The organism is Streptomyces sp. NPDC002104 (assembly GCF_053593795.1).
In genome coordinates, this window is record NZ_JBSFDF010000038.1 from 1 (window position 1) to 56798 (window position 56798).

45 protein-coding genes (1 of these 45 running past the window's edge) are annotated in these 56798 nt (G+C 72.4%); 18 read left to right on the top strand and 27 right to left on the bottom strand.

What is annotated here, in order from left to right; genetic code table 11:
• Positions 1 to 129: 129 nt before the first annotated feature.
• Positions 130 to 1152 carry a WxL protein peptidoglycan domain-containing protein gene (locus tag ACWCP2_RS27030; RefSeq protein WP_450911182.1) on the top strand — a complete coding sequence of 341 codons (1023 nt, stop codon included), beginning with the start codon at positions 130 to 132 and terminating at the stop codon, positions 1150 to 1152.
• A gap of 75 nt (positions 1153 to 1227) precedes the next feature.
• Entirely contained in the window at positions 1228 to 2478 is a 1251-nt protein-coding gene (locus tag ACWCP2_RS27035) for a hypothetical protein (RefSeq protein WP_450911183.1), read from the top strand.
• 143 nt (positions 2479 to 2621) lie between these two features.
• Here ACWCP2_RS27035 and ACWCP2_RS27040 read toward each other — a convergent pair whose 3' ends face one another.
• Genes ACWCP2_RS27040 through iolC form a run of 4 tightly spaced genes read right to left on the bottom strand, consistent with a single transcriptional unit; the run spans position 2622 to position 7897 of the window.
• A complete protein-coding gene (locus tag ACWCP2_RS27040; RefSeq protein ID WP_450911184.1) occupies positions 2622 to 4121 on the bottom strand; it encodes a CoA-acylating methylmalonate-semialdehyde dehydrogenase in 1500 nt (499 codons plus the stop codon).
• A gap of 11 nt (positions 4122 to 4132) precedes the next feature.
• A complete protein-coding gene (iolD, locus tag ACWCP2_RS27045) occupies positions 4133 to 6031 on the bottom strand; it encodes a 3D-(3,5/4)-trihydroxycyclohexane-1,2-dione acylhydrolase (decyclizing) (protein ID WP_450911185.1) in 1899 nt (632 codons plus the stop codon).
• Positions 6028 to 6915: a 5-deoxy-glucuronate isomerase gene (gene iolB / locus ACWCP2_RS27050; protein ID WP_450911234.1), complete on the bottom strand. Its 888-nt coding sequence runs from the start codon at positions 6913 to 6915 to the stop codon at positions 6028 to 6030. Before iolB ends, iolD begins: the two co-directional genes overlap by 4 nt.
• A gap of 7 nt (positions 6916 to 6922) precedes the next feature.
• Complete coding sequence (iolC, locus tag ACWCP2_RS27055) at positions 6923 to 7897, bottom strand: 5-dehydro-2-deoxygluconokinase (protein ID WP_450911186.1); 975 nt, start codon at positions 7895 to 7897, stop codon at positions 6923 to 6925.
• Between the two features lie 66 nt (positions 7898 to 7963).
• Here iolC and ACWCP2_RS27060 point away from each other — a divergent pair, with 66 nt between their 5' ends.
• The 4 genes from ACWCP2_RS27060 to ACWCP2_RS27075 all read left to right on the top strand — a co-directional run bounded on the left by ACWCP2_RS27060 (position 7964) and on the right by ACWCP2_RS27075 (position 10946).
• The gene (locus ACWCP2_RS27060; RefSeq protein WP_450911187.1) at positions 7964 to 8878 is read left to right on the top strand and encodes a sugar phosphate isomerase/epimerase family protein; all 915 of its coding nucleotides are present in this window, start codon (positions 7964 to 7966) and stop codon (positions 8876 to 8878) included.
• 68 nt (positions 8879 to 8946) lie between these two features.
• The gene (locus tag ACWCP2_RS27065) at positions 8947 to 9960 is read left to right on the top strand and encodes a Gfo/Idh/MocA family protein (protein ID WP_450911188.1); all 1014 of its coding nucleotides are present in this window, start codon (positions 8947 to 8949) and stop codon (positions 9958 to 9960) included.
• Between the two features lie 29 nt (positions 9961 to 9989).
• Positions 9990 to 10529 carry a GNAT family N-acetyltransferase gene (locus tag ACWCP2_RS27070; protein WP_450911189.1) on the top strand — a complete coding sequence of 180 codons (540 nt, stop codon included), beginning with the start codon at positions 9990 to 9992 and terminating at the stop codon, positions 10527 to 10529.
• A gap of 216 nt (positions 10530 to 10745) precedes the next feature.
• Positions 10746 to 10946 (top strand): helix-turn-helix transcriptional regulator, encoded by a 201-nt coding sequence (locus ACWCP2_RS27075; protein WP_053674774.1) that lies wholly within the window; start codon positions 10746 to 10748, stop codon positions 10944 to 10946.
• Positions 10947 to 11062: 116 nt separating this feature from the next.
• Here the strand turns inward: ACWCP2_RS27075 and ACWCP2_RS27080 are convergent, their stop codons facing one another.
• A complete protein-coding gene (locus ACWCP2_RS27080; protein ID WP_450911190.1) occupies positions 11063 to 13342 on the bottom strand; it encodes an MMPL family transporter in 2280 nt (759 codons plus the stop codon).
• 141 nt (positions 13343 to 13483) lie between these two features.
• On the opposite strand from ACWCP2_RS27080, the gene ACWCP2_RS27085 reads away from it, so the two are divergent.
• The gene (locus tag ACWCP2_RS27085; protein ID WP_450911191.1) at positions 13484 to 14245 is read left to right on the top strand and encodes a TetR/AcrR family transcriptional regulator; all 762 of its coding nucleotides are present in this window, start codon (positions 13484 to 13486) and stop codon (positions 14243 to 14245) included.
• On the opposite strand, the gene ACWCP2_RS27090 is transcribed toward ACWCP2_RS27085, so the two are convergent.
• Positions 14223 to 15446, bottom strand: a complete 1224-nt coding sequence (locus ACWCP2_RS27090; protein WP_450911235.1) for a cation:proton antiporter — start codon at positions 15444 to 15446, stop codon at positions 14223 to 14225. The two genes, ACWCP2_RS27085 and ACWCP2_RS27090, sit on opposite strands and share 23 nt — an antisense overlap.
• A 186-nt stretch (positions 15447 to 15632) precedes the next feature.
• On the opposite strand from ACWCP2_RS27090, the gene ACWCP2_RS27095 reads away from it, so the two are divergent.
• Positions 15633 to 15866, top strand: a complete 234-nt coding sequence (locus tag ACWCP2_RS27095; RefSeq protein WP_266877713.1) for a heavy-metal-associated domain-containing protein — start codon at positions 15633 to 15635, stop codon at positions 15864 to 15866.
• Positions 15867 to 15964: 98 nt separating this feature from the next.
• Positions 15965 to 18280, top strand: a complete 2316-nt coding sequence (locus ACWCP2_RS27100; protein WP_450911192.1) for a heavy metal translocating P-type ATPase — start codon at positions 15965 to 15967, stop codon at positions 18278 to 18280.
• 293 nt (positions 18281 to 18573) lie between these two features.
• Here ACWCP2_RS27100 and ACWCP2_RS27105 read toward each other — a convergent pair whose 3' ends face one another.
• Together ACWCP2_RS27105 and recD2 are read right to left on the bottom strand one after the other, a co-directional pair.
• Entirely contained in the window at positions 18574 to 19863 is a 1290-nt protein-coding gene (locus tag ACWCP2_RS27105; RefSeq protein WP_243335006.1) for a citrate synthase, read from the bottom strand.
• 183 nt (positions 19864 to 20046) lie between these two features.
• On the bottom strand, positions 20047 to 22293 hold the full coding sequence (gene recD2 / locus ACWCP2_RS27110; RefSeq protein WP_450911193.1) for an SF1B family DNA helicase RecD2: 2247 nt from the start codon (positions 22291 to 22293) through the stop codon (positions 20047 to 20049).
• Positions 22294 to 22579: 286 nt separating this feature from the next.
• Between recD2 and ACWCP2_RS27115 the strand changes: the two genes are divergently transcribed.
• Positions 22580 to 23182 (top strand): DUF937 domain-containing protein, encoded by a 603-nt coding sequence (locus ACWCP2_RS27115; RefSeq protein WP_450911194.1) that lies wholly within the window; start codon positions 22580 to 22582, stop codon positions 23180 to 23182.
• 111 nt (positions 23183 to 23293) lie between these two features.
• On the opposite strand, the gene ACWCP2_RS27120 is transcribed toward ACWCP2_RS27115, so the two are convergent.
• From ACWCP2_RS27120 to ACWCP2_RS27185, 14 genes are all read right to left on the bottom strand, one after another.
• A complete protein-coding gene (locus tag ACWCP2_RS27120; RefSeq protein WP_450911195.1) occupies positions 23294 to 23668 on the bottom strand; it encodes a nuclear transport factor 2 family protein in 375 nt (124 codons plus the stop codon).
• A 63-nt stretch (positions 23669 to 23731) separates the two neighbouring features.
• On the bottom strand, positions 23732 to 24970 hold the full coding sequence (locus ACWCP2_RS27125) for an aminotransferase-like domain-containing protein (RefSeq protein WP_450911196.1): 1239 nt from the start codon (positions 24968 to 24970) through the stop codon (positions 23732 to 23734).
• A gap of 5 nt (positions 24971 to 24975) precedes the next feature.
• Complete coding sequence (locus tag ACWCP2_RS27130; protein WP_450911197.1) at positions 24976 to 26316, bottom strand: MFS transporter; 1341 nt, start codon at positions 26314 to 26316, stop codon at positions 24976 to 24978.
• On the bottom strand, positions 26313 to 28925 hold the full coding sequence (locus ACWCP2_RS27135; protein WP_450911198.1) for an ATP-grasp domain-containing protein: 2613 nt from the start codon (positions 28923 to 28925) through the stop codon (positions 26313 to 26315). The genes ACWCP2_RS27130 and ACWCP2_RS27135 overlap by 4 nt, the downstream gene beginning before the upstream one ends.
• 84 nt (positions 28926 to 29009) lie before the next feature.
• Positions 29010 to 30353, bottom strand: coding sequence for an ATP-grasp domain-containing protein (locus ACWCP2_RS27140; protein WP_450911199.1), 1344 nt, complete (start codon positions 30351 to 30353; stop codon positions 29010 to 29012).
• Positions 30350 to 31663: an amidohydrolase gene (locus tag ACWCP2_RS27145; RefSeq protein ID WP_450911200.1), complete on the bottom strand. Its 1314-nt coding sequence runs from the start codon at positions 31661 to 31663 to the stop codon at positions 30350 to 30352. Before ACWCP2_RS27145 ends, ACWCP2_RS27140 begins: the two co-directional genes overlap by 4 nt.
• A gap of 100 nt (positions 31664 to 31763) precedes the next feature.
• Entirely contained in the window at positions 31764 to 33197 is a 1434-nt protein-coding gene (locus ACWCP2_RS27150; protein ID WP_450911201.1) for an MFS transporter, read from the bottom strand.
• On the bottom strand, positions 33184 to 33900 hold the full coding sequence (locus ACWCP2_RS27155; protein ID WP_450911202.1) for a hypothetical protein: 717 nt from the start codon (positions 33898 to 33900) through the stop codon (positions 33184 to 33186). Before ACWCP2_RS27155 ends, ACWCP2_RS27150 begins: the two co-directional genes overlap by 14 nt.
• 76 nt (positions 33901 to 33976) lie before the next feature.
• Positions 33977 to 35311, bottom strand: a complete 1335-nt coding sequence (locus ACWCP2_RS27160) for a diaminobutyrate--2-oxoglutarate transaminase family protein (RefSeq protein WP_450911203.1) — start codon at positions 35309 to 35311, stop codon at positions 33977 to 33979.
• Positions 35312 to 35315: 4 nt separating this feature from the next.
• Positions 35316 to 37724: a carbamoyltransferase HypF gene (hypF, locus tag ACWCP2_RS27165; RefSeq protein ID WP_450911204.1), complete on the bottom strand. Its 2409-nt coding sequence runs from the start codon at positions 37722 to 37724 to the stop codon at positions 35316 to 35318.
• 22 nt (positions 37725 to 37746) lie between these two features.
• Entirely contained in the window at positions 37747 to 38772 is a 1026-nt protein-coding gene (gene hypE, locus ACWCP2_RS27170) for a hydrogenase expression/formation protein HypE (protein WP_450911205.1), read from the bottom strand.
• Positions 38773 to 38815: 43 nt separating this feature from the next.
• On the bottom strand, positions 38816 to 39400 hold the full coding sequence (locus ACWCP2_RS27175; protein WP_327306640.1) for a cysteine hydrolase family protein: 585 nt from the start codon (positions 39398 to 39400) through the stop codon (positions 38816 to 38818).
• Positions 39401 to 39721: 321 nt separating this feature from the next.
• Positions 39722 to 40303: an N-acetyltransferase family protein gene (locus tag ACWCP2_RS27180; RefSeq protein WP_450911206.1), complete on the bottom strand. Its 582-nt coding sequence runs from the start codon at positions 40301 to 40303 to the stop codon at positions 39722 to 39724.
• 176 nt (positions 40304 to 40479) lie between these two features.
• On the bottom strand, positions 40480 to 41283 hold the full coding sequence (locus tag ACWCP2_RS27185) for a hypothetical protein (RefSeq protein WP_450911207.1): 804 nt from the start codon (positions 41281 to 41283) through the stop codon (positions 40480 to 40482).
• A 308-nt stretch (positions 41284 to 41591) separates the two neighbouring features.
• On the opposite strand from ACWCP2_RS27185, the gene ACWCP2_RS27190 reads away from it, so the two are divergent.
• Positions 41592 to 42560, top strand: coding sequence for a helix-turn-helix transcriptional regulator (locus ACWCP2_RS27190; RefSeq protein ID WP_450911208.1), 969 nt, complete (start codon positions 41592 to 41594; stop codon positions 42558 to 42560).
• A 62-nt stretch (positions 42561 to 42622) separates the two neighbouring features.
• Here ACWCP2_RS27190 and ACWCP2_RS27195 read toward each other — a convergent pair whose 3' ends face one another.
• Positions 42623 to 43666 (bottom strand): EamA family transporter, encoded by a 1044-nt coding sequence (locus tag ACWCP2_RS27195; RefSeq protein WP_450911209.1) that lies wholly within the window; start codon positions 43664 to 43666, stop codon positions 42623 to 42625.
• A gap of 108 nt (positions 43667 to 43774) precedes the next feature.
• On the opposite strand from ACWCP2_RS27195, the gene ACWCP2_RS27200 reads away from it, so the two are divergent.
• Complete coding sequence (locus tag ACWCP2_RS27200) at positions 43775 to 44731, top strand: LysR family transcriptional regulator (protein ID WP_450911210.1); 957 nt, start codon at positions 43775 to 43777, stop codon at positions 44729 to 44731.
• Positions 44732 to 44741: 10 nt separating this feature from the next.
• Positions 44742 to 46613: a glycoside hydrolase family 3 protein gene (locus ACWCP2_RS27205; RefSeq protein ID WP_450911211.1), complete on the top strand. Its 1872-nt coding sequence runs from the start codon at positions 44742 to 44744 to the stop codon at positions 46611 to 46613.
• Positions 46614 to 46644: 31 nt separating this feature from the next.
• On the opposite strand, the gene ACWCP2_RS27210 is transcribed toward ACWCP2_RS27205, so the two are convergent.
• Both ACWCP2_RS27210 and ACWCP2_RS27215 read right to left on the bottom strand, forming a co-directional pair.
• Positions 46645 to 48114, bottom strand: a complete 1470-nt coding sequence (locus tag ACWCP2_RS27210) for a S28 family serine protease (RefSeq protein WP_450911212.1) — start codon at positions 48112 to 48114, stop codon at positions 46645 to 46647.
• 84 nt (positions 48115 to 48198) lie between these two features.
• A complete protein-coding gene (locus ACWCP2_RS27215) occupies positions 48199 to 48540 on the bottom strand; it encodes a hypothetical protein (RefSeq protein ID WP_450911213.1) in 342 nt (113 codons plus the stop codon).
• Positions 48541 to 48871: 331 nt separating this feature from the next.
• Here ACWCP2_RS27215 and ACWCP2_RS27220 point away from each other — a divergent pair, with 331 nt between their 5' ends.
• The 3 genes from ACWCP2_RS27220 to ACWCP2_RS27230 all read left to right on the top strand — a co-directional run bounded on the left by ACWCP2_RS27220 (position 48872) and on the right by ACWCP2_RS27230 (position 50660).
• A complete protein-coding gene (locus ACWCP2_RS27220) occupies positions 48872 to 49426 on the top strand; it encodes an EF-hand domain-containing protein (RefSeq protein ID WP_450911214.1) in 555 nt (184 codons plus the stop codon).
• Positions 49427 to 49573: 147 nt separating this feature from the next.
• Positions 49574 to 49990, top strand: coding sequence for a hypothetical protein (locus ACWCP2_RS27225; protein ID WP_450911215.1), 417 nt, complete (start codon positions 49574 to 49576; stop codon positions 49988 to 49990).
• A 235-nt stretch (positions 49991 to 50225) separates the two neighbouring features.
• Positions 50226 to 50660, top strand: coding sequence for a hypothetical protein (locus ACWCP2_RS27230; protein ID WP_450911216.1), 435 nt, complete (start codon positions 50226 to 50228; stop codon positions 50658 to 50660).
• A gap of 107 nt (positions 50661 to 50767) precedes the next feature.
• Here ACWCP2_RS27230 and ACWCP2_RS27235 read toward each other — a convergent pair whose 3' ends face one another.
• Positions 50768 to 51529, bottom strand: a complete 762-nt coding sequence (locus ACWCP2_RS27235) for a hypothetical protein (protein ID WP_450911217.1) — start codon at positions 51527 to 51529, stop codon at positions 50768 to 50770.
• 426 nt (positions 51530 to 51955) lie between these two features.
• Here ACWCP2_RS27235 and ACWCP2_RS27240 point away from each other — a divergent pair, with 426 nt between their 5' ends.
• Together ACWCP2_RS27240 and ACWCP2_RS27245 are read left to right on the top strand one after the other, a co-directional pair.
• On the top strand, positions 51956 to 52390 hold the full coding sequence (locus ACWCP2_RS27240) for a hypothetical protein (protein ID WP_450911218.1): 435 nt from the start codon (positions 51956 to 51958) through the stop codon (positions 52388 to 52390).
• 253 nt (positions 52391 to 52643) lie between these two features.
• Positions 52644 to 53078: a hypothetical protein gene (locus ACWCP2_RS27245; RefSeq protein ID WP_450911219.1), complete on the top strand. Its 435-nt coding sequence runs from the start codon at positions 52644 to 52646 to the stop codon at positions 53076 to 53078.
• A 67-nt stretch (positions 53079 to 53145) separates the two neighbouring features.
• Here ACWCP2_RS27245 and ACWCP2_RS27250 read toward each other — a convergent pair whose 3' ends face one another.
• On the bottom strand, positions 53146 to 56798 hold the 3' portion of the coding sequence (locus tag ACWCP2_RS27250; RefSeq protein WP_450911220.1) for an ABC transporter ATP-binding protein. Its footprint extends 142 nt past the window's final position; the window shows 3653 of its 3795 coding nt (coding positions 143-3795); its start codon lies off the right edge, out of view; the stop codon is at positions 53146 to 53148.

Consider the following 56798-nt stretch of genomic DNA (forward strand, 5'->3'; position numbering starts at 1 on the left):
CCGTGGTCGGCGGCGACGTGGTCCGCGGCGACGTCATCACCGTGGCCATCACCGCCCCGGCGCCGCACCACCCTTCCGCGCACCACCCCTCCCCGCCCCGCCCCGTCCGGCCCGACTGGAGAACCGCCCATGCGCACCCGCACCCTCCTCCTCGGCCTGCTCCTCGGCCTCGCCGCCCTGCTGCTCCCCGCCCTCCCCGCGACGGCCGCGGACAACGGCACCTGGGGCGTCTTCCCGACGCCCCCGGCCGGTGCGGCGATGACCGACCGGGCGTACTTCTTCCACCAGGGCGAGGCCGGCACCACCCTCAGCGACAGCGCGACGATCGTGAACTCCTCCGACAAGGAGCTGACGTTCCAGATCTTCGCCACCGACGCCGTCAACACCCCGGTGGGCGGCGGCTTCGCGCTGCTGCCGGTGGAGACGAAGCCCAAGGACGTCGGGACTTGGGTGGTCCTGCCGCCCGAGACCAGGAACACCGTCACCGTGCCGCCCAAGGGCCGCAAGGACGTCCCGTTCTCCGTGAAGGTCCCGGCGGACGCCACGCCCGGTGACCACGTGGGCGGGATCGTCGCCCTCAACACCGCTGTGGAGGGCATCCAGCAGGAGGGCAAGGTCCAGGTCGGGGTGAAGCGCCAGGTCGGCGCCCGGCTGTACTTCCGGGTTCCGGGGCCGGTGACCCCTGGGCTGAGCGTGGAGGACGTGAGGGTCAGCCGGGCGGCTCCGCTGCTGCCCTGGGTCAAGGACGCCCGCGCCAAGATCACGTACTCCCTGGTCAACCGGGGCAACGTGGTCGTCGAGCCGAAGGTGAAGATCTCCGCCGAGGGGCTGTTCGGCCGCCGGGTGCTCGACCGGCCGGCCCGTGAGCTGAAGCTCGTCCTGCTGCCGGGCCAGCGGATCGAGCTGACCGAGGACTGGGCGGACGCGCCCCAGTCGGACTGGGTCACCGTCGACATCACCGCCGGCGCCTCGGCCTACCCCGACCTCACCTCCACCTCCGCCACCGAGTTCCTCGCCGTGCCGTGGCCCGCGCTCGGCGCCCTGCTGGTGCTGGTCGGCGCCGCCATCGCCGCCCGGGTGCTGCGCCGGCGCCGCCGGGCCGGCGACACCGAACGGCCGGAACCGGCACCGGACTTGGCTGAAGCCCGCTGATCGGCCAAGGTGTCCCCAGGTGACGGCATCCGGCCATCGCCGGGCAGCGGCGGCGGCCGCCGGGAGGCACCACACATGGCACGACAGCACGGCGAAGCGGGGCCCGGCCGGCCGGCGCCCGGAACCGCTCCCGCGGACCCGGACCCGGACCTGGACCCGGGGGCGGGGGCGGGGGCCGGGGCGGATCCCGCCGCCTCGGGGATCGGACTGCTGACCCTCGTCGAGCGGACGCTGGGCACGGGCACCGCGGTGTACGTCCCGGGCGACGGCTGGATCCGGCTCACGCTCCCGCTCGACGACGGCGGTCCGGCCCCGGTCACGGTGGACGTGGTAGCGGACACCCGGCGGACCCCGCACGCGATCGCGTACCTCCTGCCGGGCGGCGGGCTGAACTTCGGCTCCTCCTTCTTCACCCCGTCCGACCTGAACCTCGCCCACCGGATGCGCCGCGAGGGCCTGCTCGTCGTCGGCGTCACCCCGCGCGAGGACGCCGCGACCGCGCAGGACATCGGCCCCGGCTGGGGACTCGCGGCGCACCGCCGGGATCTGGCCGCGGTCGTGGAGGCGCTGGACGGGGCGCTCGGGCTGCCGTACCAGTACGTCGGGCACTCCGCCGGGGCCCTGCTCGCCCTGGACGCGGCCGCGCACGACGACTCGCCCCGCCTGACCCGGGTGGTGGCCCTGGACACGACCGGCCCCTATTCGGGCGACCTGGCCGTCCGGGCGGTCCAGACCCGGGACGCGTACGAGGCCCGGATCGCGGAGGGCGCGTACGCGACGGACCCGGGCCTGGCGGGGCTGCTCGCCCGGGCCGTCACCGACCCGGGGGGCTCCTCGGAGGTCCCCTGGCCCCCGGATCCCGGGCTCCGCTTCACCCACGCCGGGCTCGCCCACTTCGCGCTGGTCCGCACGTCCCTGCTGCCGGGACCGGCGGACTGGATCTACACCCAGGGCCACGCCGCGGGCTCGTACTCCTTCGGAGCCGCCCCGGCCGGGGACCGTTTCGCGCTCGCCCACACGACGCTCGCCGCCGTGCGCGCGGTCACCTCCGCCCTGGGCAGCGGGCTGCTTCCGAACGCGCTGCTGCGGGACCTCGCCGCGATCTGGGCGGGCGACGAGAAGACGTACGCGATCGACTGGGCGGCGATCTCCGCCGAAGTGGTGTGGATCAATGCCGAACTGGGCCGCGGCGACCACTCGCGCGGCCCCCGGCTGATCCGCGCCGGCGGCAACGAACGGGTCCGTTTCACCGTCGTCCCGGGCTACGGGCACGGCGACCCGCTCTGGTCGCAGACGGCGGCGGCGGACGTCTGGTCGCTGCTCTGAGCCCGGCCGGAGAACGGGCTCGCCCCCCGCGGTGAGGGTTGCGGGGGGCGAGCGGTCCTACGGGGTCCTGCGAAGCGTGCGAGGTACTGCGGAGCGTGCGAGGTCCCGCGAGGCGCGCGAGGGCTGTCGGCGGGACCCGGCGGTCAGTGGTTGCGCGGGAAGCCGAGGTCCACGCCGGCCGGGGCGTCCGACGGGTCGGGCCAGCGGGTCGTGACGACCTTGCCCCGGGTGTAGAAGTGGGTGCCGTCGTTGCCGTAGATGTGGTGGTCGCCGAAGAGCGAGTCCTTCCAGCCACCGAAGGAGTGGTAGCCGACCGGCACCGGGATCGGCACGTTGACGCCGACCATGCCCGCCTCGATCTCCAGCTGGAAGCGCCGGGCGGCGCCGCCGTCGCGGGTGAAGATGGCGGTGCCGTTGCCGAACGGCGAGGCGTTCATGAGCGCCACGCCCTCCTCGTAGGTGTCGACGCGCAGCACGCACAGCACCGGGCCGAAGATCTCGTCGCGGTAGGCGTCGGAGTCGGTCTTGACGTGGTCCAGCAGCGAGAGGCCGATCCAGTGGCCGTTCTCCTTGCCCTCCACCGTGTAGCCGGTGCCGTCCAGGACCACCTCGGCGCCCTGCGCGGCCGCGCCGGTCACGTAGGAGGCGACCTTGTCGCGGTGGGCGGCGGTGATCAGCGGGCCCATCTCGGAGGTCGGGTCGTTGCCGGGGCCGATCTTGATCTTCTCGGCGCGCTCGCGGATCTTCTCGACGAGCGTGTCGCCGATGGAGCCGACGGCGACGACGGCCGAGATGGCCATGCAGCGCTCGCCGGCCGAACCGTAGGCGGCCGAGACGGCGGCGTCCGCGGCGGCGTCGAGGTCGGCGTCCGGCAGCACCAGCATGTGGTTCTTGGCGCCGCCCAGGGCCTGGACGCGCTTGCCGTTGGCGGAGGCGGTGGTGTGGATGTGGCGGGCGATCGGGGTCGAGCCCACGAAGGAGACGGCCGCGATGTCGGGGTGCGCCAGGAGCGCGTCGACGGCGACCTTGTCACCGTGGACCACGTTCAGCACGCCCGCCGGCAGACCGGCCTGGCTCGCCAGCTGCGCCAGCAGCGTGGAGGCCGAGGGGTCCTTCTCGCTCGGCTTGAGGATGAAGGTGTTGCCGCAGGCCACGGCCAGCGGGAACATCCACATCGGGACCATCGCCGGGAAGTTGAACGGGGTGATGCCCGCGACCACGCCGATCGGCTGGCGGATCGAGGAGACGTCCACGCGGCTGGACACCGAGGTGGACAGCTCGCCCTTGAGCTGCACGGTGATCCCGCAGGCCAGCTCGACGATCTCCAGGCCGCGGGCGACCTCGCCCAGCGCGTCGGAGTGCACCTTGCCGTGCTCGGCGACGATCAGCTCGGCGATCGCGTCGCGGTTGGCGTCCAGCAGGGCGCGGTAGGCGAACAGCACCTTGGTGCGGGCGGCCAGCGAGGACTGGCCCCAGGACAGGAACGCCTCCTTGGCGACCTGTACGGCGGCGTCGACCTCGTCGGCGGACGCGAGGGCGACCTGCGTGGTGACCTCGCCGGTGGCGGGGTCGGTGACCGGGCCGTAGTTGCCCGACGCGCCCTCGACGGTCTTGCCACCGATCCAGTGGTTGACGGTCTTCATGCCTAACTCCTTCACAGATGGCGACGTCGCTGCGCGGCTTGCCGGTCGTACTCTTCGCGGGCTCCGACCGCCGACGCACGGGTCGCGGTCTCGGCCACAGGGACATCCCACCACGCCTGTGCGGGGGGCGGGCCCGACACAGTGTCGGGTGTTCGGGTCTGCACGTAGACACATGTGGGACGGTCCGCCTCCCGCGCCCGGGCGAGGGCTTTGCGCAGGTCACCCAGGGTGCGGGCCCGGATGACGGCCATCCCGAGGGAGGCCGCGTTGGCCGCCAGGTCCAGCGGCAGCGGGGCACCGCTGTACGAGCCGTCCGCCGCCCGGAAGCGGTAGTCGGTACCGAACCCCTCGGCGCCCACCGCGTCCGAGAGGCCGCCGATCGAGGCGTAGCCGTGGTTGTCGAGGATCACCAGCCTGACCGGGACGCCCTCCTGCACGGCGGTGACGATCTCGGTCGGGTTCATCAGGTACGTCCCGTCGCCGACCAGGGCCCACACCGGCCGACCGGGGGCGGCCAGGGCGGTGCCGATCGCGGCGGGGATCTCGTAACCCATGCAGGAGTACCCGTATTCGACGTGGTACTGGTCCGCGGAACGGGCCCGCCACAGCTTGTGCAGGTCCCCGGGGAGCGAACCGGCGGCATTGATCAGGATGTCGTCACCGTCGACGAGGCCGTCCAGCAGGCCCAGCACCTGTGCCTGCGTCGGGACGGCGTCCTCGTCGGGAGCCGCGAAGGCCCCGTCGACCAGCCGCTCCCACGCCCTCTTCCCTTCTTTGTACGCCGCCTCGTACGGGGGGTCCACCCGGTACCCGGCGACCTCCGCCAGGAGTTCCTCCAGGCCCGCCCGCGCATCGCAGACCAGGGGGCGGGCGGCGAGTTTGTGGGCGTCGTACGGGTCGAGGTTGAGCCCGAGGAAGCGCACGCCGGGGTGCTGGAACAGCGTCGCGGAGGCGGTGGTGAAATCGGTGAGCCGGGTCCCGGCGGCGATCACCAGATCGGCTTCGCGGGCCAGCGCGTCGGCGGTGGCCGTGCCGGTGTGCCCGATCCCGCCCACGTCGGCGGGGTGGTCCCAGGGCAGGGCCCCCTTGCCCGCCTGGGTGGAGGCCACGGGGATCCCGGTGGCCCCGGCGAACTCCGCCAGGGCGGCGCCCGCAGCGCTGTGCCGGATCCCGCCGCCGGCGATGATCAGCGGCCGGTCGGAGCCCCGTACGGCCCGGGCGGCCGCCGCCAGCTCGGCCCGGTCGGGCCGGGGCCGGCGTACGCCCCACACCCGCTCGGCGAAGAACTCCTCCGGCCAGTCGTACGCCTCGGCCTGGACGTCCTGGGGCAGCGCGAGGGTGACGGCGCCGGTGGCCACCGGGTCGGTGAGGACCCGTACGGCCTGGAGGGCGGCGGGGATCAGCGCCTCGGGACGGGTGACGCGGTCGAAGTGGCGCGAGACGGGCCGCAGCGTGTCGTTGACGGAGACATCACCCGCATGAGGGACCTCCAGCTGCTGCAGCACGGGGTCGGCGGGCCGGGTCGCGAAGGCGTCCCCGGGCAGCAGGAGCACCGGGATCCGGTTGATGGTGGCGAGGGCGGCCCCGGTGACGAGGTTGGTGGCGCCCGGCCCGATGGAGGTGGTGACGGCGTGCGCGGAGAGCCGCCCGCTCTGCCGTGCGTATCCGACGGCGGCGTGCACCATGGCCTGCTCGTTGCGGCCCTGGAGGAACGGCATCTCGCCCCGGCCGCTCTCCAGCAGGGCCTGGCCGATGCCGGCGACGTTCCCGTGCCCGAAGATCCCCCAGGTGGCGGCGATCAGCCGCTGCCGGTGCCCGTCGCGCTCGGTGTACTGCCGGGCGAGGAAGCGGACGAGGGCCTGCGCGACGGTGAGCCGGACGGTGTGCGTGTGCGTCTGGGGCTGCGTCATGCGGGGTCCTCCGCTCGGTGGGGGAAGGGCAGCCGGGGGTCGACGTCCCGGCCGGTCCAGGTGGAGCGGATCCACCCGTGGTCGGGGTGGTCCCGGATGAGCCACTCCCGGGTGGCGCCGGGTCCCGCCATGACGTTGAGGTAGTACATGTCGTGGCCGGGCGCGGCGATGGAGGGGCCGTGCCAGCCGTCCGGGATCAGGACCGCGTCACCGGTCCTCACCTCGGTGAGGATGTCGGTGTTCCCCGCCGGGGAGGGGCTGACACGCTGATAGCCGAGGCCGGGCGTGTCCCCGTGGCGGGCGATCTCGAAGTAGTAGATCTCCTCCAGCCGGGATTCCTCCCCGGGGTGGTGCTCGTCGTGCTTGTGCGGCGGGTACGAGGACCAGTTGCCCCCGGGGGTGAGCACCTCCACGGCGATGAGCCGGTCGCAGGCGAAGACCCCGGCGGCGGCGAAGTTGTTGACCTGCCGGGAACACTGCCCCGCCCCGCGGAGCTCTACGGGAACCCCGGCGGCGGCCCCGTACCGCGCGGGCAGCCGCTGCTCGCAGCGGGCCCCGGCGAGCGCGAACCGGCCGCCGCCGGCCGACCGGATCTCCGCGCCGGCGTCCCGGGGGAGATAGGCGAAGTCGGTGGGCCCGTCGAACACCCCGCGCCGCCCGCGCAGCCGGAAGACCTCCGGCCCGCTCCCGGGACTGCGCCCCGCACCCGCCGGAGTGGCTGCGTTGCGACCGGCGCCGGCCCGCGCGTCCGCACGAGAAGGCTCCGCGCAGCGGACCTCGCAGCCACCCGCCAGGGGGAGCACGATCCACTCCGACTCCCCGCACGGGTGCGCGTACACCTCTCCCGGCCCGAGGTCGAGCACGAGCAGCCTCGTCCACTCCATCGTCCACTCAGACACCACCGGCACGGCCGAGCACCTCCTCCACTTCCTCCGCGAACGGCATCGCCGTCGAGCACGCCAGCCGCGAGGCCACGATCGCCCCGGCCGCGTTCGCGTAGCGGATCACCCGCTCCAACTCCCATCCGGCGAGCAGCCCGTGGCACAGGGCGCCGCCGAAGGCGTCGCCCGCGCCGAGCCCGTTGACGACGGTCACCGGCACCGGCGCGGCCTCCACCGCCGTCCCGTCCCGGTGGACGGCCAGCACCCCCGCCGGGCCCCGTTTCACCACCGCCAGCTCCACGCCGGCGCCGAGCAGCGCCCGCGCGGCCGCGTACGGTTCGGTCTCGCCGGTGGCGATCGCGCACTCCTCGGCGTTGCCCACGGCCACGGTGGCGAGGGACAGCGCCCGGCGGTACCACTCCCCGGGCCCGGTGGCATCGTCCCCGGAGGGCCACAGCATCGGCCGCCAGTCCAGGTCGAACACCGTCAGCGGGCTCCTGCCCCGCGCTTCCAGCGCCGCCAGCGTGGCCGTCCGGCTCGGCTCCGCGCTGAGTCCGGTACCGGTCATCCAGAACACCCGCGCCGCCCGCACCGCGTCGAGGTCGAGCTCGTCCGCGCCGATCTCCAGGTCGGGTGCCTTCGGGTACCGGTAGAAGTACAGCGGGAAGTCGTCGGGCGGGAAGATCTCGCAGAAGGTGACCGGCGTGGGGTAGGCCGCGACCTCGCCCGCCCACCGGTCGTCCACCCCGAACCCGCGCAGCTCCGACCGGAGATACACGCCGAAGGGGTCCGCGCCGGTCCGGGTGATCACCGCCGTCCGCCGGCCCAGCCGGGCCGCCGCGACGGCGACGTTGGTCGGGGAACCCCCCAGGAACTTCCCGAAGGTGTCCGCCTCGCCCAGCGGTACGCCCGTCTTCAGGGGGTAGAGATCCACCCCGATCCGGCCCATCGTGATCAGGTCGAACGCCAACGGATCCGCAGCCATCACCACACCATTCCTCCCGACCGAGTGCTCCCCGCACCTCAGAGCCTCGCACCCTAAGGTGGCCGTATGACGTCCTCACCGCCCGCGTTGACCCGTATCCGCGTCGGTTCGGCTCCGGACTCCTGGGGGGTCTGGTTCCCCGACGATCCCCTGCAGACACCGTGGGACCGGTTCCTCGACGAGGTCGCCGAAGCCGGGTACGAGTGGATCGAGCTCGGCCCGTACGGCTATCTCCCCACCGATCCCGTCCGGCTCGCCGCCGAGGTCGCGGCGCGCGGGCTGCGGGTCTCCGCGGGAACCGTCTTCACCGGACTCCATCACGGGCCGGCCGTGTGGGAGCAGACCTGGGAGCACGTGTCGCGGATCGCTGAGCTCACCCGGGCCATGGGTGCGGCGCACCTCGTCGTGATCCCGTCGTTCTGGCGGGACGACAAGACCGGCGAGGTGCTCGAGGACCGCACCCTCACCCCGGAGGGCTGGCGCGAACTCACCACGCAGACCGAGCGGCTGGGGAAGCGGGTCCAGGACGAGTACGGGCTGCGGATCGTCGTCCATCCGCACGCGGACACGCACATCGACACCCCGGAGAACGTGGCGCGCTTCCTCGACGCCACCGATCCCGCGCTGGTCTCCCTCTGCCTGGACACCGGGCACTACGCGTACTGCGGCGGCGACAGCCTCGAAGCCGTCGAGACCTTCGGTGAGCGGATCGGCTACCTCCACCTCAAGCAGGTCGACCCGCGGATCCTCGCCGAAGTCGTCCGCGACCAGATCCCCTTCGGGCCCGCCGTGGCCCGCGGGGTGATGTGCGAGCCGCCATCGGGGGTACCCGCGCTGGAACCGGTGCTGGCGGCCGCCGAGCGGCTCGGGGTGGACCTGTTCGCCATCGTGGAGCAGGACATGTACCCGTGCCCGCCCGACCGGCCGCTGCCGATCGCCCGCCGCACCCGCGCCCACCTGCGCTCCTGCGGCGCCCGCTGAACCCCGCCGAACCGGAACTCCGCCGAACCGGAACTCCGGCCGTACGCACCCTCGTGGAGGAACACGACATGACCAGCACGCTCGGCATCGCCGTCATCGGTACCGGGAAGATGGGCTCCGACCATGTCCGGCGCTTCGGCCGGACGGTCGGCGGGGCCCGGGTGGTGGCCGTGGCCGACCCGGACGGGGACCGGGTCAAGGAGGTCGCGGCCGGTCTGGAAGGGGCGGGCGCGCACACCGATCCGGCGGCCGCGATAGCGGCGCCCGGGGTGGACGCCGTACTGATCGCCTCGCCCGGGCCCGCCCACGAGGAAGCGATCCTGCACGCGCTGGAGCGGCGGCTGCCCGTGCTCTGCGAGAAGCCGCTGACCCCCGATCCGGCGGGCGCCCTGAGGATCATGGAGGCGGAGGCGCGGCTGGGCCGCCGGCTCGTCCAGGTCGGCTTCATGCGGCGCTACGACGCCGAGTACGCGCGGCTCAAGGAGCTGCTCGACGCGGGGGGCATCGGGCGGCCGCTGTTCCTGCACTGCCGGCACCGCAACGCCTCCTCACCGTCGTTCTTCACCAGCGAGATGCTGATCAGCGATTCGGTGGTGCACGAGGTGGACGCGGCCCGCTGGCTGCTGGGCCAGGAGATCACCGCGGTGACCGTGCTCTCCCCGACGCCCACCTCGGCCGCCCGCGAGGGGCTGCGCGACCCCCGGCTGGTCCTCATGGAGACCTCGGGCGGGGCCGTCGTCGACGTGGAGATCTTCGTCAACTGCGGCTTCGGCTACCAGGTGCAGTGCGAGGCGGTCGGCGAGTCCGGGTCCGCCCGGATCGGTGACGGGCACGCCATGGTCGTCCAGTCGGCGGGCCGGTGGGGCGGGGAGATCGACCAGGACTTCACGGTCCGCTTCGCCGACGCCTACGACCGCCAGCTCCGCCGCTGGGTCGCGGCGGCGGCGCGGGGCGGGGTGGACGGCCCCGACACCTGGGACGGCTACGCGGCGGCGGCCGTCTCCGAAGCCGGCCTCGCCGCGGCGCGCAGCGGTGTGCGGACCCCGGTGGACATGGCCGAACGCCCGCCCCTGTACAGCTGATCCGCCCGCCCCGGGGGCATCATGGGGGAATGCCCGACATACCTTCCGCCGCGGCCCCGGCCGCGATGCGGCTCCCCCGGTACACGAAGACGGAGCAGGACGAGATCCTCGGCGGCGGCGCCGACCCCTTCGGGGTGAGCGCGGCCGGCCTGACCTGGCTGCCCAAGGAGGAGCACTTCGGCGTCGCCCGCGACGGCCGGCTGCTGGCCCACGCGGGCCTGCTCCGGCTGCCCCTCGCGATCGGCGGCGGCGCCGCGACGGAGGTGGTGGGCGTCGGAGGGGTGGCCGTGGCGCCCGACGTACGGGGCCGCGGGCTGGCGCGGCTCGTCCTCGCGGCCGCACTCGGCCACGCGCGCACGATGGGCCCGCGGCACGCCCTCCTGTTCTGCCGGCCGCCGCTCGTGGCGCTGTACGAGCGCCTCGGGTGGCACCCGCTCGACGAGGACGTCCTCGTCGAACAGCCCGGGGACCGCCTGGTGACCATGCCGCTGCGCACCATGGTGACCCCCCTGCACGACGACGCGGCCTGGCCCCCGGGGCCGGTACGGCTGCTCTCCCTCCCGATGTGACGGGGCGCCGTGTACCACCCGTGTCACGGGGGTCGTGGCCGTGTCACACATGTCCGCATTACGCGGGTCTTCCGTCACAGGCGGACGACAGCCCCTCCCCTGACATCACCCTGCGTCGTTCTCCGGGCACAACCTGAGTGATCGTCAGTGTCCACGCGCCGGCTCCCCCGACGGCCTCCCGGCCGGCCCCGCGGCGTGGACAAGGAGGTGTCGAGGATGAGCGACCGACAGCTGTGGTCGTACAAGGAGATCGCCGCTCACATCCGGGTCCAGCCGGACACGGTGCGCTCCTACCGCAAGCACGGGCTGCTGCCCGCACCCGACCATGTGGAGGGCGGCAAGCCCTACTGGTACGCCGACACCATCCGCGCCTGGGTGGCGCGCCGTCCCGGCAACCGCGGACGCCGCGAGGACTGACGCGGCGTCCGGTCCAGGGACGGGACCCTCCCGGGCCCCGTCCACCAGCGGCTCCCGGCCACCAGCGGGCCCCGTCCGCCAGCGGCTCCTGTCCGCCGCCGGCTCCTGTCCGCCGGCTACCGGCTCCCGGCGGGTACCGGCTCGGGTGCGGCCGGCTCGGTGGCCGGGGCCGGCTCCCCCTCGCTCAGCCCGAACCGTTCGTGCAGTCTGCGCAGCGGCGCCGGCGCCCACCAGGTGGCCTTGCCGGTCAGCTTCATCACCGCCGGTACCAGCAGGCTCCGTACGACCATCGCGTCCATGAGGACGGCCAGCGCGATCCCCAGGCCCAGCATCTTGGTGTTGGTCACCCGCGAGCTGCCGATGGCGACCATCACCACCGCGAGGATCACGGCCGCCGCGGTGATCAGCCCGCCCGTGCGGGTCAGCCCGGCGCGCACCGCGCCCTCGTGGTCCCCGGTCCGGTCGTACTCCTCCTTGATCCGGGATATGAGGAACACCCCGTAGTCCATGGAGAGTCCGAAGGCGATGCAGAACATCAGCACCGGCAGGGTGGTCTCGATGTCCCCGGTGGAGGTGAAGGCGAGCGGTCCGGAGAGGTGGCCCTCCTGGAACACCCACACCACCGCCCCGAACATCGCGGTCAGGCTCAGCGCGTTGAGCAGTACGGCCTGGACGGGTATCAGCAGGCTCCCGGTGAGCAGGAAGACCAGGAGCAGCGTGGCCAGCACCACGACGGCCAGGGCCTGGGGCAGTTTCTCGGCTATGGCGTCGCGGGCGTCGACGAGCACCGCGGCCTGTCCGGTGACGGCGGTGTCGAAGGGCGCGTCCACGGCCCTGATCAGGCCCACCAGGTCCTGGGCCTGCTCCCCCACCTCCTCGCCCTCGGTGAGCACCGAGAAGTAGGCGTATCCGGTACCGCCCGCCGAACCGACCGGGCCTTCCACCCCCACCACTCCGGGCAGGGCTTCCACCCGCCGTTTGTAGGCGTCGAGGCCGGCGGCGCCGGGGGCCCCCTCGGTCAGTACGGTCAGCGCTCCGCCAGGACTGCCCGGGAACCCCTCGCGGATGTGCTGCTGCACCACGTGCGATGCGGCCGTCGCCGGCAGCTGCCGGTCGTCCACGGTGCCGAACTTCACGCCGAGGAAGGGCAGTCCGAGGAGCAGCAGCCCGGCCGTGGTGGCCACGGCGAACACCGGGGCGCGGCGCATGACCAGGCCGGTGAGCCGTGCCCAGCCCCTCCCGCCCCCGGCCCCTGCGCCCGGCCCGGCTCCGGCCGGTTCGCTCCCGGCCGGCCCGGACCTGCGCCACAGCCGGCGCAGGTCGAAGGAGTTGACCCGCTCGCCCAGCAGCACGAGCGCCGCGGGCAGCACGATGAGCGCGGCCGCCGCGGCGAGCAGCACCACCGCGACTCCGGCGTAGGCGAAGGAGCGCAGGAAGTACATCGGGAAGAAGAGCATGGCCGAGAGGGCGACGGCCACGGTCAGCGCCGAGAACAGGACCGTCCGCCCGGCGGTGCGCAGGGTGACTCCGACGGCCGCCACCGGGTCGCGCCCGGCGGCCAGTTCCTCACGGAACCTCCGCACGATGAACAGGGCGTAGTCGACGGCGAGGCCGAGCCCCAGGGCGGTGGTCAGGTTCTGCGCGAAGACGGACACGTCGGTGAACTCGGTGAGCCCGCGCAGTACGGCATTGGTTCCGATGATGGCGATGATGCCGACGCCGAGGGGCAGCAGGGCGGCGACGGCGCTGCCGAAGACGAGGACGAGCAGGACGAGCGTCACGGGCAGGGCGATCAGCTCGGCGCGCAGCAGGTCCTCCTGGATGGTGGAGGTCACCTCGCGCTGCACGGCGGCCGGGCCGCCGATGGAGACGGTCAACGGTCCGTGCTGGCCGCGGTACTCCGGGACGATCCGGTCCACGACGGCGTTGGCCGTCTTCTCGTCGCCCGGGACGCGGGCGGCGATCAGGGCCTGCCGGCCGTCCTGGGAGCGCAGGGTGGGCAGCCCGGTGCGCCAGTACGAGCCCACGCCGGTCACGCCCTGCTCTGCGGCGAGCCGCGCCGTCAGCCGCTCGGCCTCGGCGGCGACGGCCGGATCGTCCACCGCGGCCGTACCCGCGGTCCCCGCGGCCGCTGCGGTCCCCACGTCAACGAGGAGCAGCAGATTGGGCTGGGACCCCGGGAACTCGCGTTCCAGCGCCTTGGTGGCATAGGTGGAGCGGGCGGCGGGATCCTCCCAGCCCCCGCTTCCCAGCCGGTCGGCGACGCCTCCGCCGGCGAAGACGGCCAGGGCCGTGACCACGAGGGCGAGCAGCAGCGAGAGCCGCGGCCGTGTGGTGACGAGCCCGGTCCACCGGCCGCCCTCCCCGGGCGACGGCGGTCTTTTGACTTCCGACATGTCTCGGTGTCCCCTTCACCGTGATTGCCAGGCAACTTAGACTGGCAAACACGAGCAGTCGCTCGCGTTTTTCAAGAATGCGAGCGATCTCTCGTGTTTGTCAATCACCCATGGGAAGCAACAGGAAGCAAGGGATGGGACATGCGGCAGACCTCTCGGACCACGAGTGCGGACAAAGCGGGTGAATCAACCGCGGAGACGGCGCTGAAGGAGACGACACCGAAGGCAGCACAGAAGACAGCGCAGAAGGCAGCGCCGGAACCGGCGGCGGAAGCCGCCCCCCGCCGCCGCCAGGCCCGCGGTGAGCGCCGGATCGCCCAGCTCCTGGCCGCCGCCGCCGGGGTGTTCTGCCGTACGGGTTACGCGGCGGCCAGCACCAACGCCATCGCCCGCGAGGCCGGCGTCTCCCCGGGCACGCTCTACCAGTTCTTCCCGAACAAGGAGGCGATCGCCGTCGAGCTGGGCGGACAGCTCCTCCAGCGCGCCCACGAGGCGCACGGACAGGCCTTCCTCCCCGAGAACCTGGACCGGCCCCTGCCCGAGCTGCTCGACGCCGTCCTCGATCCGGTCATCGCCTTCAACTGCGAGAACCCGGCCTTCTGGGCGCTCATGCACGGCTCCGGCGTACCCGGCATCGCGCAGGAGCACGACGAGCTGCACGTCGGCATGCAGACCCGCGTCGAGGCGCTGCTGCGCGCCTGCGTCACCCCCACCGCCTCCGGCGCCCCCGCCACCGACGCGGAGCTCACCCACGTCGCCCACATGGTGCTCGGGATCGTGCAGGTCTCGCTCGAACTGATCCTGGCCAGCGAGGGAGCGGAACGCGCCGCGTACGTCGCGGAGCTGAAGACCGTCCTGTTCCGCTACCTGGACCCGATGATCACCACGCCTCCTCCTCACTGACCATCTCCCCGGCTCCCGGGGCCGGGGCGCCGCCGGTTCCCGCCCGCAACCGCAGCCCCACCAGCGGGAAGACCAGTACGGAGACCATCCCGGCCCCGACCAGCGCCGCCGCCTCCCCGGACCCCAGCTTTCCGGCCTGCACGCCCAGGGTGGTGATCGCCACCACCAGCGGCAGCGCCGTGGAGCCGAACAGCACGAGCGCCGACCGGTCCTTGCGCCCGAGGTCCCGGGGGGCCAGCAGCCACATCGGGAGCCCGCGCACCACGAGGAAGAGCAGCAGGAACACCGGCAGCAGCAGGAGCACCCGCCCGCCCCCGAGCAGCGCGGACAGGTCGAACTCGATCCCGGTGACCACGAAGAACAGCGGCACCAGGAAGCCGAAGCCCATGGCCTCCACCTTCGACAGCACGGTCTCGCTGCTCTCCGGGGCGGCCCCGTGCAGCACGAGCCGGGTGATCAGTCCCGCGGCGAAGGCGCCGAGCAGGACGTCGAGGCCGAGCACCTCGGACAGCGCCAGGAACGCCACGAGGATCAGCACCACCAGGCGCACCGCGAACTGGCCGCTGCTGTGCAGGGTCTTGGCGATGACCCGGGCGAACCAGGGCGGCTTGGGCCGCATCGCCCAGAACAGGGCCGCGGCCGTGAGCACCGCGAAGCCGATCAGCAGCGCCGCCGACTGCGCCGGGGCGCGCCCGCTGAGCAGCAGGGCCATCGCGATGATGGGCCCGAACTCGCCGACCGCGCCCATCGCCATCATCACGGAGCCGAACCGGCTCTGGAGGTCCCCGGAGTCCCGCAGGACCGGCAGGATCGTGCCGAGTGCGGTACTGGTGAGGGCGGTGCCGATGTAGACGCCCTTCTCGAACCCGCCGCCCGACAGCAGCAGTCCGAGTCCGAGCCCCAGCGCGAGGGCGGCCAGCCAGGCCCACACCGACCGCTTCAGGGTGTCGCCCTTGACCTGGGCGAACTGGATCTCGTAGCCGGCCAGGAAGATCAGCATCGCCAGGCCGAGCTCGCTGAGCACGTCGACGACGTCGGTGGAGTGCGCCCATCCCAGGACGTCCGGTCCGACCAGGACGCCCAGGACGATCTCGAAGATCACCAGGGGGACGGGGAGCCAGCGCGAGACCCCGTACGCGAGCAGGGGCGCGAGGACGGCGATCGACATGATCAGGATGAGAGTGGTCCCCGTGTGCGCCATGTGTGCCATTTACATACGCTTCACGGTGATTGTCCACCGCAAAAGATCTCGCCGATTCCTCGCTTTGATACCCCCTAGGGGTATAATCTCGAAAGGCCGGGGTGAACGGTGGACCCGCCACGGGCGATCCACGAGCGATCCGCCGCCGCCCCGCCGACCGGAAACGCCCTTGAAGAGGAGAACGACATGAGTGCCGACACGGACACCCAGACCACCACCGTCTACCGGGTGACCGGCATGACCTGCGGGCACTGCGAGGGCGCGGTGACCGCCGAGCTCTCCGAGCTGGCGGGCGTCAGCTCGGTCAAGGCCGTCGCCGCGACCGGCGAGGTCACCGTGGTCTCGGCCGCCCCGCTCGACGAGGCCGCCGTGCGCGCCGCCGTCGACGAGGCGGGCTACGAGTTCGCCGGCCAGGCCTGAGTCCCCCTCTTCGGCAGTACCCCGCAGTACCCCGCCGGGCCGTTCCGGCCAGCTCATACTGGTTCCGTACGGCCCGGCCCTCCCCCTGGAGCCGGAACATGAGCAGCAGCACAGTGCACGACGGGCCCATAGCGGTGGCCGGGGCAGCGGCAGCGGCCGCCGGAACCGCCGAGGTCGAGCTGACCATCGGCGGGATGACCTGCGCCTCCTGCGCGGCCCGCATCGAGAAGAAGCTGAACCGGATGGACGGGGTCAGCGCCTCGGTGAACTACGCCACCGAGAAGGCCAAGGTCTCCTACGGCGAGGGCGTGGCGGTCGCCGACCTCATCGCCACGGTCGTCAAGACCGGATACACCGCCCAGGAGCCCCCGCCGCCGGCGCCCGAACCGGCACCGGAAACGCAGGAGGCCGGCGCGCAGGCGTCCGGCGCGCAGGAGGCCCCGGACCCCGAGCTGGCCGCCCTGCGCCAGCGCCTCCTGGTCTCCGTGGCCCTCTCGCTGCCCGTCGTCGTGCTCGCGATGATCCCGGCCCTCCAGTTCGACAACTGGCAGTGGCTCTCGCTGACCCTCGCCGCCCCCGTCGTCGTCTGGGGCGCCCTGCCCTTCCACAAGGCCGCCTGGACCAACGCCCGGCACGGCGCCGCCACCATGGACACCCTGGTCTCGGTCGGCACCGGGGCCGCCTTCCTGTGGTCGCTGTGGGCCCTGTTCTTCGGCCACGCCGGAATGCCCGGCATGCGCCACGGCTTCGACTTCTCGGTCTCCCGCACGGACGGCTCCTCGGCGATCTACCTGGAGGTGGCGGCCGGAGTCGTCAGCTTCATCCTGCTCGGCCGGTACCTGGAGGCCCGCTCGAAGCGGAAGGCCGGCGCGGCCCTCAAGGCCCTGATGCGGCTCGGCGCCAAGGACGTGGCGGTACTGCGCGGCGGCGCCGAGGTGCGCATCCCCGTGAGCTCGCTCGCGGTGGGCGACCGGTTCCTCGTCCGGCCCGGTGAGAAGATCGCCACCGACGGCACGGTCGTCGAGGGCAGCTCCGCCGTGGACGCCGCCATGCTGACCGGTGAATCCGTCCCGGTCGAGGTCGCCGTGGGCGACGCCGTCACCGGAGCCACCGTCAACACCTCCGGCCGCCTCGTCGTCGAGGCCACCCGCGTCGGCTCGGACACCCAGCTCGCCCGGATGGCCAGGCTGGTCGAGGACGCGCAGAACGGCAAGGCCGAGGTGCAGCGCCTCGCCGACCGGATCTCCGGGATCTTCGTCCCCGTCGTGCTCGTCCTGGCCCTGGGCACCTGGGTCACCTGGCTGCTGATCACCGACAACCCGACGGCCGCCTTCACCGCCGCCGTGGCCGTCCTGATCATCGCCTGCCCGTGCGCCCTGGGCCTGGCCACCCCGACCGCGCTGATGGTCGGCACCGGCCGGGGTGCGCAGCTCGGCATCCTGATCAAGGGCCCCGAGGTACTGGAGTCCACCCGCCGCGTCGACACCGTCGTCCTGGACAAGACCGGCACCGTGACCACCGGCCGCATGACCCTGACCGCCACCCACCCCGCCGAGGGCGTGGACGCGGACGAACTGCTGCGCCTGGCCGGGTCCCTGGAGCACGCCTCCGAGCACCCGATCGCCCGGGCCGTCGCGGCGGGCGCCGCGGAGCTCCCCGGCGGCCTGTCGGTCCCCGAGGGCTTCGAGAACCACGGCGGCCTCGGCGTCCAGGGCGTGGTCGACGGACACGCCGTCCTGGTGGGCCGCGAGAAGCTGCTCGCCGACTGGTCGATCGTGCTGCCCGCCGGCCTCGCCGAGGTCAAGGCCGCCGCCGAGGCCGAGGGTTCCACCGCCGTCCTGGTCGCCTGGGACGGGGAGGCCCGCGGCGTGCTGACCGTGGCCGACGCGGTCAAGGAGACCAGCGCCGAGGCCGTGTCCCGGCTGCGGGCCCTGGGCCTGACCCCGGTCCTGCTGACCGGTGACAACGAGGCCGTCGCCCGGACGGTGGCCCGCGCGGTGGGCATCGACGAGGTCATCGCCGAGGTCCTTCCGCAGGACAAGGTGGACGTCGTGCGCCGGCTGCAGGCCGAGGGCCGTACGGTCGCCATGGTCGGCGACGGGGTCAACGACGCGGCCGCGCTGGCCCAGGCCGACCTGGGCCTGGCCATGGGCACCGGCACCGACGCGGCCATCGAGGCGAGCGATCTGACCCTCGTACGGGGCGACTTGCGGGTCGCGGCGGACGCGATCCGGCTCTCGCGCCGGACCCTGGCCACCATCAAGGGCAACCTCTTCTGGGCCTTCGGCTACAACGTCGCGGCGCTTCCGCTGGCCGCCGCCGGACTGCTCAACCCGATGATCGCGGGCGCCGCGATGGCCTTCTCCTCGGTCTTCGTGGTCACCAACAGCCTGCGGCTGCGGTCCTTCCGCTAGTGATCACCCTTCACGATCCGCGCACACCCTCTTCACACGAGACGCAGATCACAGGGACCCCGACGTAACCATCGGACACCCCCATGGGTCTAATGGGGCGATGCCGAAAACGTGTTGGGACGACTACACGTTTCGCCGGCACGCAGACACCCGGTCCGGGTCCCGTGGGGGGAATCCGTTCCGGGGTAAGGAAAGCGCCCCGACCTTCGACCCGTGGGGGGATCGATGGCGGGGCGCTTTTCCTGTACTGCGCGTCCTGCGGGTGCTGCGGGTAGTGCGGCTCTGCCCTCGGGTCAGCGGGACTCGACCGGGACGAAGTCGCGCAGGACCTCGCCGGTGTAGATCTGGCGCGGGCGGCCGATGCGGGAGCCGGGCTCCTTGATCATCTCGTGCCACTGGGCGATCCAGCCGGGCAGCCGGCCGATCGCGAAGAGCACGGTGAACATCTCGGTCGGGAAGCCCATGGCCCGGTAGATCAGGCCGGTGTAGAAGTCGACGTTCGGGTAGAGGTTGCGCTCGACGAAGTACTCGTCGGCCAGCGCGTGCTCTTCCAGCTTCAGGGCGATGTCGAGGAGCTCGTCGTCCTTGCCGAGCGCCGAGAGGACATCGTGCGCCGCCGCCTTGATGATCTTCGCCCGGGGGTCGAAGCTCTTGTAGACGCGGTGCCCGAAGCCCATCAGGCGGACGCCGTCCTCCTTGTTCTTCACCTTGCGGATGAAGGCGTCGACGTCGCCGCCGTCGTTCTTGATGCCTTCGAGCATCTCCAGAACGGACTGGTTGGCGCCACCGTGCAGCGGGCCCCACAGGGCCGAGATGCCGGCGGAGATCGAGGCGAACATGTTCGCCTGCGAGGAGCCGACCAGGCGCACGGTGGAGGTCGAGCAGTTCTGCTCGTGGTCCGCGTGCAGGATCAGCAGCTTGTCGAGCGCCGCGACCACGACCGGGTCCAGGTCGTACTCCTGGGCCGGCACGGAGAAGGTCATGCGCAGGAAGTTCTCGACGTAGCCGAGGTCGTTGCGCGGGTAGACCACCGGGTGGCCGACCGACTTCTTGTACGCGTAGGCCGCGATCGTCGGGAGCTTGGCCAGCAGCCGGATCGTCGAGAGGTTGCGCTGCTTCTCGTCGAACGGGTTGTGGCTGTCCTGGTAGAACGTCGACAGCGCGCTGACCACGGAGGACAGCATCGCCATCGGGTGCGCGTCGCGCGGGAAGCCGTCGTAGAAGCGCTTGACGTCCTCGTGCAGCAGCGTGTGCTGGGTGATCTCGTTGCGGAACGACGCGAGCTGGTCGACGGTCGGCAGCTCCCCGTTGATCAGCAGGTAGGCGACCTCGATGAAGGTCGAGCGCTCCGCCAGCTGCTCGATCGGGTAACCGCGGTAGCGCAGGATGCCCTGCTCACCGTCGAGGTAGGTAATGGCGGACTTATAGGCGGCGGTGTTTCCGTAGCCGCTGTCCAGGGTGACCAGCCCGGTCTGAGCCCTGAGCTTCGAGATGTCGAAGCCCTGGTCACCGACGGTGCTCTCGACCACCGGGTAGGTGTATTCACCGTCCGCGTACCGCAGTACTACAGAGTTGTCGCTCACGTCATCCCTCACCGACGTAGTGCCTCTTCTTCGAGGTGCCCTGACTGCCTCTACCTTCCCCCATTTGGCGCAGGTGAGTGCACTCGGGGTCGAGCTTTGGTGTTTTTGACGGCACTCAGTGCCGCCAGCGTGCACATCCTGCCCCCTCCGCAACCGTTGTAGGAACCCCAAATGATCGATCATCTAGGTGATGTTTCCCACCGGTATGCGGCCGGAGAGCCTGGCTGCGACGGCCGTGTACCTCCTGCCTGCGGAAACGGTACGCACCGCCTGGGCCAGGGCTTTGCGGGACCCGACCAGGACGACCAGTTTCTTCGCCCGGGTGACGGCCGTATACAGAAGGTTCCGCTGGAGCATCATCCAAGCGCCGGTCGTGACCGGGATCACCACCGCCGGATATTCACTCCCCTGGGAGCGGTGGATGGTGACGGCGTAGGCGTGGGCCAGCTCGTCGAGCTCCGCGAACTCGTAGGCCACGTCCTCGTCTTCGTCCGTGCGCACCGTCAGCCGCTGTTCCTCCAGGTCAAGGCCGGTGACCACGCCGACCGTGCCGTTGAAGACCCCGTTGGCGCCCTTGTCGTAGTTGTTGCGGATCTGCGTGACCTTGTCGCCGACCCGGAAGACCCGGCCGCCGAACCGTTTCTCGGGCAGCCCCGGCCGGGCCGGGGTGACGGCCTGCTGGAGCAGCGCGTTGAGGTTCCCGGCGCCGGCCGGACCGCGGTGCATGGGGGCGAGGACCTGGATGTCCCGCCGCGGGTCGAGGCCGAATCTGGCCGGAATACGCCGTGCGGCGACGTCGACGGTGAGCTTTCCGGCCTCCTCGGTGTCCTCCTCGGGGAAGAGGAAGAAGTCGGGCAGCCCGTCGGTGATCGGCGGCAGGCCGGTGTTGATCCGGTGGGCGTTGGTGACCACACCGGACTGCTGGGCCTGGCGGAAGATGGTGGTCAGCCGGACCGCCGGGACCGGTCCGCCCTCGGCGAGCAGATCGCGCAGCACCTCGCCCGCCCCGACCGAGGGGAGCTGGTCCACGTCGCCGACCAGCAGCAGGTGGGCACCGGGTGCCACGGCCTTGACCAGCTTGTTCGCCAGCAGCAGGTCGAGCATCGAGGCCTCGTCGACGACGACCAGGTCCGCGTCGAGCGGCCGCTCCCGGTCGTACGCCGCGTCCCCGCCCGGTTTCAGCTCCAGCAGCCGGTGCACGGTGGAGGCCTCGGCGCCGGTGAGCTCGGCCAGCCGCTTCGCCGCCCGGCCCGTGGGGGCGGCGAGGACCACCTTGGCCTTCTTGGCCCGGGCCAGCTCCACGATCGAGCGGACGGTGAAGGACTTGCCGCAGCCCGGCCCGCCGGTGAGCACCGCGACCCGGCGGGTGAGCGCGAGGCGCACGGCGTCCCGCTGCGCGGGGGCGAGCGTGGCTCCGGTCCGGCCCGCGAGCCAGCCCAGGGCCTTGTCCCAGTCCACGTCCCGGAAGGCGGGCAGCCGGTCCTCGTCCGCGTTCAGGAGGCGACGCACCTGGCCGGCCAGGGACAGCTCGGCGCGGTGGAAGGGCACCAGGTACACCGCGGTGAGGGGGTCCGGGCCGCCCTGCGGGTCGGGCACGGACTCCCGTACGACCCCTTCCGGATCGCCCGCGAGCTCGGCCAGGCAGTCGATGACCAGCCCGGTGTCCACCTGGAGCAGCTTGACCCCGTCGGCGATGAGCCGGTCCTCGGGCAGGAAGCAGTGCCCCTGGTCGGCGGACTGGGACAGGGCGTACTGGAGCCCGGCCTTGACCCGCTCGGGGCTGTCGTGCGGGATCCCGACGGCCTGCGCGATGCGGTCGGCGGTGAGGAAGCCGATGCCCCAGACGTCGGCGGCGAGCCGGTACGGCTGGTTCTTCACCACGGAGATGGAGGCGTCGGCGTACTTCTTGTAGATGCGCACGGCGATGGAGGTGGAGACGCCGACGCCCTGGAGGAAGACCATGACCTCCTTGATGGCCTTCTGCTCCTCCCAGGCCGCGCCGATCAGCCGGGTGCGCTTGGGGCCGAGGCCGGGTACTTCGATCAGCCGCTTCGGCTGCTCCTCGATGACGTCGAGGGTGTCGAGGCCGAAGTGCTCCACGATCCGGTCGGCGATCTTCGGGCCGATGCCCTTGATCAGGCCGGAGCCGAGGTAGCGCCGGATGCCCTGGATGGTCGCGGGGAGCAGCGTCGTGTAGTTCTCCACGGTGAACTGCCGGCCGTACTGGGCGTGCGAGCCCCAGCGGCCCTCCATGCGCAGCGATTCACCCGGCTGGGCCCCGAGGAGGGATCCGACGACCGTGAGCAGGTCACCGGCGCCGCGGCCGGTGTCCACCCGGGCGACCGTGTACCCGCTCTCCTCGTTGGCGTAGGTGATGCGCTCCAGCACACCTTCGACCACCGCCGGCGCCACGGCCGCGTTCGTCGTCATGGCCCGAAACTACAGCCCTGGTGCGACAGTCCGGCGGGCCTGTGGACAACTCGGCGGCGAACCAGAAGGGGTCCCGCCTTCCGGCCGGACCCCCTCACGGTTACCCCTCCCGCGTCGGACTTCCCGATCCCCCCGGATCCCCCCCGGAAGTCCCGACGCACCATACGACCCGCGACCCCCGCCCGTGGTTGCACGCGGATCCGGAACTTTACCTTTCCATTACCTCGGGGGGTCCGGGAGGCCGTCCGAGGTGCCGCCGAATCACCTCAGAAGTAGCGTTTCAGACATGAGCGAACCTTCCTTCCAGGACGACGTGCTGACCGAACTCGGCGACGACAGGCTGACCGAGATCGCCGGCCTCCTCGGCACCGACACGAACGGCGCCCGTGACACCGTCGCGGCCACGGTCGGGGCGATGACCGGCGACCTCCAGCAGAAGGCCGACGCCGATGACGACGACGGCAACGAGGTCCGCCAGGCCTTCGCGGAGGTCACCCAGGCCCCGCTGGAAGGCGTGGCCACCCTCGGCGGCGGCCTGGGCGGCATGCTCAGCGGCGGGATGATGGCCGGAGTGCTCGCCAAGGTGAGCAAGCCCGTGGCCAACGCCGTCTCGAAGAAGACCGGCATCCCCGCCCCGACCATCGCCCGGGTCATCGAACTGCTGATCCCGGTCCTGCTGGCGGTCTTCGCCAAGCGCGCGGCCGGGAAGGCCGGCGGCGCGGGCGCAGGGGCGCCGGCGGCGGCCGGCGGCGAGTCCCCCATCCCGTCGCCGGGAGCGGTACCCGGCGCGGCCGGCGCCGCCCCGGCGGGTCCGGCCGGCGGAGCCCCGGCGGCCGGCGGCGGACTCGGCGACCTGCTCGGCCAGATCCTCGGCGGCGGCAAGAAGTAGCCGCCCCCAGGAGCCGCCCTCACCCGTTCGGCCGAAACCACCCCGGCCCGGGTCCGGACCGCCCCCCGGCGGCCCGGACCCGGGCCGGCGGCCTGCCCGGCGTCCCGGCCGTCAGATCGCCGGACGGTAGAAGAAGGTCTTGCGGCGCTCGATCCTGCCGTCGCGGACGAGATAGGTGTCGGCGAAGGCCTCGTCGAGGGCCTTGCCGTCCTTGTCGGCGCCCTGGAAGCGCCCCCAGCAGGCGGCCGCGGCCAGGCCGCCGGTCACCTGGCTCACCTCGTGGGCGCCCGAGGTGATGATCCGTTCGTGCTCGTAGAACCGGCGGATCCGGTCGAGGCCCTCCAGCGCCGGATAGCCCGGCCGTTCGTACACGGCGTCCGGCGCGAAGACCTCGCCGAGCCGGTCCCACGAGCGGGTGTCGATCACCTCGAACAGCCGGGCCACCAGGGATTCGGCGGTCACCGGTGCGTGCGTCGTCGTTGTCACGGTCTTGCTCCTAGGGGGTGTGGAGGAAAAAGACGGTGCGCAGGGCCCCGCCCGCGGGGTGGATCACACCCCGTCGGTCAGGGCCTTCTCCCAGGCCGCGGCCAGACGGGAGACGCCTTCCCGGCGCTGCGCGCCGTCCAGGGAGGCGAAGGACAGCCGCAGGACCCGCGAGCCGTCCTCGTCGATGCAGAAGGGCGTGCCGGGCACGATGGCGACGCCCTGCGCCAGCGCGTGCGCGTACAGCGCGTCCGAGCCCACCCGGGGGTCGGTCAGCCGGCACCAGAAGAAGAGCCCGCCGCGCGGCCGTTCGAAGTCCAGCCAGGGCAGCTGTTCGCGCAGCAGCGTCTCCATGGCGCGGGCCCGGCCGCCGTAGAGCGTGCGCAGGCCCGCCAGGTGGGCCGGCAGGAACTCCGGGTCACCGAGCAGATCGGCGAGGAGGTACTGGCCGAAGGTGTTGGTCTGCAGGTCCCCGCACTGCTTGGCGGCGACCAGCTCCCCGATCAGCTCGGCGGGGGCGACCAGACCGGCCACCCGCAGCCCCGGGCAGACCGTCTTGGAGAGGCTCATCAGCCGGACCACGCGCCCGCTGTGGACGTCGGTCGACGGCAGCCGGCTCCCCTCGAAGGCCAGGTCCCCGTACGGGTCGTCCTCGACGACGAGGAAGCCGAACCGCTCGGCCAGCGCGGCCAGGTGACGGCGCCGCTCCTCGGAGAGCACGGCCCCGGTGGGATTGTGGAAGTGCGGTACGACGTAGACCAGCTTGGGCCGGGCCCCGGCGAGGAGCCGCTGCTCCAGTACGTCGGTGCGCATCCCCTCCGCGTCGCCGGGCACCGGCAGCAGCCGGGCCCCGGCCCGCCGGAAGACCTGGACGGCGCCCAGGTAGCTCGGGTCGTCCAGCGCCACCTCGTCGCCCTCGTCGATCAGGGTCTGGGCGACGAGGTCCAGGCCCTGCTGGCTGCCCGCGGTGACCATCACCCGGTCGGGGCCGACGGGGGCCCCGGTCGCGCTCGCCCGGGCCGCGATCACCTCGCGCATCGGGGCGATGCCGTCCGTGGGGGCGTACTGGAGGGCCCGTACCGCCGAGCCCGCGAACAGCCGGTCGGTGGCCTCGGCGAGCCGGGTCACGGGGAAGCTGTCGGGGGCCGGGATCCCGCCGGCCATGGAGAGCACCCCGGGGGCGGCGGCGGCCGCCAGGATCCGGCTCACCGCGTCGGAGCGGCCCCAGCCGGTGCGGCGGGCCAGCAGGCTCCCGATGGCGCGCGCTTCGATCGCCGGCGCTCCGACGGCGGGCGTTTTCTCCACGGGGGTCACCTTGCGTCCACCTTCCGCGGCTGCGCGACGAGCTGGGGCGGGAACTCCTTCAGGCGCCACACCGGCGAGTTGAGGACCACCAGGACGGCGGTCAGGAACAGTCCGGCCGTGACGAACAGCGTCTCGCGCAGTCCGATGAGGTCGCCGAGCCAGCCGCCCAGCAGGGCGCCGAGCGGGAGCGTCCCCCAGGAGACGAAGCGGTAGCCGGCGTTCATCCGGCCGAGCAGCTGGTCCGGGGTGATGGACTGGCGCAGGCTGATGATGTGGATGTTGGCCATGGTGCCGCCGGCCCCGATCAGGCCGAAGGCGGCGACGAACAGGGCCAGCGAGAGCGCCCCGCCGTTCGCCGGGGCCGCCGGGATGGCCGCGGGGGCCAGGCAGCACAGCAGCAGGGCCGCCAGGATGGCGTGGCCGAGCCCGATCCTGCGCTTGAGCCACTGCGCGAGCATCGAGCCGACCAGCGAACCGACCGCGCCGGTGCCCAGCAGCAGGCCGATCCCGCCGGGCGAGATGCCGAGCGTGCGGGCCGCGTAGAGCACGAACACCGTCTGGAGCGACATCCAGCACAGGTTGTACAGCCCCGACTGGAGGGCGCAGGCCCGCAGGTGGGCGCTGTCCCAGATGATCCGGATGCCCTCGGCGATGCTCGTGCGGATCCCGGTCCGCTCCTGCTGGGGCACCGGCTCCGGCTCGACGCGCCGTACCGCGAGGAGCGTGAGCACGGAGACGAGGTACGAGATCCCGTTGATCAGCAGCGCGTAGGGGGCGGTGACCCAGCCGATGAGCAGGCCGGCCAGGCCGGGACCGCCGATCTGGGCCAGCGAACTGGTGCCCTGGAGCTTGCTGTTGCCCTCCACCAGGTGCTGCTTGCCGACCAGGGTCGGCAGGTAGGACTGGTAGGAGACGTCGAAGACCACCGTGAGGGTGCCCACGAGCAGCGCGGCGACGTACACGTACTCGATGCGCAGCAGGTCGAGCACGGCCAGCAGCGGCACCGCGCTGACCAGCAGCGCCCGCCCCACGTTCGCCATGATCATCAGGGGCCTGCGGCGCACCCGGTCGACCCAGACGCCGACCAGGAGGGTGACCATCAGGAACGGGGCGTAGGAGGCCGCGTTGACGAAGCCCACCTGGGAGGAGCTGGCGTCGAGCGTCAGGACCGCGGTGAGCGGCAGCGCCAGGGTCGTGACCTGGGCCCCGACCTGTGAGATCGCCTCCCCCGACCAGAACTTGAGGAACTCCGGGTCCCGCCAGAGCGTGGCGGGTGCGGCGGCGGCCGGTGCTGCGGCCGCCGTCTCCTCCACCGGCTCGGCGGCCCCGTTCCCGATGTCGGTCACTTCGCTTCCACTCCCTCGGCGGCCGGGTCCACGTGGAACGCGCAGCCGATCTGGGCGCCGCGCAGCATGCTCACGATGCCGACGGCCGGGTCGGTGACGCCGCGGGCCAGGGTGCCGGCGTAGCGTCCGTCGACCATCAGCGTTCCGTAGGCGACGGCCATGTCCTCGCAGGTCTCGCCGTCCTCGGAGAGGAACCGCTCGGTGGTCGGCAGCAGGCGGTGCTGCAGGACGTACGGGCCGTCGACGGCCTGGCGGAGCTTGGCGACCCAGTCCTTCTGGTCGGTGGTCCAGCCGGGGGTGACGCCGACGCCGCCGTAGAGCAGGGTGGGCTTGAGGACCAGGTGGTCCTTGTTGGCGATGGCGTAGGGCAGCAGGTCGATCTTCTCGCCGCCGAAGGTGACCTTCTCGTCGCGGACGAAGCGGGTCCAGGGCAGGATCCGGTCGATCAGCTCGCGCTCGGCCTCGGTGAAGACGGCCCGGTTGCGCTCGTCGCTGAGCATCGCGAGGCTGCCCTTGTTGCCGTACAGCTCGCAGTCGAGCGGGGCGAACAGCTCGACCGTGCCGGCCTCGACGGCGTCGAGGAGCGGGTTGACGAGGTCGTAGGTGCGGGGCTCGTCGGGCATTTCGCCGGGCAGGAACATCCGGTAGACCACGTCGACCTTGCGGCCGGCGTGCAGGACGCCGCCGTTGTCGTAGGTGAAGTCGCCGAGGTGGCAGACGACGGTCTCGAAGCCGAGCCGTTCGAAGGCCGGGACGACGAACTCCATCCAGCACTTGGACTTCTCGAAGCCCTCGGGCCAGTCGGTGATCGCCAGCAACGGTCGCTCGATGCCTTCGAGGGAGGGCGCCTGGCGGCGCAGCACCTCGGTGATGCGGGCGAGCGGGTCGGGGTAGACCAGGTTCTCGGTGGCCGCGAACTTCGCGAACTCCTCGTCCTGGATCAGGGCGCGGGCGAACTCGCCCATCTGCCAGCCGCCGAGCGAGGAGCCGGTGTTGAGCTCCATGACGCGGAAGCCGCCGGTCTCGCGGTACAGGTCGGCGCGGGAGAGCGGGGCGAGCTCGTCCACGGAGCCGCGCAGCACCAGGTCGGCCTGGGTGGGCGACATGCCCACGGCGGTGGCGAAGGCGCGCAGGTCGCCGCCGTAGAGCCGGGCGGGGACCGCCTTGAGCAGTTCGAAGAGGCCGTTCAGGTCGTTCTCCAGGCCGGTGACGTCGGCCTCGCTGAGGAAGACGGGCCGGTTGAGGCCCTCGCCGCCGCCGGCTCCGTAGCGGAACCACTCCACGCCCCGGACGCCGGAGACGCTCTGACGGGCCGCGGTGCGCTCGTGGTCGAAGAAGCGGCGGGTCACGGCGTTCTCGACGCGGGCGCCGAGCCGGTGCGCGGCGACTCCGGAGACCTCCGTACGGGAGAGCGCCTCGGCGCGGTCCAGGGCGCGGCGGGTGCCGGCCGGGGTCTCGCTGACGGCGATGAGCGCGGCGGAGCGGGGGGTCAGGCCGCGGGGCGGCAGCAGCAGCTCGTCGCCGGGCTCGACCAGGGCCACGGCCTCGGCCAGGTCCTCCACGTCCTCGGGGGCGGGCAGGACGACGCGGTCGACGGCGCCGTCGTAGGCCGGGTAGAGGAAGCGGACCTCGGCGCTGAGCGCGCGGGTCGGGGTGACGTCCGGGGTCTGCTCGAAGGCGATCCGGGCGGCGGCCAGCGGCAGGTCCACGCCGGTGGCGAGCTTGTTGAGGTGCGGGATGAGGTCGCCGCCGAGGCGGCCGTTGAGCTCGATGAGGCGGGGGCCGTTGGCGGCGACGCGCAGTTCGGTGTGGGTGACCCCGTAGTCGACTCCGGCGGCCCGGTGCGAGTCCTGGACCAGCTGGGTGACGGCCTCCGCCCAGGGCTCGTGGCGCCAGTCGGTGACCAGGTGGCCGACCTCTTCGAAGTACGGGTGGGCGCCGAGGCGCTTGCGGGCCACGCACACCGGGGTGGCCAGGCCGTCCACGACGACGCTGTCCACGCTCAGTTCGGGGCCCTCGATGAACTCCTCGATCAGCACCGAGGCGGTGGTGCCGGCGCCGCGCAGCCGGCTGGTGGAGGCGAGCCGGAAGGCGCGGCGCAGGCCGTCGACGTCGCGGGCCATCATCACGCCGAAGCTGCCGCCGAGGGTGCGGGGCTTGACGACGACGGGGAAGCCGATGGACTCGGCGGCGGCGACGGCCTCGTCCTCGGTGGTGGCCGGGACGTAGCGGACGGCGGCCATGCCGGCGGCTTCCAGGGCCTGGCGGGTGGCGTACTTGTCGCGGCAGATCTTGGCGGCGGCCGGGTCCATGGCGCGCATGCCGAGCTTCTTGGCGACGGAGGAGACGGCGACCAGGGACCACTCGTCCCAGGTGACGATCGCGGCGTCGGCGACCTCGCCGCGCAGGTCGGCGACCGGGGCGTAGAGCTTCGCGGCGTCCGTGGTGTCGGCGATCCGGTGGGTCTCCACGTAGCGGGCCTGCCAGGTGGGGGCCTCCGGCGCGACGAGGGTCACCTCGTAGTGCTGGGCGAGGGAGGCCAGGGCGTATTCCCGGTACTGCTGTATGCGGCTGCCTACGAGGATGACGCGCTGGCGTTCGGAGGTCATGAAGACCACGGTGGATTCCTTTCCGGTACGGGGCGTTGGTGCGGGTTCGCCCCGGAGAACAGGGGGTGCGAGACGTGGGGTGGGTCAGCCCGTCGGGCCGTCGGCGGACGGTCCCTCGGTGGACGGTCCCTCGGTGGACGGGCCGTCGGCGGGCAGGGGGTCGGCGGGCAGGGAGTCGGCCGGGACGCAGGTCAGCCGGAAGGAGTTCGCGGACTCGGTGATCGCGGCCTCGACCTCCCGGGTGCTGGGGCCGCGGAAGCGGAAGCGGGTGCCGACGTGCTCGTAGCCGCTGATCGCCGGGGCCGTGGAGCCGACCGGGGTGTGCTTGACGGCGTACGGGAGGCGGCCCGGCGCGGGTTCCCGTACCCAGCCGGCCGCTTCGACGCGGCAGGGGGCGGGGACCGGGAGCGGGAGCAGGAGGTAGCCGCCGACCTCGCTGGTCTTGAGCGGCGGCAGGACGGGGGTCAGGCCGAGCTGGATGTCCACGGCGGCGGCCATCAGGTCGACTTCGTGGACGTCGCGCCAGGTGAAGGGGATCTCTCCGCCGCCCACCCGGGCCCCGCACTCCAGGAAGACCAGCGCGGGCCCGCCGCCGGGGGCCGGGGTGACGAAGGCCTCCAGGTGGAAGACCCAGGGCTGGGAGCCGCCGAGGGCGGGGCCGACCGCGGCGGCGAAGGCCTCGACGGCCTCCAGCAGCGCGGGATCGTCCTCCTCCACGGAGCCGAGCCAGGTGCCCTGGGTGAAATCGGCGCAGGTGCCGCCCACGTAGCGCGAGACGGTCCAGCTGCCCAGCGAATCGCCTTCCCAGAGGCCGTCGATGTGCAGGATCGGCCCGTCGACGTAGCTCTGGACGAGGTGCGGTTCGGCGGCCAGGGCGGCGGCCAGAGCGTCCCGTTCGGCCGGCTCGGCCAGTGCGTCGGCGGAGTCGAGCTGGACCACGCCCCGGCTGGCGGTGCCGCGGTGCGGTTTGACGACCAGCGGCCAGCCGTGGGCCTCGCCGAAGGCGAGCACGGCGGCCGGGTCCGGCGCGGGGGCGAAGGCCGGCACGGGCAGTCCGGCGGCCTCGGCCGTGCGGCACATGGTCAGCTTGTCGCGGAACACGGCCAGTTCGGCACTGTGCTGGCCGGGGATCGCGAACTCCTCGCGGATCAGCGCGGCCGTGTCCAGGTCCCCCTCGTTGAGGGCGATCAGCCGCGCCGGGGCGCCGAAGCGGGCCACGAGCCCGGTGACGGCCGCGCGGACGGCGGGCAGGTCGTCGGTCAGGGCGACGGTGGTGACCGCGGCGGCGGCCGGGGGTAACGAGGCACGGCCGAGCTCGGTGCTCACGTACGTGACGTGGGCGGCGCCGTGGTCGATGTAGTCGGCGTAGTGCGCGTGGGTGTCCCGCCAGCGGTGCAGGACGACGATGTGCGGCCGGTCGGTGCTCATGCCGTCCCGCCCTCCTCACCCGCGTCGGCGGAGACGTCGGCGGAGACATCGGCACCACCGGCGGCAGTGGTGAGCCAGGGCAGCGCCGCCGTGGCCATCGTGCGGACGCCGACGGACAGCGCGGGTCCGGCGACGGGGGCGAAGGTGGAGGAGTGGTTCTGCGGGAGCTCCTCCAGCTTTCCGGCCGCGAAGGCCTCGCCGAAGGCCTGCGGGTCGAGGCCGCCGTAGAACCAGTACACCGAGGGGACCTGGGCGGCGCTCGCGAGCAGGCCGAAGTCCTCGCTGGCGGTGGTCGGGCCCATCGTCATGACGGCCCCGGCCCCGAAGTGCTCGCGGTGGGCGTCGGCCACCCGCTCGGCGGCCGCGGTGTCGTTGACGGTCATCGGCAGGTGGTAGACGGAGGTGATCTCCGGGTCGGCGGTCGCGCCCGCCGCCGCCGATTCGGCGCGGGCGAGGCGCTCGATGGCCGCGAGGACCTTCTCGCGGACCGGGGCCGAGCTGGTGCGGACGTTGATGCCGAGCTCGGCGGTGTCGGGTATGACCGCGGCGGTGGTGCCGGCGTGCAGTTTGCCGACGGTGACCACCACCGGCTCCTGGGCGGAGATCTCGCGGGAGACCACCGTCTGGAGCCGCATGACCAGCGAGGCCGCCATCACGACGGGGTCGACCGCGGCCTCGGGCTTGGAGCCGTGGCCGCCGCGGCCGAAGAGCGTGACGGTGATCGAGTCGGTGGCGCCCATGACCACGCCGGGCAGGGTCGCGACGAGCCCGGCGGGACCGGGTCCCACGTGCGAGCCGAGGATCACGTCGGGGCGCGGGAAGCGCTCGAAGAGCCCGTCCTCGACCATCTCGCGGGCTCCGTAGCCGCTCTCCTCGCCCGGCTGGAACACGGCGACGACGGTGCCCCGCCAGGCCTCGCGGTTACGGGCGAACAGGGCGCAGGACCCGATCAGCGCGGCCACGTGCAGGTCGTGGCCACAGGCGTGCATCACCGGGACCTCGGCGCCCGTTTCGTCGGTGGCGGTCTCGGTGCTCGCGTACGGCAGCCCGGTGGCCTCCTTGACGGGCAGCGCGTCCATGTCGGCGCGCAGCATGGCCACGGGTCCCTCGCCGTTGCGCAGGACCGCGACCACGCCGGTGCGGCCGACGCCGGTGGTGATCTCCCAGCCGCCCTGGGCGGCGAGGCGCTCGGCGACGAGGGCCGCCGTCCGCTTCTCCTGGAAGGCGAGTTCGGGGTGGGCGTGCAGTTCGCGGTAGTCGGCTTCGAGGGCCGGCATCAGCGAGTCGAGACCTTCGAGCAGTGCAGTCATGACGTCCTTCTCAGGCGTGAGGGGTTACGGACCCGGGGTGTTCGCGACCGGGGTGTCGGCGAGCGAGGTGTCGGCGAGCGAGGTGTCGGCGAGCGGGGTGTCAGCGACCGGGGTGTTCCCGCACTCCCCACGAGGCGGCCAGCGCCACCGCGGCCGTCAGCGCGGGCCACCAGGGCAGCCAGTCGTTGTGGCCGGCCGACCTCAGGAGCTCGGCGAGCATCGGGAACGTGCCGCCGAAGAGGCTGATCGCGGCCGCGGTGGGAAGGCCCACGGCGACGGCGCGCACCGCGGGCGGGAACAGCTGCCCCGCGAAGACGTTGCTCACCGCGAGCGGGAGGCCCAGCAGGAAGAGCAGCACCACGGTGACCAGTTGGACGGGGACCCGGCCGGAGTTCATGGCCAGCAGCAGCGGCACGGTGCCCAGGGCGAGCCCGGCGAAGCCGAGGCGCAGGACGGGCAGCGCCCCGAACCGGTCGGCGGCCCTGCCGCCGCCGAGCATGGCCGCGAGGAGCGCCACCATGCCGAGGAGCAGTGCGGCGGAGGTCTCCTCCTTGCCGGCGGCCCCGGCGCTCTCGGCGTACGAGGGGAAGTCGACGGTGACGAAGTAGAAGGCGGTGGTGGCCCCGGAGGTGATGGCGAACACCACGGCGAGCCGCCGGAGATGGGCCCGCAGCACCGGCCAGGGGCTCGGCGCCTTCGCCGCCGGCGCCGCCCCGGCGGCCGCCTCCGCCGCCGGCGCCACCGGCGCCGCCGCGGCGGCCGCACCTGCGGGCCGGGCCGGTGCCTCCCCGGGCGGGGCCGCTCCCTGCGCGGCCCCGCCCGCGGTGGCGGCGGTGAAGACGGCGCTCTCCGCCGCGCCGCGCCGGATCCACAGGGCGGTGAGGCCGAGCAGTCCGCCGAAGACGAAACCGAAGCGCCAGGCGCCGTCCTCGACCCCGCTCTCCCCGAACACCCCGAGCAGGACGTTCATGACGATGAAGGAGAGCGCACTGCCCAGCACCACGCCCCCGTAGGAGACGGCGCTGTAGAAGTAGCGGCGTCCGGCCGGTGCGGTCTCGGTGACGTACGCGGCCACGCTCGGGTTCTCGGCCCCGACCGACAGGCCCTGCACCAGCCGGGCCCCGACCACCAGGAGCGGAGCCGCCAGGCCGATGGAGGCGTAGCCGGGGACGACGGCCAGGAACAGGGAGCCCGCGGCGATCAGGCCGACCGTCAGGGTCAGTCCGTAGCGCCGGCCGCGGGTGTCGGTGAGGCGGCCGATGAGGACGCTGCCCAGCGGGCGGACCAGGAAGCCGAGGGCGAAGCCGAGGTAGGCGGCGATGAGTTTGGCGGTGGGCGAGGTGCCGGGGAACAGTGCCTCGGCGAAGTAGGGGGCGAGGATGCCGTAGATGGTCCAGTCGTAGGCCTCGACGACCGAGCCGACGGTGGCGGCGGCCAGTTCCCTGCGGGGGCGCCGGGCCGGCGCCGGTGCGGCGGCGGGGGTGGCCGCCGCCGCACCGGCCTGCGGGAGGCCGGCTTGGTCAATGCTGGTCATCTGTTACTCCGTAGACCCTGATCAGTGAGGTGTCCTGCCCGGGGAAGGGCACGGCGTGCAGCCGGACCCCGGTCGCCGGGAGGGCGTCCAGGCCGGTCAGCCCGGTGAGGGCGGGCAGGCCGGCGGCGGCGAGCGCCGCCGCCACCGGCCCGTTGCCCTCGCGGCTGTCGGTCGCCACGAGGAGCGCGCCCTGCCCGGCGAGCAGGTCCACCGCGTCCTCGGTGAGGTACGGGCCGGCCGCGCGGCCGGTCTGTACGACGACGGCGTGCCCGGCGAGGTCGAAGGGCGCCAGCGCGAGCCGGTCGGCGACCGGCTGCCCGGCTCCCAGGAGCCGGACCAGGACCACGGGAAGGTCCACCAGGCCGGCCAGGCCCGGGGCGGCGCCGCCCGGGACGGCCGGCCAGGCGGCCCGGGTGGCGGGGCCGGTCAGGTCCGCGGTGGTGCGGCCCGAGCCGGCCGCGCCGGTGTTCCGGGAGCCCTTGTGGGGCTCCCGGAGCAGTTCCCGGCGGGTGATCTTCGTGCTGCCGACCATCAGCAGTCCGAGGTGGCGGACGATCAGTTCGCCCAGGTCCCCGTCGGTGATGTCGTCACCGGGGATGTCCAGGCGGAACCCCTGCATCTGCAGGGCGCCGCCGTTGCTGAAGACGACCTCCGCGTCGAAGTCGACCCGCCACTCGGCGCTGTTGTTCGTTCCCGTGGTCATTTCTCTGTCCTTCTCTCGGTGGATCCGTGCTCCGCCGCGCCGCCCCGGTTTCTCCGGGTCGGCGCGGTCGACCGGCTCAGGCGCAGTCGATCAGAGCTTTCTCCAGTGCCGCCGCCATCTCGTGGATCTCCTCGTCGGTGATCACCAGTGGCGGGAGCAGCCGGAGCACGGCGCCGTGCCGGCCGCCGCTCTCCAGCAGCAGCCCGTGGTCCAGGCAGGCGCGCTTGACGCGCTTGGCCCGGGCCCCGTCGGCGGGAAGCGAACCGAGGGAGTCGGCCCGGCCCGTGGGGTCCACGATCTCGATGCCCCACATCAGCCCCCGGCCGCGGATCTGGCCGATCTCGGGGTGACCGGCGGCGAGCCGGCCGAGCAGGGAGGCGATCAACTCGCCCTTGGCGGCGGCTTTTTCGATCAGGCCCTCGGACGCGGTGACCCGCATGGCGGCGAGTCCCGCGACCAGGGCGATCTGGTTGCCGCGGAAGGTGCCCGCGTGGGCTCCGGGCGTCCACGCGTCGTACTTGCCGTGGTAGAGCAGCAGCGACAGCGGGAAGCCGCCGCCGGCCGCCTTGGAGACGAGGACGGCGTCCGGCTCGATCCCGGACTCCTCGAAGGCCCACATGGTGCCGGTGCGTCCGAAGCCGGCCTGGATCTCGTCGAGGACCAGCGGGATGTCGAGCCGGGCGGTGATCTCCCGCAGTCCGCGCAGCCATGCGGCCGGGGCCGGGATCACCCCGCCCTCGCCCTGGACCGCTTCGACGAAGACCGCGGCGGGCTTGGTGATGCCGCTCTCCGGGTCGGTGAGCACCCGCTCGATGTAGGTGAGGCCGGCCCGGATGCCCGCCTCGCCGCCGATGCCGAAGGGGCAGCGGTAGTCGTAGGGGTAGGGGAGGTGGTGGACGTCCGGCATGAGGGAGGGCACGGACTCCTTGGCGCCCAGGTTGCCGGTGAGGGCGAGGGCGCCGGCCGTCATGCCGTGGTAGGCCCCGTGGAAGGAGATCACCGTCCGGCGGCCGGTGGCGATCTTGAACAGCTTGATCGCGGCTTCGGTGGCGTCGGTGCCCGCCGGTCCGCAGAACTGCGTCTTGAAGGTGTCCGCCATGGTGCCCGGCAGCCGCTCGTAGAGCGCCTGGAGGTACTCGTACTTGGCCGGGGTGGTCAGGTCCAGTGCCTGCTGGACCTGACCGGAGGTGAGGTACTCCCCCACCGCGGTCAGCACGTCCGGGTGGTTGTGCCCCAGGGCGAGGGTGCCCGCCGCGGCGAGGCAGTCCAGGTACGTGCGGCCGTGCCCGTCGCGGATGCGTGCGCCGTGCCCTTCGGCGAGGAGCTTGCCGAAGGCGTTGGCGTAGGTCCGGGCGCCCGATTCGCGCGCCTCGACGAAGGTGTACATCTCGTCCGGCGTGAGGGTGGTCACGTCGTCACTTCCTCAGGTGTGAGCGGGCGTCGGCGACCATGACCTGACCGAGGGCGATTCCTCCGTCATTGGTCGGAACGAGCCGGTGGACAAAGGTGTCGAACCCGTCGGCGGTCAGCCCGGTCAGACAGTTGAGCAGCAGGAACTCGTTGAGGAACACGCCTCCGGAGAGGGCGACCTGGTTGACGCCGGTCTCCTCCCGCAGGGCCTTGCAGCGCTCGCGGACCATGTCGACCACGGCCGTGTGGAACCGGCGGCTGATCCGGTCCACGGGCAGTCCGGCGGCGATGTCGGCGGCCATGGCCCGGATCACGGGCCGCGGGTCCACCTCGGTCAGTCCGTCCGCCGCGTAGGACCCGAAGCGGTACGAGGCCTGCGCCTCGCGGGTGGCGTCGCGGTCGAGCAGCCCTTCCAGCTCGATCGGGCCCTGGGCCTCGTACTCGGCCCTGGCGCAGACCCCGGCGAGGGCGGCGGCCCCGTCGAAGAGCCGGCCCATGCTGGAGGTGGCCGGGGAGTTGATCCCCCGGGCCGCCATCCTCGCGAAGACCTGGCGGCGCTGCCCGTCGAGGACGGCGAGGGCGGGGAAGCCCTCCAGGGCCCGGTCCGCGTCCCCGTCGAAGGCGTCCAGGGCGAGGGCGTAGCCGGTGCGGATGGGTTCGCGCACGGCCTGGTCCCCGCCGATCAGCGGCAGGCCGCGCATCCGGCCGACCCGGCGGAAGGCGGCGTACTCCCCGAGGAGGAACTCCCCGCCCCACACCGTGCCGTCCTCGCCGTAGCCGAAGCCGTCGAAGATCACGCCGAGGGTGGTGCCGCGGACGTGGTTCTCCGCCATGCAGGAGGCCATGTGGGCGTGGTGGTGCTGGACTTCCACGGTGGGCAGCGCCGGTCCGGTGCCGTCGTCGTCCAGGGCGGCCCGGGTGGAGCGGAACTGCGGGTGCATGTCGTGCGCGGTGACCTCCGGCTTGAGCGCGTACAGCTGCGCCAGGTGCCGGGCGGTGCGGTGGTGCGCGGCGAAGGTCTCGTCGTTCTTGAGGTCGCCGATGTGCTGGCTGAGGAAGACCTGGGAGCCGTTGGTGAGGGCCACGGTCGTCTTCAGTTCGGCGCCGAGGGCGACCACGGGGGCCACCTCGCGGCCGACGTCCACGGGGTAGGGGGCGTAGCCGCGGGCCCGGCGGATGAACTGGAGCAGCGGCTCGTCGAGTTCGGGGTGGTCGGAGAGGCGGACGACCGAGTCGTCGACGCGGATCTCGATGTCGCGGTCGTGGTAGAGGATCACGTCCGCGATCTCGAAGAGCTGTTCCAGGGCCTCTTCGTTGCGGTAGGCGATGGGGTAGCCGGAGATGTTGCCGCTGGTGGCGACGAGCGCTTCGAGGCCGGGCTCGTCCAGTAGCAGGTGGTGGTGGGGTGCCGAGGGCAGCATGATCCCCAGGTTGGGGTTGCGCGGGGCCACGGACTCCGGGAGGGAGCCCGCGCGCTTGCGGGCCAGCAGGATGGGCCGGGCCGGCGAGCGCAGGACGTCGATCTCCGCCTCGGAGAGCTCCACCAGGGCCTGCGCCGTGGTGAGGTCGCGGACCATCACCGCGAACGGCTTGGAGTCGCGGCGCTTGCGGCTGCGCAGCAGGGCCACGGCGTCCGCGTTCGTCGCGTCCACCACGAGGTGGAAGCCGCCGACGCTCTTCATGGCCGCGATCCCGCCGTCGGCCAGCACCCGGGCGGCCCGCAGGAGGGCCTCGTCCCCTTCGGCCGCGCCCCCCTCGCGGTCCCGGAGCAGCAGCCGGGGGCCGCAGTCCGGGCACGCGTTGGGCTGTGCGTGGTAGCGCCGGTCCATCGGGTCCTCGTACTCGGCCTTGCAGTCCGGGCACATGGTGAAGGCGGCCATGGTGGTCATCGGCCGGTCGTACGGCAGGTCCTGGATGATGGAGTACCGGGGCCCGCAGTTGGTGCAGTTGATGAAGGGGTAGCGGTGCCGGCGGTCCTTCGGGTCGCGAAGTTCCGCCTGGCAGTCGCCGCATACGTGGGTGTCCGCCGGGAGCAGCGCGGACCGGGCTCCGGTGTGCTCGCTGTGCACGATGGTGAACGGGCCCGCGGGCACGGTGCCGCGGTCCAGTCCCCGGGTCGGCCGGACCTCGTCCACCCGGGCGAGCTCGGGGGCGCGGCCGCTGAGGCCCGCCGCGAACTCCTCCAGGGCGGCGACCGGTCCGGACGCCTCCACCAGCACGCCTTCGGGGTCGTTGCGAACCCAGCCGGAGAGGCCGAGTTCACGGGCCAGCTTGTAGACGAACGGCCGGTAGCCGACGCCCTGGACCACGCCGGTGACGCGGATGCGCCACTCGTCGAAGGCGCTGACAGCGCTGGCGGCGCTGCCGGTCCCGTCGGGCCGCTGCGTGACGGTCTGCTGCTCGGTGCTGCTCATGGCGGTTTCCTCGGTCCCTTTCTCAGCAGAGCCGGGGGAGTTCGGCGCCGAGGAGTTCCTCCAGCTGGGTCTCGCGGCCGTCCTTGTCGCGCAGCAGCACCAGGCCCTCGGTGTCCTCGGAGATCTCGCCGATGGTCACCGCGTCCTTGCCGTAGGGCTGGGAGCGCAGGGCCGCCAGTACCTCGGCCTCGGCCGCCGGGTCCACGAAGAGCGCCAGGCAGCCCTCGTTGGCGCAGTGCAGCGGGTTGATCCCGAGCATGTCGGCGGCCATGGCCGTCTCGTGCTGGATCGGCAGGTCGGCCTCGGTGACGCGGATGGAGCGGCCGAGCTTGCCGGCGTACTCGTGGAGCACGGCGGTCAGGCCGCCGCGGGTGACGTCGCGCATCGAGCGGACGGCGCCGGGCACCGTGCCCGACAGGACCGTGTCGACGAGCCCGTTCAGCGGGGCGCAGTCGCTGTCCACGCGCTGCTCGAAGCCGAGCCCCTCGCGGATGGAGAGCAGGTGCACGGTGTGGTTGCCGATGGGGCCGCTGAGGATCACCTTGTCGCCGGGGCGCACGTCGGTCATGGTGAGCGGCTCGCGCTCGAAGACCCCGACGCCGGCGGTGTTCAGGTAGATCTGGTCGGCCTCGCCCTTGCGGACCACCTTGGTGTCCCCTCCGACGATCTGTACGCCGGCCTCGCGGGCCGTGTCGCGGATCGACTCCAGGGCGCGGACGAGCTTGGCGATGGGGAGCCCGGTCTCCAGGATCATGCCGAGGGTGAGGTACTTGGGCCGGGCGCCGGCCACGGCCAGGTCGTTGACCGTGCCGCAGACCGCGATCTTCCCGATGTCCCCGTTGCCGAAGAACGGCGGGTCGACGACGAAGGAGTCGGTGGTCATCGCGATGCGGTCGCCCTCGATCTTGAGGATCGCGCTGTCCTCCATGATGCCGATGTAGACGTCGCCGAGGGTCGAGGCGATCACCTGGAGGAGGTCCTGGCTCAGCTTCGCGCCGGTGCCGTGGTCGAGGACGATGAATTCGGTGGGATCCACGCTCGTGGTCATGCCGGTTCCTTCCTGGAACGGGTCGTTGCGGTCGGGGGCGTGGTCACGGGGTCTTGATGTTCTTGCGGGGCAGTCCGCCCTCGGCGTCGAGGACCTTGATGACCTCGGCGGAGTCGGACACCGTGGCGCAGTAGCCCTCCAGCCAGTCCAGGGCGCGCTGCTTGTCGTCCAGGCGGGCCGAGACGACGCAGTCGGAGGGGACCCAGATGTTGTAGCCGCGGAAGAAGGCGTCGGCGGCGGTGGTCTGGACGCATATCTGCGTCTGCATGCCGGTGATCAGCACGGTGTCCACGCCGAGGGCCTGGAGCCGCTCGTGCAGGTCGGTCTCGTAGAAGCCCGAGTCCTTGCTCTTCTCCATGACGACGTCCTCGGGGGCCAGGAAGGCCTCGATGATGTCGGCGCCGTGGGTACCGCGCTGGACCGGGAGGTAGCCGTCGTAGCGCTCGGCGTTCGGGTCGTCCGGGTCGTTGACGAGCTGCAGGTGGAAGATGTGGTGGCCGCGGCTGCGCATCTCGTCGAGGAAGCCGGTGAAGTGCGGGGTCGCGGCCTCGACGGCGGCGACGCGCTCGGGGTTCTTCTCGACCAGTTCGTACTGCAGGTCGTTGGTCAGGACGGCGATCTTGGACATGGCTGTGCCCTTCGGTGGAGTGGCGTGGTCCCGCGGCCCGTCCGGCGCACGTCGATGTGCGCCCCGGCGGGCGGTGGGTGGGAGAGGGGGAGCTGCGCACCGGCCGGTCGGCCGCGAGGGGCCGTGGCGCACGGGCGGATCGGCCCGGGGCGGTGTACGGCGTGCTCGGTGCGGGGGCCGGCGCGGCCCTGGGGGCGGCGCGGCGGTCAGGAGGGGCGGCGCGGATGCGGGTGCGCGGGACGCGGCTCGGGCGTGGTGCGCGAACGGCGTGCGGGTGCGGGTGCGGTTGCCGAGATCAGAGGGAGGCCGGGCGGTCGGCGCTCAGCTCGCGACCGCGACGCGGTCGGACTCGATCTCGTGCAGCCAGGTGCCGGTGGCCTCGAAGTGGGCCGTGACGTCGGCGAGCCGGGCGTGCATGTAGAAGCCGGTGACGGGGCGGCCGTCGGCACGGGCGTAGTCGGGCAGCCGGCCGTACTCGCGGAAGCCGAGGCGCTGCCAGAGCACGGAGGGGCCGTCGTCGCGCACTTCGAGGGTGATGACGTCGCAGCCCATCTCGCCGACCTTGCGCAGGGCCTCGGCCCAGCCTTCGAGCAGGAACTGCCCGCGGTAGTCGGGGGCCACGACGCAGCGGCGCATCTCGACGATGTGGCGCCGGGCGGGCAGCGGGGCGCGGGCGAGCGTGACCATGCCGACGATGCGGCCCTCGTCGTTGCGGACGTGGAGGAGGTCGACGGCGCCCTTGCGCAGATCGGCCTCGAAGGCCCGCATCAGGGGCAGGCCCTTCTCCAGGCCCACCGGTTCGTAGAAGCCGAGGGTCATCTCCTTGACGGCGACGGCGTCCATCAGCTCGATCATTTCGCGCATGTCCTGTTCGGACAGTTCGCGAGGCCATGAATAGTGCATCGTCTTCCTTGGTGAGTAGACGGTGGAGCAGCCGGACCCCGGACATCGCGGCGCAGCCCCCGTGGGGGCGGCGCGGCACATCTGGAACGCAATGCCCGGGATCGCCGGACTGCGGGGGTGTCGTCCCTCCGGCCCTACGGGCCTTCAGGGGACGTCGGCAGGTGCGGGCCGGTCGGTCAGACCGAAACGGTGGCCTTCGTCTGCAGGTTGGTCTGTACGGCGGCGGCCGGTGCGGCCTGGGTCAGCAGCGAGGCGTCCGCGCCGGCACCGAGCACGGTGGCCGCGTAGACCTCGACGAAGTAGGACACGAACAGCGAGTTGATCTTGATGAGGTGCTCGACGAAGCGCTCCTCGTCGGCCTCGTCCTTGATGATGCGCATGATCAGGTTCCAGACCATGTCGACGTGGTCGTCGTCGTCGTCCAGGGCCAGGTGGGCGCGGGCGCCCTTGGTCTTGTCGGCGCCGACGTGCTGCTCCATGATGTCGAGCCAGTCGGGCTGGGTCTTGCCCGCGATGTACTCCAGGTAGAACCCGCTGATCATCGCGGCCAGCGGACCCTCCGTGGCCATCGTGTAGTAGAAGTACCCGTTGAGCAGCTCGGTGGCGAAGGTCGGACGGATCGCGTAGATCTCCTCGTCCGTCATGCCGACCTTGTGCAGGTCGCCGGCGAACATGCGGTCGTGGCGGCCCTCTTCCGCGCCGTACAGGCCCCACTCCTTGCAGAGCTGCGGGTCCCGGGTGGCCCAGTAGTTGGCGATGAGCGGGTCGACGGCACGCTTGAGGCCGATCCGGATCATCGTCTCGACGTTGTGCCGCTTGTACAGCTCGAGGTCGAACTTCTCCTTGTCGAGCATCCCGTCGGCGCCCGCGCTGCGCTCGTAGAAGTCCCGCTCGAACTTCAGCAGGAGCTCGTCGACGCGCTTGCGGAACTCAGGGCGCTGCAGGTTGGAGTACGTGTTGTACGACTTACTACGAGGCATCTCATCCCCAGCCGAGATCGTTGACTACCTGACCCGGACCAGTGGCGGCGGCGGTGTGCGCCGCACCACTCGTCGACGGGGCGAGGAAGACGGTCACCGCGAAAGTTGCCGCAATGGCGATGAGGAAACTCGCTATACGTGGCATGCTTGCCTGCCCCTCAAGATGTCTTGCGGTCCGGATCAGCTTCGGCATCATCCTGTCCGTTCGGCTCCATCCGGAGCCATCCCTTTCTGGGATCATGTTGCCGCTGGCGAAAACATGACAGGGGGATGAATTGAACTCAATCAGACAAGTCCATCCTTTTACAGTGCCCCGGCTCACCCACGCCGGGGACCGTCTCTACCGGTTCGTCACCCGAACACCGGGTACAACGCGAGAAACAGCCGCCCTGGCCCTGGACATGAGCGCCGGACAGGTGCAGGAAGCGGCGGACGCGCTCGACGATCTGGGGCTGCTCAGCGTGTGTCCCGTGACGGGCATCTACACCCCGTACCCCGTGGAGCACGCACGCATCAAGGTCCTCAACCCCGCGCAGCACAGCCTGAACGAAACCCAGACCCTCGTAGATCAACTACGCGGGCAATTAGACGAGTTGACGCTCACCACCACGGACCTCCGGGACGACACCTCGCTGGAGGTGGTGCCGGGCCTGGGCGACGTGCGCAAACTCATCGCCGGGCTCGCGGACGGCAGCCGCACCGAGGTGCTCACCTCCCAGCCCGGCGGCGCCCGGGACGAGGAGGTGCTCTCCGAGAGCCTGGAGCGGACCGAACGCCTGCTGGGGCGCGGGGTGCGCATGCGGACCCTCTACCAGCACACGGCCCGGTTCAGCCCGGCCACGGCGTCCTTCGTGGGGCGGGTGACACCGCTCGGCGCGGAAGTGTGCACGCTCGCCGGCGGCTTTCCGCGCTGCCTCATCTTCGACAAGGAAGTGGCGATCATCCCGCTCGCGGACGGATCGCACGGAGCGGCGGTATCGAGAAACAGCCACCTTGTCTCATTCCTTTCGGAGGCATTCGAGCGCGCCTGGAGTGCGGCGGAGAAATTCACCCAGGAAAACGACCGGCCGGCACGTGCCGCGATTACCTCCGACATTCAGCAGACCATCGTTTCGCTGCTCATTCAGGGCGAATCGGACAACAGAATAGCCCATGTGGTCGGTATTTCTTTGCGCAATTGTCAACGCCACATTGCGAACATCATGAAGAGCATCGGCGCCCGCAACCGGCTCCACGCCGGATACCTGCTGGCGAAGGAGCCCTTCAACGGCGTCTGACCCGCCGGCGGCCCGGGCCGCGGGAACCGGCCCGGGCCGCCGGCAGGCGGAGCGGACGGCGCCTAGCGGCCCCCCGCCGCCGGAAGCGGAACCGCCGGGCCGGGGGCGGACCCCTCCGCCACCCCCGGGCCGGCCCCCTCCGCGGGCGCCGGGTCCGCCACGGGCTGCGGCTCCGTCGCCGCCACCGGCTGCGTTGCCGCAACCGGCTGCGTTGCCGCCACCGGCTGCGGGCCGGCCGCCGCCGGCCGGGGCTTCGAGGGGACCAGCGAGGTCACCGCCACCCCGCCCACCAGGAGGACGGCCGCCACCCAGCGCAGCCCGTTCACGTGCTCGCCGAGCACCAGCGCCGCCGAGCTCATCCCGAAGACCGGGACCAGCAGCGAGAAGGGCGCCACCGAGGAGGCGGGATAGGTGCGCAGCAGGAACCCCCAGGCCCCGAAGCCGAACACCGTGGTGATCCAGGCGATGTACACGATCACCCCGACCCCGCTCCAGTCGAGCCCGCGCAGCGCCGCGAGGTCCCGCTCCGGGCCCTCCAGCAGCAGCGAGAGCCCCGCCAGCGGCAGTACCGGCACCACGCTCACCCACACCATGAAGTTCAGCGCGTCGGGCGGGGACGCCCTGCGGGTCAGCACGTTGGACACGCCCCAGCACGCGGCGGCCGCGATCACCATCGTGAAGCCCAGCACCGGCCCGGAGGAACCCTCGTCCACGGCCGCGACGGCGATCCCTACGAAGGCCACGGCCATGCCCGCGATCCGCAGCCGGCCCGGCCGCTCCTTCAGCACCACGGCCGCGAACACGGCCGTGAACACCGCCTGCACCTGGAGGACCAGCGAGGACAGCCCGGCCGGCATCCCGCGGTCCATGCCGGTGAACAGCAGCCCGAACTTCGCGATGCCGAGGACCACGCCGACCGCGACGATCCACTTCCAGGCCACCTTGGGACGCCCGACGAAGAACACCGCCGGCAGGGCCGCGACCAGGAAGCGCAGGGCGGACAGCAGCAGCGGCGGGAACGATCCGAGCCCGAACTCGATGACGACGAAGTTGAATCCCCAGACCGCGGCCACGAGGACCGCGAGGGCGATGTGAAGGGGGCGCATGCTCCGAGCATCCGCCCCTCAACCATTTAGCACCAGCGCGGATGTCTTCAGGGTCGGATGTAGCGTTGCTTCATCCAACTCCCCTGCCCGCGCCCTAAGCTGCCTGACATGCTCGACCTCTCCCGGCTCCGCGCCCTGCACGCCGTCTCCGTCCACGGCTCGGTCGGCGCCGCCGCGGCCGCCCTCGGGTACACCCCCTCCGCCGTCTCCCAGCAGATCGCCAAGCTGGAACGGGAGACCCGCACCACCCTGCTGGAGCGCCACGGCCGCGGGGTCGCCCTCACCGAGGAGGCCAAACTGCTGGCCGCCACGGCCCAGCAGCTGATGGACATCTCGGAGCAGGCGGAGACCGCGCTGGAGGAGTCCCGCGGCCAGCCCGTCGGCCGGCTGCGGGTCGCCGCCTTCGCCTCGGCCGCCCGCGGCCTGCTCCCCGGGGTCCTCGCCGACCTGGCCGACCGTCACCCGGCCCTGGAGGTACGGCTCACGGAGATCAACCCGCACCTGTCGATGGACCTGGTCTCGCGCGGTGTCACCGACCTGGCCGTGACCCACGACTGGGACATCGCCCCGCTGCCCGCCCCCGAGGGCGTGGAGCAGGCGGTGATCGGGGACGACCGCTGCGACCTCGTGGTGCCCGCCGGACACCCCTTCACCTCCCGCACCGTCATCCACCGCTCGGACCTGGGCGGGCAGCGCTGGGTGTGCCAGCCTCCCGGCCGGGTCTGCCACGACTGGCTCGTACGGACCCTGCGCACGGCCGGGTTCGAGCCCGACATCACGCACGTCGCCGAGGAGAACCACACCATCGTCTCGCTGGTCGCCGCCGGGCTCGGGGTGGCCGTCGTACCGCGGCTGGGCACCGGAACGCTGCCGCCCGGCGCGGTGGCCGTACCGCTGGAACCGGGCCCCGTACGCCGGCTGTACGCCCTGTGGCGGACCGGGGCCGCCCGCCGGCCGGCCATCACCGAGGCCGTACGGACCCTGCGCGAGCACTGGCCCCGGGTCGCCCCCCGTCCGGGGGACTCCGCGAGTGTCCCCCGCTCCGAAGGGCCCGCCCCGCAGTAGCGTCCGGCGCGTGCCGAACCACGCCTCCCGCCGGACCCTGCTCACCGTGGCCGCCGTGGCCGCCGTCACCGCCGCGGGGGCCGCCTCCGCCGCGGGCGGCCCCGACCGCGGCCCCGGCGGCCCGTCCCCCGACGACGCCCGGCCCGGCGACCGCGCACCGGGGCGCTCCCCCGCCCGTCACTCGTCGGGGGCCGCGCCGCGCGAGACGGTGGAGCGGATGAGCCTGGCCGAACTGGTCGGGCAGCTCTTCGTGTCGCGGGCCTACGGGCACTCGGCGACCGAGCCCGACCCCGCGGACGCCGCGCTCAACCAGGAGCTGTTCGGGGTGCGCACCCCCGCCGAGCTGGTCGCCCGCTACCACCTCGGCGGGATCGTCTACTTCGGCTGGGCGCACAACACCCGCTCCCCGCGCCAGATCGCCGAGCTGTCGGCCGGCCTCCAGAAGGCGGCCTCGGGCTCCGGTCAGGGCGTCCCGCTGCTGCTCTCCATCGACCAGGAGCACGGCGCCGTCGCCCGCGTGGGGCGGCCCGCGACCCTGCTCCCGGGCGCCATGGCGCTGGGCGCCCTGGCCCGGGGGACGGCCGGGTCCACCGCCGAGGCCCGCCGGGCCGCGCGCATCGCGGGCGCCGAGCTGGCGGCCATGGGCATCCGGCACAACTACGCCCCGGTGGCCGACGTGAACGTCGATCCCGCCAACCCGGTCATCGGCGTACGGTCCTTCGGCGCCGACCCGCACGCCGTGGCGGCCCTGGTCGCCGCGCAGATCCGCGGCTATCAGGGCGCCGGGGTGGCCGCCACGGCCAAGCACTTCCCGGGGCACGGGGACACCGGCACCGACAGCCACGTCGGGCTGCCGCTGATGAAGCACACCCGGGCCCAGTGGGAGGAGCTGGACGAACCGCCCTTCCGGGCGGCCGTGGAGGCGGGCGTGGACGTGGTGATGACGGCCCACATCGTCTTCCCCGCGCTCGACCCTTCGGGCGATCCGGCGACCCTCTCGCGGCCCATCGTCACCGGGATCCTGCGCGAACGCCTCGGCTTCGGCGGGGTGGTGGTCACCGACGCCCTCGACATGGCCGGCGTCCGCCAGAAGTACGGGGACGACCGGGTCCCGGTCCTGGCCCTGAAGGCGGGCTGCGACCAGCTGCTGAACCCCCCGGACCTGGGGCTGGCCGTCCGCAGCGTGCTGGCGGCCGTGGAGTCGGGCGAGCTGACGCGGGCCCGGATCGAGGAGTCGGTGCTGCGGATCCTGGAACTGAAGGCCCGCCGGGGACTGTTCGACGCACCGGCGCGGGACGCGGATCCGGCGCGGGCGCTGGACGCGGTGGACGCGGCGGTCGGCATCCCCGCGCACCTGGCGGCCGCCGGGGAGATCGCGGACCGTACGACGACCCTGCTGGCCAATCCGGCGGGGCTGCTGCCACTGGATCCGGCGGACCGGCCGCTGCTCCTGGTCACCGGGACCGACCCGGTCTCCCCCACGGGTACGACGGGACCCCCTACCGCGGTACTGGCCCGGGAGCTGTCCGCGCTGGGCTGCCGGGCCACGGCCCTGCCGCCCGCCCGCGCCGTGGCGGCCGCCCCGGGCAACGCGGCCGTGCTCGTGTGCACGTACAACGTCCCCGAGGGGGCGAGCCCGCAGCGCGAGCTGGTCACCGAGCTGCTGGCCACCGGGGTGCCGGTGGTCCTGGTGGCGATCCGCAACCCCTACGACCCGGCCCGTCTGCCGGACTGCGCGGCCGAACTGGCCACGTACACCTGGACGGACGTCGAGCTGCGGGCGGCGGCCCGGGTGCTCACCGGGACCGTACGCCCCACCGGGCGCCTGCCGGTCCCGGTGCCGGGCCGCTACCCGCTGGGCCACGGGCTGGCGTACGGGTAGTCCCCCGCAGCCCTCCCGCGGCCCGCCGGCCTCACGGGCGCAGCATCGGCTCGCGCTCGATGTCGCGCTGGTCGAGCTGCGCGTCCGGCTTCGCCAGCGGCGCCGCCTTGGCCGCGCCGCCCGGCGTGGTGGCCGGGGCCACTCCGGCCCACGTGAGGATCTTCTCGGTGGCCAGCGCCTTCTCGGCGTCCATGAGCTTGGAGACGTTGGCCCCGTGGTTGGCGCCCGGGGCGATCATCACGTAGCTGTCGCGGGCCCCGTAGCCGAGGTGGAACGGTTCGGCACCCCACGGGTCGTTCTGTCCGTAGACGAAGAGCATCTGGTGCGCGTTGTTCTTCACCCAGCTGTCCACGTCCCGCATCGCCCCGGGCTGGAAGGTCATCGGGATGTCGCGGGGCACGAAGTTGCGCGGCGGCTGGTAGCCGTAGCGGCTCAGGTTGCCCAGGTGGGGCTGCTTGATGTCGGGGGAACCGAGCTGGGTGCCCGCCTGGTAGTAGTACGGGGTGTACGTCTCCAGGCCCTGGTCGGCGTAGGCCGAGAAGCCGGAGATCGTGTCGATCGTGTCCCAGATCTCCTGGTCGCTCGCGGTGGCGGCGGCCGGGATGGTGGCGCAGTCGGAGAGCAGGCTGTACTGCCAGAAGGCCCACACGTAGTCCAGCACGACGGCCTCGTAGGCCTTGTCGAGGTTGCCTACGGTGGTGAAGGTCCAGCCGTTCTCGGCGGCGGCCACCGCGTACTTGGCCTCCAGCGGCTCGCGGCGCACGAGCGCCTCGCGCTGCACCGCGTTCAGCTTGTCGCGGCACTCCTTGGTGCCGACCTTGGCGAAGAACCGGTCGTAGGCCGAGTCCTCCTTGTTCACCACGTCGTTGGGGGCGACGTAGGCGACGACGCCGTCCATGTCGCGCGGGTAGAAGCGCTCGAAGTAGGTGGCCGTCATGCCGCCCTTGCTGCCGCCCGTGGCCAGCCAGTTCTTCGTGTAGACCTTCTTCAGGGCGGTGAAGACGCGGTGCTGGTCACTGGCGGCCTGCCAGATGTCCAGGTTCGACCAGTTGGCCGGATCGGGGCGGGACGGGGTGAAGAATCGGTACTCCAGCGACACCTGGTTGCCGTCGACTATGGTCGTCGGCTCGCTGCGGCGCGGGCTGGTGTTGACGTTGTAGCCGGAGGTGAAGAACACCGTGGGCCGCGTGACGTCCTTGTGCAGCAGGGTCAGCCGCTGCTTGAAGGTGCCCTTCCACGGCGCGCGGTGGTCGACTGGCTGCTCGTAGTTCAGCACGAAGAAGCGGTAGCCCGTGTACGGCTTCTCCTCGATCAGGCTCATCCCGGGGATCGCGAGGATCCGGTCCTTGATGTCTTCCGTGGCGGCCTTGGCATCCGTGGCGGTGGTATCCGTGACGGCGGACGGTTCCGCGGCGGTGGCCGCTTGCGCCGTGGTGCCGGCCGCACCCGCGGTGCCGATCAGCACCGCGAGCGACAGCAGCCATCCGAGCTTCTTGCGCATTCGCACTCCCCATGGGTTCACATCGGTCGCCGTGAACCTAGCCGGGGGAACACGCGGCTGAACAGACCTAGTTGGGCCGCTCCATCAGCAAAGGATCCAGCCGGAATCGACGGATCCGGCTCCCACGCTCCCCTTTACATACACGCAGCGGTTGATCGCATGGGCGTCGACGGGCCCGGCGTAACGGGTGAATCGCCCCGCGTCGCGCACCGGGAAGCCGCCGCGCGGCTGGATGCTCACCGACATCGCCCGCCGCGGACCGGGCTGCCGGGCGACCGTCATCGCGCAGGCCCGGTCGCGGGTCTTGTAGACGCGCACCTCCCCCGTGGAGAAGGGCAGCGTCCGCACCAGGCTGCCCGCGCACCCGCCGGCCGCCTGCGCGGGCTGCGCCGCCAGCAGTCCGGCCGCCCCCAGCCACAGCGTCATGGTGATCACCCCGGCGCAGGCGGCCCATCGCCCGCGCCGGTTCCGCGCCTTCAGCACCCTGTCCCCATTCCGTCATTCCGTCGTACGTACCACGTGCGTACGTTCGTACGACGCCGGGCCGCCCCGATTGGTTGCCCGGGACAAGAACTCGGCCTGCGGAGCCCGCCGCACCGGCCACGCCGCCCGGCCCGCCCCGCACGGCGCCGTTGACCCATACCTCGTACGAGTGCATCCACAACTTCCCAGCGGGATAACGGGAGTTCACGATCGTGCAGGACATTACGCTACGTGAGCACAGGACCCCGTTACGTAGCTGTGAAAGGCACTTGACATGACGAACGACCTGCTCGACCGCAAGCTGGACCGCGCCTTCGCCCACCTCGACGTCAACGAGGACCAGGTGATCGACGAGCACGACATCATCGGGCTCGGCTCCCGCCTGCTGTCGGCCCTCGGCGAGCCGGCCACCTCCCGCAGGGGAACCGCGGTGATGAGCGGGCTCGTCGACTTCTGGCAGGACCTGTTCACCGAGCTGGACCTGGACCGGGACGGCAAGGTCACGACCGAGGAGTACAAGACCGGCATGACCCGGCTGTACGCGCAGGGCGGGCCCGCCTACGACCGCTCGTTCCGCCCGATGATGCGGGCCATCCTGGCGATCGCCGACACCGACGGCGACGGGCGGATCAGCCCGGAGGAGTTCCACGCGGCGCAGCTCGCCTTCGACACGAAGCTGAACCACGCGGACACGGAAGCGCTCTTCGCCCGGATCGACGCCGACCACGACGGATTCCTGTCCGTGGACGAGCTCCTCGGCGCGGTACGGGAGTACTACACCGGCACCGACGAGGACGCCCCGGGCAACCTGCTCTTCGGCGAGCTCTAGCCCAGGGCGCGGCCGGAGCGGGGACCTGGCCTAACCGGGGATCCGGATCCCGTCAAGCCGCGAACTATCGGGTCGTGACACCGCTCGGGCGGCGGGGCGTACTGGGACGGAACCCCCATTCGCCCCGCTCACCAGAGGAGAGCAGTCATGAACCACGTTTCCAGGAAGCCGCGCCTCGTCCTGTTCGCCGCATCGGCAGCCATCGTCGCGGGAGGCGTGCTCGCTCCGGCGGCCGCGTTCGCCGCCACCCCCGCGGGTGCGCACGCGGTCAGGGCCGACGACACCGGCAACGAGTCCACCCTCCTGCTCCGCACCGACTCCGACGGGGGCGTGATCGGCAAGGACCGGCCCGCCGAGGACGGCCAGGGCAAGTGGGGCAACGGGAAGCACGGCAAGCGCCCCGGCAAGCACGGCTCCCCCGAGAGCCCGCCCGTCTTCCGGGCTCCCGACCGTCCGGACTACGTGTGCTTCGCCGCCCCTTGCGGGCCGCCCGACGAGGGCACTCACGTCGTCGGCGACCCGGGGGAGCGGGACGACACGGTCGGCGCAGCCGCGAGGACATGAGACAGCACCGGAGCCCCGGGTCCGCACGACGGACCCGGGGCTCCGGCGCGTGCGCAGGCAGCCCCGGACGGCGCTTTTACGGGAATCCAGCGCGGGCGTCAAGCCCCGAATCCGAGTGGCGTGACGCGCATCCCGGCATCGGGTTTATTTGAAGTACGCCCTCAACGGGCAGGGAATTCCTCCGAATCCCTCCTCTTTCTCTCCCCTCCCTTTCCTTTCCGAATGGAGAACCACCATGTTCAAGATCCTCTCCACCCGCCGCATCGTCCTCGCCTCCGCCTCCGTCGCCCTGCTGGGCGGTGGCATAGCCCTCCCCGCCACGGCCATGGCCGCCCCCACCACCGCCCCGCAGCACGCGGCGTCCTTCCTCCAGGACGACAGCGCCGACGGCATCGGTACAGGTGGCAACGCCAACGCCGAGAACACCACCGTCGGCGGCACCTCCCGCGGCGGCGACGCGAACAGCGGCGTCGGCAACTGCAAGGGCAAGTGCACCATCACCACCGGCAACGCCCGGGGCGGCGACTCCAGCGCCGACGCCATCAACACCGGCGACGCCACCGCGGTCGGCGGCGACGGGACCGGCACCGGCGGAAACCTGAACAAGGTCAACAAGCAGACCGTGAAGAACCAGGTCAAGAAGGACCTCAAGGCGAAGCTCGGCCACTGAGCCCAGCCGCCAACCCGTCCACCCGTCCACCACCCAGCACAACGGCGCCCCCGGGATTCCCGGGGGCGCCGTTGTGTGGTCCGTGCCGTGGGGCGTGCGCCCCGGTATCAGGCGTTGCCGCCCGTGGCGGTCGCGTCGCCGCTCACGGCGGTCGCGTCGCCGCTGTTGATGGCGTCGGCGCTGGCGTTTCCGCTCGTCGCGTTCCCGGTGGTGATCGTGCACCTGCCGATGCAGGTACCCACACCGGAGGTGGCGTCGCCCGAGGTGGCCGTTCCGCCGACCGTGGTGTTCTCGGCGTTGGCGGAGCCGCTGACGGCGCTGGCGTCACCGCCCCGGTGGTCGCCGCCGCCTCCCCCGTCGCCGCCCCGTGCCGTCCTGCCGGTCGAGCTCGCGGCGGTACGGCTGCCACGGCTCAGTACGTCGGCGGTCACGGCCGTGTTGACGCTGTCGAAGCAGAGGCCGTTGCACCGGTTGGAGGCGCCGTCGCCGACAGCGGTGTTGGTGCTGGTGCCGCAGAGGCCCGTGCACTCGTTGTACGCACCCGCCCCGACCGAGGTGGTGGTGCTGTCGCCGCACAGGCCCGTGCACAGGCCGGAGGCGCGGTTCCCCACGGCGGTGTTGGTGCTGTCGCGGCACAGGCCCGTACAGCTGCCGGAGGCGCCTTCGCCGGTGGCGATGTTGTTGCTCCCCTGGCAGAACCCTTCACAGGTTCCGGGAGAGGCGCCGTCCACGAGGGCGCTGATGCTGCTGTGGCCGTAGTACGGGACCGCTGGTGCGGCCATCGCGGTCGCGGGCAGGGCGATGCCGCCGGCCAGTGCCACGGAAGCCGTGGCCAGCACGATGCGACGGGTCCAGGAACGCTCGTTCATCGGAAATTCTCCGGGATTCGTTTGCGGAGCAATTCGACTGTGGCCAAGCGTGCGCGCGCCGAGGCCGCCGGTCGGATACGTCCGGTGAGATACGGACGCGGGGATCCCCTGGGGTTTGGTCGGGCCGACGTTATCGCGCGACTCCCACCACCGTACGGATTCGCCTGCACACGGCGTGTTGTCACACCCCCTGCGCCTTCCCCCGTCACCCCGGGGGGCCACGGGCGAGCCGGGTGAGAATTACCAGGACCGGCCATCCGCGTCAAGCCCCGAATCCGAGTGGCGTGACGCGCATCCCGCGATCAGGTTTATTTGAAGTACGCCCTCACCGGGAAACTCCCCGGGAATCCAGAGGCCGGAGAATCACCCCGGACATTCTCTCCGGAGGATTCTCGAATCCCCTTCTTTTCCGAATGGAGAACCGCCATGTTCAAGATCCTCTCCACCCGCCGCATCGTCCTCGCCTCCGCCTCCGTCGCCCTGCTGGGCGGTGGCATCGCGCTCCCCGCCACGGCCATGGCCGCTCCCACCGCCGCACCGCAGCACGCGGTCTCCTTCGTCCAGGACGACAGCGCCGACGGCATCGGCACTGGTGGCGACGCCAATGCCGGGAACACGACCGTCGGTGGCGACTCCCGCGGCGGCGACGCCAACAGTGGCGTCGGCAAGTGCAAGGGCAAATGCACGATCACCACCGGCGACGCCCGGGGCGGCGACTCCAGCGCCGACGCCATCAACACCGGCGACGCCACCGCGGTGGGCGGCGACGGCACCGGCACCGGCGGAAACCTGAACAAGGTCAACAAGCAGACCGTGAAGAACCAGGTCAAGAAGGACCTCAAGGCGAAGCTCGGTCACTGAGCCCAGCAAGTCCCCCAGCACCACGGCGCCCCGGTACCCCCGGGGCGCTGTCGTGTGCCCGGACCACCATCGGGAATTACCAAGATCGGGCAGATGCGTCAAGCCCCGAATGCGAGTGGCGTGACGCGCATCCCGGCATCGGGTTTATTTGAAGTACGCCCTCACCGGGAATCGCCGGAAGAACCAGAGGGCAGGGAATCTCCCCGAATCCCTTTCCCTCCCCCTCTCTTTCCTTTCCGAATGGAGAACGGCCATGTTCAAGATTCTCTCGACCCGCCGCATCGTCCTCGCCTCCGCCTCCGTCGCCCTGCTGGGCGGTGGCATCGCGCTCCCCGCCACGGCCATGGCCGCCCCGACCGCCGCACCGCAGCACGCGGTCTCCTTCGTCCAGGACGACAGCGCCGACGGCATCGGCACCGGCGGCGACGCCAACGCCGAGAACACCACCGTCGGCGGCACCTCCCGCGGCGGCGACGCCAACAGCGGCGTCGGTAGCTGCAAGGGGAAGTGCACGATCACCACCGGCGACGCCCGGGGCGGCGACTCCAGCGCCGACGCCATCAACACCGGCGACGCCACCGCGGTCGGCGGCGACGGCACCGGCAAGGGCGGAAACCTGAACAAGGTCAACAAGCAGACCGTGAAGAACCAGGTCAAGAAGGACCTCAAGGCGAAGCTCGGCCACTGAGCCCAGCAAGCCCCCCAGCACGACGGCGCCCCCGGGAATCCCGGGGGCGCCGTCGCGTGCCGCGGTCCTACGCCGCCGCGGCCGGCTCGTCCTCGCCCGCGAAGGTGCGCCACAGCTCGGCGTACCGGCCGCCGCGGGCCAGCAGCTCGGCGTGGGTGCCGTCCTCCGCGACCCGGCCGCGGTCCATGACGACGACCCGGTCGGCGCGCGCGGCCGTGGTCAGCCGGTGCGCCACGACCAGCGTGGTGCGCTTGCCCGCGAGCCGGTCGGTGGCCTGGTTGACCAGGGCCTCGGTGGCCAGGTCGAGGGCGGCGGTGGCCTCGTCGAGCAGCAGGACGTCGGGGTCGACGAGCTCGGCGCGGGCCAGCGCGATCAGCTGGCGCTGGCCGGCGGAGAGGTTGCGGCCGCGCTCGGTGACGGTGTGCAGGTAGCCGCCGTCCAGCGTGGCGATCATGGCGTGGGCGCCGACCGCGTGGGCGGCGGCCTCCACCTCGGAGTCGCTCGCCCCGGGGCGCCCGTAGGCGATGGCGTCGCGGACCGTCCCCGGGAAGAGGTACGGCTCCTGCGGGACGACGCCGAGCCGGTGGCGGTACCCCGTCAGGTCCAGCTCGCGCAGGTCCACCCCGTCGGCGGTGACCCGGCCGGCGGTCGGATCGTAGAACCGGGCCACCATCTTGACCAGCGTGGACTTGCCGGCTCCGGTCTCGCCGACGAAGGCGACGGTCTGCCCGGCGGGGATGCGCAGGCTGATCCCGCTCAGTGCCTGCTCCTTCTCCCCGCGCTCCGCGGCCGTGCCGTAGGAGAAGTGGACCCCCTCGAAGGCGATCTCGCCGCGCAGCTCGGGGACCGGGCGGGGGTCGGCCGGGCGGGGGGTGCTGGTGGGCTCGCGCAGCAGGCCCTGGATCCGGCCGAGGGAGACGGTGGCCTGCTGGTAGCCGTCGAAGACCTGGGAGAGCTGCTGGACGGGGGCGAAGAACAGGTCGATGTAGAGCAGGTACGCGACCAGCGCGCCCGTGGTGAGCGTGCCCGCCTCCACCCGCCCGGCGCCGACGATCAGCACGGCGGCCGCTGCCCCCGAGGAGAGCAGCTGCACGAAGGGGAAGTAGACGGAGATCAGCCACTGGCCGCGGACCCGGGCCTCGCGGTACGAGTCGCTGCGCTCGGCGAACCGGATCGCGCCGGCGCGCTGGCGGCGGAAGGCCTGCACGATGCGCAGTCCGGCCACGGACTCCTGGAGGTCGGCGTTGACGAGTCCGACGCGGTCGCGGGCGAGCTCGTAGGCGGCCACGGACTTCCGGCGGAAGTAGACGGTGCCGATGATCAGCAGGGGCAGCGTGGCGAAGACGATCAGCGCCAGCTCCACGTCCAGGACGAGCAGGGCGACCAGGATGCCGAAGAAGGTGAGGACGGAGACGACGGCGGTGACGAGCCCGGTCTGCAGGAAGCTGGACAGGGCGTCGACGTCGGTGGTCATCCGGGTCATGATCTTGCCGGTGAGCTCGCGCTCGTAGTAGTCGAGGCCGAGGCGCTGGAGCTGGGCGAAGATCTTGACGCGCAGGGCGTAGAGCACGCGCTCCCCGGTGCGGCCGGTCATCCGGGTCTCGGCGAACTGCGCGGCCCACTGGGCCAGGACCACGCCGAGCGCGAGGAGGGACGCCGCCCAGACGGCGCCGAGGGCGGCGGCTTCGACGCCCTGGTCGATGCCGTGCCGGATCAGGATGGGCAGGAGCAGTCCGGAGCCGGCGTCGAGGGCGACGAGGCCGAGGGATATCGCGAGCGGGGCCCAGAAGCCGCGCAGCAGGCGGCCCAGGTTGTAGCTGTCCTCGGCGGACGCGGCGCGGGTCTCGTCCACGTCGGGGGTGTCGTCGGCGGGCGGCAGCGCGGCCACCTGCGCGAGCAGTTCGGGGGTGGCGGACGTCCCGGCCGCGGCGGTGGCCTTCTCGTCGGCCTCCTCCTGGCGCTGCCAGAGCTCGGGGGTGATCCCGCCGGCCACCCGGCGCTTGGCGTTGACGGGCTCGGAGTCGATCTCGGCTTCGAGCTCGATGCCCCGCTCGATGTCCCGCTCGAACTCCTCCATCGGGGGCGCCTCGGGCGTCCTCGGCGAGCCCGCGCCCAGCGCGTCCGGGTCGGTGAGCAGCCGCCGGTACAGGGCCGAGCGGCGCTCCAGCTCCTCGTGCGTACCGACGTCGGAGAGCCGCCCGCGGTCCAGTACGGCGATCCGGTCGGCGAGCGCGAGCGTGGAGCGGCGGTGGGCGATGAGCAGGGTGGTGCGGCCGGCCATGACGGCGCGCAGCGCCTCGTGGATCTCGTGCTCGACGCGGGCGTCGACGGCGGAGGTGGCGTCGTCGAGGAGCAGCAGGCGGGGGTCGGTGAGGATGGCGCGGGCGAGCGCGATGCGCTGGCGCTGGCCGCCGGAGAGGGTCAGGCCCTGCTCGCCGACCGTGGTGTCGTACCCGGCGGGGAGCGCCTCGATGAACCCTTCGGCCTGGGCGGCGCGGGCGGCGGCCCGGATCTGTTCCTCGGTGGCGCCGGGGTATCCGTAGGCGATGTTGGCGCGGATGGTGTCGGAGAAGAGGAAGGAGTCCTCCGGCACGAGCCCGATGGCATCGCGCAGGGAGTCGTAGGTCAGCTCGCGCACGTCGTGGCCGCCGACGCGGACGGCGCCGCGGTCGGCGTCGTAGAAGCGCGGCAGCAGCAGGGAGACGGTGGACTTCCCGCTGCCGGAGGATCCGACGAGGGCGACGGTCTCCCCCTCGGCGATCGACAGGTGGAACCCGTCGAGCACGGGCCGCTCGGGGTCGTACCCGAAGCGCACGTCGTCGAACTCGACGGTCGCGGGCGCGTCCGCGGGCAGTTCCTTGCTGCCTTCCTGGATCTCCGGCTCGGTGTCGATGAGCTCGAAGACCCGCTCCACGCCGGCGCGGGCCTGCTGGCCGACGGTGAGGACCATGGCGAGCATCCGGACGGGGCCGACGAGCTGGGCGAGGTAGGTGGAGAAGGCGACGAAGGTACCGAGGGTGACCTGCCCCTTGGTGGCCATCCAGCCGCCGAGGGCCAGCATCGCGACCTGGCCGAGGGCCGGTACGGCCTGCAGGGCGGGGGTGTAGCGCGAGTTCAGCCGGATGCCGCGCATCCGCCCGGCGAACAGCCGGCGGCCGGCCTCGCGGAGCTTGCCGGTCTCCTGCTCCTCCTGGCCGAAGCCCTTGACGACGCGGACACCGGTGACGGCCCCGTCGACGACGGTGGCGACGGCGGCGGCCTGGCTCTGGGCGTACCAGGTGGCGGGGAAGAGCTTCTTGCGGCTGCGCTTGGCGATGAACCAGAGGGCGGGGGCCATGAGCAGCGCGACGACGGTCAGCAGCGGCGAGAGCCACAGCATGATCCCGAGGGAGATCCCGAAGAGCAGGAAGTTGCCGATGGTCATGGGCAGCATGAAGAGCAGCCCTTGGATCAGCTGGAGGTCGGTGGTGGCCCGCCCCACGACCTGCCCGGTGGACAGCTCGTCCTGGCGGCGGCCGTCGAGCCGGGCGATGGTGGCGTACATGTCGGTGCGCAGGTCGTGCTGCACGTCGAGGGCGAGGCGCCCGCCGTAGTACCTGCGGATGTAGGTCAGTACGTAGACCAGGACCGCGGCGCCTATGAGCATCAGGGCCCAGGGCGTCATGGGCTTGGTGTGGTCGCCGATGACGTCGTCGAGGATCACCCTGGTGACGAGCGGCA

What these genes read in the sequence shown, in the direction of transcription:
- ACWCP2_RS27030 (WP_450911182.1), top strand. Translation starts at nt 130, where the DNA reads ATGCGCACCCGCACCCTCCTCCTCGGCCTGCTCCTCGGCCTCGCCGCC.
- ACWCP2_RS27035 (WP_450911183.1), top strand. Translation starts at nt 1,228, where the DNA reads ATGGCACGACAGCACGGCGAAGCGGGGCCCGGCCGGCCGGCGCCCGGA.
- ACWCP2_RS27040 (WP_450911184.1), bottom strand. Translation starts at nt 4,121, where the DNA reads ATGAAGACCGTCAACCACTGGATCGGTGGCAAGACCGTCGAGGGCGCG.
- iolD (WP_450911185.1), bottom strand. Translation starts at nt 6,031, where the DNA reads ATGACGCAGCCCCAGACGCACACGCACACCGTCCGGCTCACCGTCGCG.
- iolB (WP_450911234.1), bottom strand. Translation starts at nt 6,915, where the DNA reads ATGGAGTGGACGAGGCTGCTCGTGCTCGACCTCGGGCCGGGAGAGGTG.
- iolC (WP_450911186.1), bottom strand. Translation starts at nt 7,897, where the DNA reads ATGGCTGCGGATCCGTTGGCGTTCGACCTGATCACGATGGGCCGGATC.
- ACWCP2_RS27060 (WP_450911187.1), top strand. Translation starts at nt 7,964, where the DNA reads ATGACGTCCTCACCGCCCGCGTTGACCCGTATCCGCGTCGGTTCGGCT.
- ACWCP2_RS27065 (WP_450911188.1), top strand. Translation starts at nt 8,947, where the DNA reads ATGACCAGCACGCTCGGCATCGCCGTCATCGGTACCGGGAAGATGGGC.
- ACWCP2_RS27070 (WP_450911189.1), top strand. Translation starts at nt 9,990, where the DNA reads ATGCCCGACATACCTTCCGCCGCGGCCCCGGCCGCGATGCGGCTCCCC.
- ACWCP2_RS27075 (WP_053674774.1), top strand. Translation starts at nt 10,746, where the DNA reads ATGAGCGACCGACAGCTGTGGTCGTACAAGGAGATCGCCGCTCACATC.
- ACWCP2_RS27080 (WP_450911190.1), bottom strand. Translation starts at nt 13,342, where the DNA reads ATGTCGGAAGTCAAAAGACCGCCGTCGCCCGGGGAGGGCGGCCGGTGG.
- ACWCP2_RS27085 (WP_450911191.1), top strand. Translation starts at nt 13,484, where the DNA reads ATGCGGCAGACCTCTCGGACCACGAGTGCGGACAAAGCGGGTGAATCA.
- ACWCP2_RS27090 (WP_450911235.1), bottom strand. Translation starts at nt 15,446, where the DNA reads ATGGCGCACACGGGGACCACTCTCATCCTGATCATGTCGATCGCCGTC.
- ACWCP2_RS27095 (WP_266877713.1), top strand. Translation starts at nt 15,633, where the DNA reads ATGAGTGCCGACACGGACACCCAGACCACCACCGTCTACCGGGTGACC.
- ACWCP2_RS27100 (WP_450911192.1), top strand. Translation starts at nt 15,965, where the DNA reads ATGAGCAGCAGCACAGTGCACGACGGGCCCATAGCGGTGGCCGGGGCA.
- recD2 (WP_450911193.1), bottom strand. Translation starts at nt 22,293, where the DNA reads ATGACGACGAACGCGGCCGTGGCGCCGGCGGTGGTCGAAGGTGTGCTG.
- ACWCP2_RS27115 (WP_450911194.1), top strand. Translation starts at nt 22,580, where the DNA reads ATGAGCGAACCTTCCTTCCAGGACGACGTGCTGACCGAACTCGGCGAC.
- ACWCP2_RS27135 (WP_450911198.1), bottom strand. Translation starts at nt 28,925, where the DNA reads ATGACCTCCGAACGCCAGCGCGTCATCCTCGTAGGCAGCCGCATACAG.
- ACWCP2_RS27140 (WP_450911199.1), bottom strand. Translation starts at nt 30,353, where the DNA reads ATGAGCACCGACCGGCCGCACATCGTCGTCCTGCACCGCTGGCGGGAC.
- ACWCP2_RS27145 (WP_450911200.1), bottom strand. Translation starts at nt 31,663, where the DNA reads ATGACTGCACTGCTCGAAGGTCTCGACTCGCTGATGCCGGCCCTCGAA.
- ACWCP2_RS27150 (WP_450911201.1), bottom strand. Translation starts at nt 33,197, where the DNA reads ATGACCAGCATTGACCAAGCCGGCCTCCCGCAGGCCGGTGCGGCGGCG.
- ACWCP2_RS27155 (WP_450911202.1), bottom strand. Translation starts at nt 33,900, where the DNA reads ATGACCACGGGAACGAACAACAGCGCCGAGTGGCGGGTCGACTTCGAC.
- hypF (WP_450911204.1), bottom strand. Translation starts at nt 37,724, where the DNA reads ATGAGCAGCACCGAGCAGCAGACCGTCACGCAGCGGCCCGACGGGACC.
- hypE (WP_450911205.1), bottom strand. Translation starts at nt 38,772, where the DNA reads ATGACCACGAGCGTGGATCCCACCGAATTCATCGTCCTCGACCACGGC.
- ACWCP2_RS27175 (WP_327306640.1), bottom strand. Translation starts at nt 39,400, where the DNA reads ATGTCCAAGATCGCCGTCCTGACCAACGACCTGCAGTACGAACTGGTC.
- ACWCP2_RS27180 (WP_450911206.1), bottom strand. Translation starts at nt 40,303, where the DNA reads ATGCACTATTCATGGCCTCGCGAACTGTCCGAACAGGACATGCGCGAA.
- ACWCP2_RS27185 (WP_450911207.1), bottom strand. Translation starts at nt 41,283, where the DNA reads ATGCCTCGTAGTAAGTCGTACAACACGTACTCCAACCTGCAGCGCCCT.
- ACWCP2_RS27195 (WP_450911209.1), bottom strand. Translation starts at nt 43,666, where the DNA reads ATGCGCCCCCTTCACATCGCCCTCGCGGTCCTCGTGGCCGCGGTCTGG.
- ACWCP2_RS27200 (WP_450911210.1), top strand. Translation starts at nt 43,775, where the DNA reads ATGCTCGACCTCTCCCGGCTCCGCGCCCTGCACGCCGTCTCCGTCCAC.
- ACWCP2_RS27210 (WP_450911212.1), bottom strand. Translation starts at nt 48,114, where the DNA reads ATGCGCAAGAAGCTCGGATGGCTGCTGTCGCTCGCGGTGCTGATCGGC.
- ACWCP2_RS27215 (WP_450911213.1), bottom strand. Translation starts at nt 48,540, where the DNA reads ATGACGCTGTGGCTGGGGGCGGCCGGACTGCTGGCGGCGCAGCCCGCG.
- ACWCP2_RS27220 (WP_450911214.1), top strand. Translation starts at nt 48,872, where the DNA reads ATGACGAACGACCTGCTCGACCGCAAGCTGGACCGCGCCTTCGCCCAC.
- ACWCP2_RS27225 (WP_450911215.1), top strand. Translation starts at nt 49,574, where the DNA reads ATGAACCACGTTTCCAGGAAGCCGCGCCTCGTCCTGTTCGCCGCATCG.
- ACWCP2_RS27230 (WP_450911216.1), top strand. Translation starts at nt 50,226, where the DNA reads ATGTTCAAGATCCTCTCCACCCGCCGCATCGTCCTCGCCTCCGCCTCC.
- ACWCP2_RS27235 (WP_450911217.1), bottom strand. Translation starts at nt 51,529, where the DNA reads ATGAACGAGCGTTCCTGGACCCGTCGCATCGTGCTGGCCACGGCTTCC.
- ACWCP2_RS27240 (WP_450911218.1), top strand. Translation starts at nt 51,956, where the DNA reads ATGTTCAAGATCCTCTCCACCCGCCGCATCGTCCTCGCCTCCGCCTCC.
- ACWCP2_RS27245 (WP_450911219.1), top strand. Translation starts at nt 52,644, where the DNA reads ATGTTCAAGATTCTCTCGACCCGCCGCATCGTCCTCGCCTCCGCCTCC.